The sequence below is a fragment of the Candidatus Kryptonium thompsonii genome, from assembly GCF_001535985.1.
GTDB lineage: Bacteria > Bacteroidota > Ignavibacteria > Kryptoniales > Kryptoniaceae > Kryptonium > Kryptonium thompsonii.
The window spans coordinates 1-43,618 of record NZ_CZVS01000005.1 but is presented as its reverse complement, the minus strand read 5'-3'; the positions used below and the strand labels follow the sequence as shown (position 1 = coordinate 43,618).

Sequence of the window (43,618 nt, the reverse complement as noted above, 5' to 3'; positions counted from 1 at the left end):
ATCGCTGGGGATATTGATAAATTTAAAATCAGAGAAAATATCATCTCGGGGATAGTTTCAGAGAATGAGAAAAGAGAAAAATCTCCAGCTGTTGCATTTGGTTTTTCGTTGATTGTGCCGGGACTTGGGCAGGCATATTTGGAAAGATTTGATGTTGGAAAGTATTTTCTTGCTTCTGAGATTTCGCTATGGCTTGTCTATTTTGGGTTGAATGAATATGGGCGATGGTTAAACGATGATGCGATAAATTTTGCGGTGATTCGCGCTGGGATTGACCCGAATGGGAAACCGGATGATTTTTTTGCAAACATTGAAAATTACAGAAGTGTGTATGATTACAATTTAAGAAAAGGAAGAGATAGGGATTATGCGAAACTTTACGATCCGGAAAAATTTTATTGGTGGTGGGATTCGGAGCAATCAAGACAAAGATATAAAGATATGAGAATTAAAAGTCGTGCGTTTGGATATTACGCCAAATTCTCTTTCGTTTTTATAATTGCGAATCATTTCGCAAGCGCAATTGATGCTTTGATATTGGCAAGAAAGCAGAGCAAAAGTTTAAATCATGAATTTGGCTTTATACCTTCATCTCGGGGTTTAAATTTTTATTTAAAATTTGAGTTTTGATTTTTCAAATTAAATCCCGTTCTGCGGCTATGAAAGCCCGGATGCTTGCTGATGAAGTTGAAATCATTTATGAGGACGATGATTTCATAGTTTTGAACAAACCCGCAGGTATTTTAACCATCCCAGATAGATTCGCAAGCGCTATTCCAAATCTTTACGATATTTTGAAGAGGGAATATGGTAAAATATTTGTTGTTCATCGACTTGATAAAGAAACAAGCGGCGTCATTTGCTTTGCGAAGAATGAAGAGGCACATGCAGACTTGAGTGAAAAGTTTGAAGAGCATGATGTAAACAAAATTTATTATGCCCTTATAATGGGTCATTTGCGAAATAAAGAGGGAAGGATCGATCTTCCACTTTCAGAAAACCCGAAGGTTCCCGGCACGATGCGGGTTGATTATGAGTCAGGAAAAAGGTCGATAACTGAGTACAAAGTTTTAGAAGAATTTGAAAATTATTCGCTTGTTGAGGTTAGACCGCTTACAGGGCGAATGCATCAGATCAGAGTTCATTTCAAGGCGATTGGACATCCGCTTGCTATAGACTCAGTTTATGGGAACAAAAGTGAAATTTTTTTGTCTGAGATAAAAAAGAAGTATAAGCCGAAAGAAGCGAGCCGGAAAGACCATTGATGAGCAGATTGACACTTCATGCATTGAAACTTGGTTTCTTTCACTTCAGGAAGAAAGAGTACATTGAATTTGAGGCGAAGTTGCCGAAGGATTTTGAGAGCTTGCTAAAGCAGTTGAGAAAACACAGTTTGAAAAACATTGACAAAATTAAAGCATGAGTAAAGCCTATGAAAGATAAACAATTTACACCATGGTATTTTAAACCCGAGATAGCAAAAGTTTACGAATCATTTTACGAGGGCAAATATAAGGAGGCGGATATCCAAGAGAAAAATCTGTTAAAGTTTTTACTTGATCAGATAGATGGCGTTAGTGAGATTCTTGAGGTTGGATGTGGGACGGGACATTTTACAAGATGGTTGGGTTCGCTTGGATATAAGATCGTTGGAGTTGACATCTCACCTGTTATGCTTGGAGTTGCAAAGGAATTATGGGATAAGGGAAAATTTATTAACGCGAGGGCTGAGTTTTTGCCTTTTAAAGATAAATCTTTTGATGTTGTTTTATATGTCGCATGCCTTGAGTATATGCCGGATCTTGTCAAAGTTTTTAAAGAAGCCGAGAGAGTTGCGAGGCGAGGGATTGTCATGGGTTTGATGAACAGGTGGAGTTTGCCAACGATAAGGCGAATAATTCAAGTCAAACTTGGCAAAAATCCATATTATTACAATGCACGGTTTTATTCTTTGCCGATGATAAAAAAGGAATTAAAACGAGCGCTTGATGGTAAGAGTTATGAGTTTCTTGATTGGAGATGCGCCGTTTTTCCAAAGATTTTTGGTATAAAAAAATTGCTGAAATTTCCGTTGGGAGGTTCTTTTCTTGGTTTTGGAGTTAAATTTAAATAAACTGGGTTTGGTGATATGCAAGTTGATTTTCCAAAGTTTGGGAAAGTTGGAAAGTTGTTTTTTGATAATATAATTTATCCAAAGCTTGGCTTAAAGAGGGATGAGGTTCTTGTCGGTCCTAATTATGGTTGTGATAACGCAGTGGTAAAGATAAACGATAGGCAAGTTATGATATTGACATCAGATCCGCTTTCAATTATTCCAGCACTTGGTCTTGAGGATTCGGCGTGGCTTACGGTTCATTTGCTTGCTTCGGATCTTTCAACGAGTGGGATCCCGCCGATGTATGCGGTGCTTGATTTCAATCTCCCGCCGCAAATAACAAAAGAAGAGTTTGAGATTTATTGGGATGCATTTCACCGTGAGTGTGAAAAACTTGGCATAGCAATAGTTGGCGGACATACTGGAAAATTTTTCGGAATTGATTATACAATCGTCGGGGGTGGAACATTTATCGCTATTGGTGATATAGACAAATATCTTTCTTCAAACATGGCGAAGCCCGGGGATCGAATTGTGATAACAAAAGGTTCAGCGATTGCAACGACGGGGATACTTGCCCGCGTTTTCCCGGAGACGATTGAAAAAAATTTCGGTTCAGATTTTTTAAAAGAAGCACAAAGTTATTTCCGAAAATTCTCCGTTGTTGATGATGCTTTGACTGCTGTTAAAATTGGCGTTCGAGATGATGGCGTTTCAGCGATGCACGACGCTACCGAAGGAGGCGTTCTTGGTGGGATCTATGAAATGGCGGTTGCAAGTGGTTGTGGAGTTCATGTGTTTAAAGATAAAATCATTGTTTCAGAAACGACAAGAAAAATTTGCCAGCTATTTGAAATCGATCCGTATATTTCACTTAGTGAAGGAACATTGATAATTGCGATTAAGGAAGGGAAAGTGTCGGAGCTTCAAAAGGTTCTTTCAGAAAATGGGATAGAATCTGTGGAGGTTGGATATTTTGAAGAGCCCTCATATGGGTTAGTGATTGAGAATCCAGATGGGACAAAAGAACCATTGGTTTATCCTGAAACAGATCCTTACTGGAATGCTTATATAAATGCTGTTAACAAAGGATGGAGGTAAAATATGAAGATAAAAGGTGGTCTATATTTCGTTGTCGATATAACTGCAGTTGAAAGGCTTGGTTTAGAAAGGTTGTGTGAAATAGTTGAAAAAGCACTAAATGGTGGGGTTGATGTAATACAATTATGGGCTGATAAATCTGCATGGGAAATAAATTTTGAAAAATTTTCCGATGCGACGAAAAAGTTGATAGAAATTGCCCATAAATACGATGTCCCTGTTCTAATTGCGAATGATATTGAACTTTGTGCAAAATTTAACGCTGATGGTGTACATCTTGATGGGTATGAAATACCTGATAAATCTTGCGACGAAATTAGAAAGATCATCGGCTATGATAAAATCATTGGCATCACTTGCGGAAATGATATCAAGAAAATTGAATGGGCAAAGGAGAACAAGGTTGATTATATCTCGTTTTGTTCTATCTTCCCAAGCTCATCTGTTGATTCATGTGAAATTGTTCCTCTTGAAATGATAAGAAGGGCAAAAGAAATTCTTGGAGAAGATATCCCTGTCTTTGCCTCGGGTGGAATAACAATTGAAAACATGGGTGATGTTATAACTGCTGGCGCTGACGGTATCGCCGTCGTTTCAGCTATAATGAAAGCCGAAAACCCAGAGCAGGTAAGTTCTGAGTTTAAGAGGAAGATTAACTTGATCAGGGAAGAAAAAATTTAAAGCGGGTCTTGTTTAAAAATAGAGTGCGATATCATGCGAAAAGTTTATTGCGAGATTACGGGAAAAGAATTGTTTCTTCCAGATAGATGCGAGAGAATTGTTAGTTTCAGCCCTGCGGTTACTGAGGCACTTTTTGAAATGGGACTTGGTGAGTTTGTCCTTGGAGTGAGTGTTTACTGTGTCAGACCACAAATCGCAAGGAAGAAGGTAATAGTTGGGAGTTATAATACTTTTAACGAGGAGAAACTTAGGAAGTTAAATCCGGATATAATTTTCACGACGACGGGTTATCAACTTGATCTTATTAAAAATCTCGGCGAAAAATTTCAAGTTTATCCAGTTCGTTTACCCCCTTCAGTCTCAGAGATAATTTCGACAAGTTATGAAGCAGGGGTTGTAGCGGGATATTTTTCAAATGCGAGGGAACTTGAAAGAAAATTAACGAACAAGTTAAGTGAAACGATCTCTGATCGTAAAGCAAATAAGCCCAAGGTTAAAGTTTATGTTGAGATTGATCTTGGTGGTCCTGTGACATTTGGTGCATACAGTTATATAACTGATGCAATTGAACTTTTGGGTGGAGAAAATATATTTGGGAATTACCCTGCGGAGTGGATCACTCCTGATGATAATAAGGTTAAGGAGTTAAACCCGGATGTGATAATTTATGAGCCGAAGATGTTTTCAAAAAATAGGGATAAAGATAAAATAGTGAATTTTCTTCGGGGTAGATTTGGGGATGTGAAAGCGATAAAAGAAGATAAGGTTTTTATAACTCCGGGAATTTACGATTTTCTTGCTCATCATGGACCAAGTTTTATAACCGAGGTAATGCCATGGCTAAAAGAAATAATTGATCGGGAATAGATTATTCAAGCCCAAGTTCTTTTCTTAAAAATTTACCTGTGTAAGAATTTGGGTTTTGTGCAACTTCCTCCGGTGTTCCTTCCGCGACGATGTAACCGCCGTCGTCCCCACCTTCGGGTCCAAGGTCGATTATCCAATCGGCAACCTTTATAACTTCAAGGTTATGTTCTATAACGATCACAGTGTTGCCACGATCGACAAGTTTATTTAAAACATCAAGTAGCATTTTTATGTCTTCAAAATGGAGTCCGGTTGTTGGTTCATCAAGTATATAAAGGGTTTTACCTTTCGAAACTTTTGAAAGCTCAGTGGCAAGTTTGACTCTTTGGGCTTCACCTCCAGATAGAGTCGGAGCAGGTTGTCCAAGCTCTATGTATCCAAGTCCAACATCATAAAGTGTTTGAAGCTTTCGTTTAATGTTTGGAATATCTTTAAAGAATTCAAGCGCTTCTGAGACTGTCATGTTTAAAACATCACTTATAGATTTGCCTTTGTATCTAACTTCAAGCGTTTCCTTGTTATATCTTTTGCCTTTGCAAACATCACATGTGACGAATACATCCGGTAAAAAGTGCATTTCTATTTTTTTGACTCCGGAGCCTTCGCAAGCTTCGCACCTTCCGCCTTTTACATTAAAGCTAAATCGTCCAGGTTTATAACCACGAAGGCGCGACTCAGGGAGTTGTGAGAATAGCTCCCTTATGAAGGTAAAAACACCCGTATAAGTTGCTGGATTTGAACGCGGTGTCCTCCCAATTGGAGATTGATCAATTTCGATTACCTTATCGATGTTTTCAATTCCTTCAATTGAGTCATATGGTAATGGTTCTTCAACCGAGTTGTAGAAATGTTTTGCTAAAATTCTGTAAAGTGTTTCCCCAATCAGCGTTGATTTTCCAGACCCGCTTACACCAGTGACGCAGATAAATTTTCCAAGTGGAAATTTCACATCTATGTTTTTGAGGTTGTTGCCCCTTGCACCTCTTAGAATAAGGTATTTCCCATTTCCTTCTCTTCGTTTTTGTGGAATTTCGATCTTCTTTTTTCCTTTTAGATATTGTGCAGTTAAGGAGTTATTATCAAGTTCGTGGGGTTTTCCAACAGCAATGACATTTCCTCCAGACTTTCCAGCTCCCGGACCAAGGTCTATTACAAAGTCGGCGTTTTCAATCGTTTCTCTGTCATGTTCAACAACTATAACTGTATTTCCAAGGTCTCTTAAATTTTTCAATGATTGAATCAGTTTCAGATTGTCTCTTTGGTGTAAACCTATGCTCGGTTCATCAAGTACATATAGAACACCCGAAAGTTGCGAGCCAATTTGAGTTGCAAGGCGAATTCTTTGCGATTCGCCTCCAGAGAGGGTTTTCGCTGATCTATCGAGCGTTAGATAATCAAGCCCGACATCAAGAAGAAATTTTAATCTTGATTTTATTTCCTTAAGAATTTGATTTGCAATTAAAAGTTCTCTCTCGGTTAAATTGAGGTTTTCAAAAAATTCATATGCTGATTTTATCGACATTGAAACTATTTCGTCAATCCCCGTTTTCTTTCCGGTTTTTGCATCGACCAATTTTACCGATAGGGAAGATTTTTTTAATCTTTTCCCTTCACATGTTTTACATATCTGCGTACTCATAAATTTTTCGACCCATTCACGAATCCCTTCAGATGTTGTATTATTGTAAAGTTGTTTTAAGTAGTTTATCACCCCGTCAAATTTTTGTGTATAGGTTGCCACATAGCCATCGGAATATTCATATTTAACCGGGAATTTTTCATCGCCAGCGCCGTAAAGAAGGATATTGATTTTTTCTTTTGAAAGTTTTTTAATGGGCTTGTCAAGATCAATTTCGTATTTTCTTGCCACAGATTTTAAGAGCGACCATTCCCAAGTGTTTCTTTCTTTTCCATAGGGAGCAAGTCCTCCCTCAGAAATTGAAAGAGATGGATTAGGAATTATAAGCTTTAAATCAAATTCCATTTTTTCGCCAAGTCCATCACAATCGGGGCAAGCACCATATGGGGAGTTAAATGAGAATGAGTTTGGTGAAAGTTCTTCATAACTTATTCCACAATCAATACAAGCGAGATGCTTGCTGAAAAATAGATCCTCTTTGCCATCATTTACAATTATAGAATCGTTCCCATATTCAAGCGCAAGTTCGACGGACTCATAAATTCTTCTTTTTGATTCCTTCGATATAATGATCCTGTCGATTAAAACTTCAATGTTGTGAATTTTATACCTATCTACTTGCATCCCTGGGGTTATCTCTCTCACCTTACCGTCAACTCTAACGCGTAGGAATCCATCTTTTAAAATTTTTTCAAAGAGTTCTCGATAATGTCCCTTTCTTCCTCGGACGACGGGAGCTAAAATTTCAATTCTCGTTCCCTCGCCAAGCTTGATGATGCTTTCGACGATTTGATCTATTGATTGTTTTTGAACCCGTTTCCCACAGTTATAGCAAAATTGAACTCCAACCCTTGCAAATAGAAGACGCAGGTAATCGTAAATTTCGGTCACGGTTCCAACTGTTGAACGAGGGTTGTGGCTTACTGATTTTTGATCAATTGAGATAGCGGGGCTTAAGCCATCGATCAAGTCAACATCCGGTTTTTCCATTATGTCAAGAAATTGTCTTGCATAAGCGGATAGAGATTCCACATATCTTCGTTGTCCCTCGGCGTAGATCGTATCGAAGGCGAGTGAGGACTTGCCGGAGCCTGAAACCCCGGTTATTACGATGAATTTATTTCGTGGTATATCAAGATTTATGTTTTTTAAGTTGTGCTGTCTCGCCCCGCGAATTATTATTTTATCAATCATTTTTGCTTTTTACATCATCAAATTTTTTTCTGCGCCCGCAGTATAAAATCAATTATTTCTCTTACTGCTCCATTTCCACCTGAAGCTGAAGCAACATAGTCAACGACTCTTTTAACCTCACTTCTTGCATTTGCAGGAGCTGCGCTGAAACCAACTATTTTCAAAAGCGGAATATCAAGGATGTCATCACCAACATAACAAAATTGCTCAGGTTTTAGGTTATATTTTGATGCCAATGTTTCAAATGGTTTTACTTTGTCAATGGCATTTTGAATAAGATCTGTTATCCCAAGTTCATTTGCTCTTTTTTTGATTATATCTGATTCCCTACCCGTTATAATTCCAACCTTTAATCCAAGTTCAATTGCTCGCACAATTCCAAAACCATCTTGTGCGTTGAAAACTTTGATCTCTCCGCAGTTTGATGAGTAAATTATACTTCCATCGGTCAAGACGCCGTCAACGTCAAGAAGAATCATTTTAACTTTTTGAGCTTTTTCTGTTGCGCCTTTTCGAACTTTCATTTGAGTACGCTCGCTTGTTCAAACTTTTTGACGAGTTCATCAATTTGTTTCACTTGATATAGCAAATCGTAGAGATAGTCAAGTTTCAGTTGACTTGCAGCATCGCTCAAAGCTTTTGATGGTTCAGGGTGTGTTTCAAGAAAAATTGCATCAACCCCGACCGCTACCGCTGCTCTCGCTATATGAAAAATAAATTCCGGCCTTCCACCGGATTTCCCACCAATGCTTGGTAATTGAACTGAGTGCGTCGCATCTATTACAACAGGGTAACCGGTTGAGCGCATAATCGGGAGAGAACGCATATCGACGACAAGATTATGATACCCGAATGTTGTCCCTCTCTCGGTTAGCAAAATTTTATCGTTCCCTGTTGAAGCAACTTTTTCAGCTGCGTATTTCATATCTTCAGGAGCCATGAATTGGCCTTTTTTAATGTTAACTACTTTGCCCGTCTTTCCAGCAGCAATTAAAAGTTCCGTTTGTCTACAAAGAAACGCAGGTATTTGAAGCACATCAACATATTCCGCTGCCATTTCCGCTTCCGCCTCAGAGTGAATATCGGTGAGAACAGGGATGTCAAGTTCTCGCTTTATCTGAGAAAGTATTTCAAGCGCTATTTTTTCCCCAATTGTTGTAAATCCTTCTAAACTTGTTCTATTTGCTTTTTTATAGCTCGATTTAAAAATAAATGGCATCCCAAGTTCAGATGTAACCTCTTTGGCTCGCTTTGCTGTCTCGTAAGTTATCTCGTAGTTTTCAACGACGCATGGTCCAGCTATGACGACAATTGGATTTCCACCACCAATTTTTATATTCTTAACTTCAACTATTTTGGTCATGGATTTTGCCACATTTTTTATCAAAATTAAAAAAGGGTTTTTTTAAATCAAAATGAGGTGTGGGAGGATTTTTTCAATCTGAGAGCGGTTCTGAAATAGCATTTATAAGTATTTCTGCCGTTGCAAGATTTGTGGCTAAGGGGATGTTGTAAACATCGCAAACGCGCATTAAAGTTTTAATATCAGGATCATGTGGGTGTGGTTCAAGTGGATCATGTAGAAATATAACCATATTACATTTTCCTTTCACAACAAGCGCAGCAATTTCAACATCTCCACCGTATGGACCGGAGTGATAAGCCTTAACTTTCAATCCTGTTTTTTCTCGCACAAGTTTTGCTGTTGTTCCAGTACCGATAAGATTAAATTTTTCAAGTTTCTTCTTATTTTGTGTTGCAAATGCAACCATATCGGCTTTTTTTCTATCGTGGGCTATCAAAGCTATCGTTTTCTGTTTCATCCTCGTGCTTTCTTTTCTTTTTCAAAAAGGTGAACCAAATGGGTAGTTCTATGACAGTCGCGATGATGATAACCAATGTATCGTGAATGGATTTTAATTTTGATGTCATTTCTTTCCCTATGAAAAATATCTGGGCTATAAAACCACCGACTTGTATTGAAACAAAAAATAAAACAAGCAAAAAAATCAAAATAAGAATCACAGATTTCACGCCGTTAGCTTTCCCTTGCTTGTATCCAAGCGTTGAAAAGACAACTATATGCACAGCATAAAAAATTACATTTACAAGCCCTAAAATTTCCTCAGTTTTCAAGTTCGGGTAATTTTTAATTTTAACTTCGTTCGGGTAGAATTACATCGTCAATTCCATTTAAACCGACCGGGCTTAAAGTTAAAAACGGTTCGCCGTATTTTTTCCCGATCATTTCACCAAAGAAACGAGCCCTTGCAATCAGGTATTCTTTAAAGTCTGGTGTGCTCAACAGGGTTTCTTTAGCATTGAATTTCACTTGCGGATTAAAAAATTGAGATTTGTAGCATTCGATGACTTTTAACTTTTTATCGAAAACATCGGATATGTCAATTATGAGATTTGGTGTAAACTGTTGATAGAAGTACTGAACATAGAAAAAAATTTTCTTTGGTCGGAAAGGTTCTTGAACTTTTCCGTTTAATTTAGTTTTTAACTTTGCAAGCCCTGAGAGATACCACGCTTCTCGGACGAGTTTGCTTGTGTTCTCGTGGTCAGGATGTCGCTCAATCCAGTAAGGCGCTAAAATTATTTCGGGTTTGTATTTTCTTATGATCTTTATTAGTTCAAGTTTATTCTCATGCGTAACTTCTATTCCTCCATCAGGTAAGTTGAGATTTTCACGGACGCTTACACCCATAAGCACCGCTGCCTCCTTTGCCTCCTTTTCTCTTATCTTTGCATTTCCCCTCGTTCCAAGTTCGCCTCGGCTGAGATCAAGGATTCCGACAGGGTAATTTTTCTGAGTTAGTTTTATTATAGTTCCACTGCAACTTAACTCTACATCATCTGGATGTGCAGCTACTGCAAGAGCGTAAAGTTTCATCAGCGAGAATCTGTTTTTTTGTTTTAATTGATTGAAAATTTCAATGAAACCCTGTGTGTGTTTCCCAATTCAGAATCAAATTTTGCGAATGAGTAATCAATGTCAAGACGATTTATCTTTAATCCAGCTCCAAGTGTAAATTCTTTATTTTCAGTAAAACCAGACCTTACTGAAATTTTATCTTTGAATGAGTATTCAAACCCGGCGTTAAAGTCAAAGCTTATAAAATTAGTGCCGACTAACGCAGTTTTGTTCCTTCCTTCAAATCTTGTTATTAAATCCAACGATGGTGTAAATTTACCCCACAAAATTTCAAATTCTCTGCTTATTCCAAGCGTCAGTGAAGGTACTACAATTTCGTTTCTGCCGGTATTCCATGCGATTAGAGTTGAAGTTACATCTTTTATAACTGCTCCTATGGAGAAATTTTGAAGTTTATATTTTAACCCAAGATCAAACCCAATGCCGATGCCAGAGTTCTTTTCAATTTTCCTATAAATGAATTTTATGTTTCCACCAAGCGAAAATTTTTCTTTTATATTTCTTGCGAAGGATGTTATGAAAATCCAATCGGCGGACGAAACAAAAGAAATTCTATCAGGGTCAAGTCGATCTATGTTGGGGTCAAAGATGCCATTTCCGTTAGTATCAAAAAAAGCGTCATTTGTATAAGGTATATCTTCAACCCCAATGCGAATGATTGAGAAAGCAAATGAGAAAAAGTCTGCTGGCTTTGGGGCAAATCCAAGATAATCATAATTTACAATACCAGCGAATCTTTCATCATGCATTAAAATTAGTTGAGCGCTTGATAGTTCGGTTAAACCTGCAGGATTCCAGTATCCAGCTGTGATATCATTTGCAACACTTGTAAATGCTCCACCCATTCCAAGGGCTCTAGCTCCAACTCCAATTGATAAAAAATCACCAGCATATTTTGCAAACTTGAAACTGTTTGAAAGTGCCTGAACTGAAAAGAAAAAGAGAAGGGAAAGGAGCAATTTATTAATCAATCGGTTTGGCGTCAAGGATTTCAATAAGCGATTTGACAAATGGAGAATCATCTATAAGTTTTTTTAATTTTAAATCGGGGCTGAGTTGTTTAATTTTTTCATTTAATTGCTCTACCTCGGCTATTTTAACATCGATTTCAAGATCAAGGTTGCATAATTCTTTAATTTTCTCTCTCAGAAAACTTCTATTTTTCTTTATCCATTCAAGATGTAAATCAGTTGATGTTCCAATGTTAAGTTTGGACTCTTTTATTGCAATGGGCCATGAAAATTTCAAAGCCGTAGTGAGATTTAAATTATAACTTTGGGCTTTATTTACAATCTCATCCCATTTTTCGCGAATTAAATTTAAAATTTTCTCGGGATCTATAATTTTTGGTGTTTCGCGTTTCTGAAATATCTTTTTCTCGTAGGTTTGGGTGGGCTCATCAAATAATTTATTGATGCTATCGATATCATCGCTTTGAAGTGTCAGAGTTTCAGTCTTTTGGGATGGCTTTGGTTGTATATTTTGCGATGTCGGCGACATCTCAACTTTCGATTTATTTCCCCCTTCCGGGGGAATATTAAAATTTTCGGGGTTAGCGCCTCCGGATGAATTAAGATATTTTTCAAGTTCTTCGATTTTTGCAAGCAGTTCTTGAATTTTTACAGCACTATCAAGAGATGCAAGTTGAGTTATAACCATTTCAAGTTTTAACCTTGGCTGGGGTGCCCATTTTATTGAAGCTTCGGCATCGTTTACAATTTTTAACATTCTTATTATATCTGATTCAGTGAAGTTATTAGCTTGGCTGATATAGCGAGATTTGTAATATTCTGTCGCTTCAATAAGTTCAGTTGATTTTGTCGTTATCACAACAAGGAAATTTCTTAAATGTTCAGATAGACCGGTCAAGAATTCTTGAAAGTCATAACCAAGTTTAGTTATTTCATCGACAAGCTCGAGTCCAGCTTTTATATTTTTCTCTTTAACTATGTCTGTAACTCTAAAGAAAATTTCCTGATCAATTATGTTAAGAGCTTTGATCACATCCTCGAATTTTATCTTTTCGCCGCAGAATGATACAACTTGATCAAATATGCTTAAGGCATCTCTCAGCGAACCATTTGCCTTTTTCGCAATTGTGAAAAGTGAATCATCATCTATTTGAATTTTGTCCTGTTGCGCGATAAGTTTTAATCGTTCAATAATTTTTTGTATCTCAATTCTTCTAAAGTCAAACCTTTGGCATCTTGATAGAATTGTCGATGGCACTCTATGGGGTTCTGTGGTTGCGAAGATGAAAAGTATATGTGGTGGTGGCTCTTCAAGTGTTTTTAAAAGTGCGTTGAAAGCTTCCTTTGTGAGCATGTGTACTTCGTCAATAATATAAACTTTATACTTCGCTTTTGTTGGCGTGTATCTCACTGATTCGCGAAGGTCTCTTACCTCATCAATTCCTCTGTTTGAAGCTCCGTCAATTTCAAGGACATCGATGCTTCTGCCATTTGAAATTTCAACGCACATTTCACATTCGTTGCAAGGTTCATAATCTTGAGGATTAAGGCAATTTATTGCTTTAGCAAGAATTCTTGCAACCGTTGTTTTTCCGATGCCTCGAGGCCCAGCGAAGATATAAGCATGGGCGACTCGTCCAAGTTTAAGTGAATTTAAAAGCGTCGCCGTTACATGTTCTTGACCTACAACTTCGCTAAACTTTGACGGTCTCCATTTTCTTGCGGTCACGAGATAAGCCATGGTTGCTTTCCATCGTTTATTTTGAGATAATATAACAAAAACTGAAAAATTGAGCAATTTGTAGAAGAAAGGGAAAATTTGTTTTTTCTTTCTGTTTGAGTTATATTGTCGAAAAATAAACAAAAAATGAGGAGCTTTAAATGAGGGAAATCTTTTTAGCGTTTATTTCTTTTTTCTTCCTTTCACAATTTTTATATTCACAGGAAGTTTTGCTTAGATTTCAGCCGGAGAAGGGGAAAAATTTTGTTTACTTCCTTTCAAGTGAAGGAGTTTTAACACAGTCCGCTATGGGAATGGAGCAGGTTGTAAATTCAAAAACGGAGACGAAATTTTCTTATTTCATCCAAGATGTTTCACCGGCGGGGAATATTGAAATGATAATTTTAGTTGACACAATCAAAACTGGGGTCAAAACGCAAACCCCGCCACTTGATACAAACTTTGTCATCCCAATGCATTTAAAGTTAAAGCAAGTTCTCGATAAGTATGGTAAAGGAATAAGCTTTGAAGTTCTTGATATGAAAGCGAGTGAATTGCCTATGGGAGTTGGTCGAAGGATTGATAAAAGAACATATTCACATACTGTGGTTTTCCCTGAAAGGAAAGTATCTAAGGGTGAGTCTTGGGATTTTTCTTATACCGACACAACTTCTAATGAAGGTGGACAAACGATTGTAAAAGCGCAGGGACAATACACTTTTGATGGTGTGGAAAAAGTAAATGGTATAGAATGTGCGAGGTTGATACTTAATTCTAGTTTTTCAATTTCAGGACAGGGTATGTTTCAGGGAATGAATTATGGTCTTGAGGGTGAAGGGAAAAACATCGGAAAGATATGGGTTGACTTGAAAAGTGGACTTTTGGTTCGTTCTGAAACGGCATCGGAAATAGAAATGGCCATGGGAATATCGGGACAAGTTGAAATGACCATTCCGATGAGTCAAAAGATAACCACAACTGTAAGTTTAGTGAAGTAATTTTAAAACATTTCGAGCCAAGCGCACATTGTCTGTTATAATTCCGTCGACCCCAATATCTATCATTTTTCTTATATCTTTTGGATCGTTCACAGTATAGACGAAAATTTTAAAACCCGCATCATGTATTTTTTTGACAAGATTCGATGTCGTGAACTTAAAATTATGTATTAAAGCGACAGCATTTAGATTTTTAAGTGTCTTGATGGGGTTGAAATAAATTGGATAATGGTAAAGAAGAGCTGTTGGTATTTCGTCTGTCAATTTTTTTATCCTTCTTAAAACTCGCGGGTCGAATGAACTTATTAGGGTTTTTTCTTCGTATCCATTTTCAAAAACGATAGCGAGAACTTTTTCGGCTATTTCATTTTTTCTGGTTGATGTTTTGATTTCAATGTTTATAGGAATTTTCCCGTTTATAAATTTTAAAGTCTCATCAAGTGTTGGTATTTTTTCACCTTTATATTTTAAATCAAACCAACTACCCGCGTCCAGTTCTTTCAAAGTCCAAAGATAGAAATTTTTAACCTTTCCCCTTCCATTTGTTGTCCTATCAACTTTAGCATCATGAATTATAACCGGAGTTCCATCTTTAGTAAGGCGAATGTCAACTTCAATCATATCGGCTTTTGAACGAATTGCATATTTAAAAGCAGAAAGTGTATTTTCCGGGGCAACTGCGGATAATCCCCGGTGAGCGATCAAAAGTGGGGAGTCGGTTTTAAAAAACTTTTCAAAAACTTCCATCGCTTTCATTTTAAAACTTCAAGATAAATTGTTTTAAGATATAAGGTTTCTGGCATTTGAAGTATCCAGGGATGATCTTCAGGTTGAAAGGTTACATCAATAACTCTTAATTTTTTCCCAATATCATTACTTGCAAATCTAATTGCTTCTTTAAGCATGTTAAGTGAAACATGGTATGCGCAGGATGAAACCATTAATTTACCGCCGGGTTCAAGCATTTTAAGTGAATTTAAAATTAATTTGTGAAAAGCCCACTTAACGCCTTCAGCCCCTCTCTTAGTTTTAGTCATCGCCGGTGGATCTATGATAATTAAATCAAATTTTTCGCCTGAGTTTGCTAATGATTCAACAGTTTCAAAAGCATCCCCAGTTAGAAAGGTTATTCTATCGCTTAATTTATTTATTTTTGCATTTTCCCTCGCAAGGTCAGTTGCACTTCTATCTGAATCCACACCGATTACGCTTGCTCCCGCACTTGCGCAGTAAATGCTAAATGCGCCCGAGTAGCAGAAAAGATCTAAAACTTTATCACCTTTGTTTACCATTTCTTTGATCTTTTTTCTATTATCCCGTTGATCAAGATAAAATCCTGTTTTTTGTCCATAGTGCAGATCAACGAGAAATTTTAAACCGTTTTCCTCAATTTCAACATATCTTGGAACATGTCCATAAAGTTCACCTGACAATGTCTCAAGCCCTTCCTCCTTGCGAGATTCCATATCGCTTCGCTCGTAGATCCCAGAAATTTTCAAAAGGTCTGTTAAAACAGTTGTAATTTCATGTTTGAAGCTTTCAATGCCGGCGGTTCTAATTTGAAGAACAAGATAATTGTCAAATTTATCCACGATAAGTCCAGGGATTTCATCCGCCTCAGCATGAATTAAGCGAAGCGCGTTAGATTTGATTTTTAATTTTTTTCTTTTTTCAATTGCCTCTTTTATCCTTCTCTTGAAAAAGTTGGTATCTATTTTTTCATTGTCTCGCGTTAGGATTCGGGCAGCTATGTGAGATTTTGGATTAAAGAACGCCTTTCCGAGGAATTCGTTGTCTGAGCTTTTCACATTGACAATTTGAACAGGTTCTTTTTTAAGTTTTTCGAAATTTTCAATTTCATCTCTGAAAATCCAGAGATAGAAATTTTTGATCTTTTTTTCTTTGCCTTTTTTTAGCGTGATTTCCATAGGTTTAGATGAATTTTTTCAAACTTGATTTTTCGGCGTCGTTTTGATATATTTGTAATTGAAATTTCGGGGCGTAGCGCAGATGGTTAGCGCGCTTGCCTTGGGAGCAAGAGGTCCCCGGTTCGAGTCCGGGCGCCCCGACTCGATTTAAATTTTCCCCTTTCTTATCAAACTGTCAACTGATATCCCCTCACCACCTTTGAAGATGAATACAAGCGCTATCAAAAAGTATAAACCAGCAAGTTCAAATCTTAAATCAGTTGTAAGATGCCGATAAATTGCAACAGCCATTGTGAAGGCAATAAAAAATGCAGAATGTCTCGTGAATAAGCCAATCGCAAGCAAAATTCCACCGATGAATTCAGACGCTGCTGCAGCTAAAGCAAATAACTCAGGAACCGGAAAACCAATACTTTTTACTGTATTTATAAATCTCCATTCATTTCCGCCGAAGAAATGTCCAACCGCACCTTTAACCTTCCCAAGCCCATGGAAATACATAAGCATCACTCCTGAAGCAAAGCGAAGTAATGAAACTGCAATAGTTGAGAACTTTGCCATTGTATATCCCTTTTTTGATTTTAAAATAGAATTTTCAAAAGAAAATTTCAACTTCGTGCGCCCCTCCGCACCCGCACGATGGTAAAGTCTGCGTTGATAACTTTCGTCCTTCGAACTCTATGGAAAATTCACCTGTTTGCTTAAACTTGAACTTATAAATACAATTTCTAAAAACTCTATCAACTGTAACCTCGTTCCAGTTGGCTGGAAAAACTGGTCTTTCAATACGAATGCCTTCATAATCAGGTCTGATGCCACAGATATATTCATAGAAAGCCTTGAACATCCACGCAGATGAACTTGTAAGCCATGTGAAGGATGCTTCTCCAAAATGGGGCGAGTCCTTACCACAAATATATTGTGGATAAACAAACGGTTCAGCTTTATATCTTTTGTCATTCATAAATCTTAAAGGTATAAGCTTTGAATAAATTTCAAATGCTTTCTCTTTGAACTCATCTTTGAGCATTGATAATGCTATGATTGCCCATGAATTTGCATGAATGAAGAAACTCCCATTTTCTTTTTCCCCAGCCAAAAACCTTGTTATTATGCCAAGTTTTTCATCGACCTTTGTATATGCTGGATCGAGCAGTAAGAAACCATAAGTTGATTCAAGAAATTTTATCACAGATTTTAAGCAGTTGATTTTTCTTTCTTTATCGCAGGCATCACTTATAACTGCCCAGACTTGTGGTTCCAAATAAATTTTTCCCTCTTTTGAAAAATAACTGCCAATTTTTTCGCCATCGTCCGTAATTGCTCTAATGAACCAACCAGCGTTGTCAAGTTTTTTATATTCTTCATAGCAATGTTCATTGATTGAATCTTTGAGTTTATCTCGCTCAGCTTTATAATCTTCAACATCAATTTTTAAAAACTCATTCAGTTTTATCCATTCATTTAAAGTGTAAAGCAAAATCATGCTTGCAAGTGTCGATTCCCCTATATTTTGAATCCCAGCAAAATTTAAGGCGTCATTCCAATCCCCACCTCGCAAGAGAACAAGTCCATGTTTTCCTCGCAATCCAAGGACGAAGTCAATTGCTTTTTTAAGGTGAAGATAAATGGAATTTTTTTCATCCGAATCGTAATAATTAACCTCATGTTTCAGAATCTCTAAATCACCTGTTTCTTTAAGATATTCAAACATCGTTATGCAAAGCCACAAGGGATCGTCACTTTGATTTGAAATCTCAGCGTAGTTATCAATTGGGTTGAAACTATGACATGTGTTCCCATTTTTAAACTGAAATTTGAAAAGATAAATAAGTCGTTCTTTGCAAATTCTATGATTTATCGGCAAAATTCCGAGTATCGATTGAAGTGCGTCTCTATAACCGACCAAATCGAATCCAGCTACATAATTGCTTGCTGGATATCTATGCAAATTGAAGCAAATCCAGTTTTGGTATTTGTTCCAATTATTTACAAAGATATTTACCACATCATCTGGTGTTTGAACTTTAATTCCTTTTTCGATTAGTTCATGTGTGATATACGAAGAAGTTTTTGCGAAATCATTTTTCGCAATTTCAATTTTAGCATCAGGCTTTGTCCTTTCGTTTAAAATTCCGAGCGAAATTAAAATTTCCTTTTCCTCTTCATTTTCGATTTCAACATCGTGTTGAAATGCAAAAATAGCTTCTCTTCCATTTGCTATTGATTCAAAACACCAACCTTCTTTTACTGCTTGTGGTAGTTCAATGGTTCCATCTCCGATGAACGCCGACTTCAAAGAATCAAAAGATTCTGGTGGAGGATCAGATGCGAAAAATACAATTTTGTCCCAACTTTTGTTTGCCCTTTCTTTTATTTTATCAATCCAAAATGTCTTCGTTGCATATAGAGTTTTATCTTTAACCCAAGTTCTAACGAAAAGTTCGTAGGCATAGGGATCAAGTATTGAAGGGTGCAAATTTCCAAGCGAGAGTTCAACGGCTGAAAAAATTTTAAAATGCTTTTTTCGTCCTGATTTATTCTTGATTTTTATAATCCAGTATTCAAGGTCTTTATCGATTGGCACAAAATAGGTTATTTCTCCCAAAATTTGCTCTTTCATTGTCTCAATTTTTAAATAACCGATGCCAAAGTGAACCTTCCAAAGGTTAAATTTGTAGTTTGAGGGTAGGTTTAGGCACCAATTTTCATCTGTTTCGATATCTTTAACATAAACAAAACGCCCAAGTTGAGAATTTACTTTTGGAATCCATTTGATTATCGAGTTAAATGTGGGGTGCTCGTGGAAGCTTTGTCCTGTCCCGTTATAAAGGATAAGGGCGCTATATTTGCCGTTTGTCAGTATAATTGACCAGTCGGAAGGTGGTTTTCCTTCATGAATTATCTCTTTGGTTTCAATGTTTAAAGTTGTTTGCATATGTAGTTGCAATTTTTTGTGAATATGTTTAAATTGTGCTTAGGAGAAAGTTATTTAAAGTAGGTTAAATTTTGAAAATTTTTCATTTCGACATTTTAAATCTATTTACCCCATCGTCTTGATGGGGAATTTAAGCTGAAAACAAAATTTTATTGTGTAAGCCATGGAACTTGGAATCGGCATGGCGGGGAAGAGGCATTCAAATGTGGTTATAATCCTTATGAATGTTGTATTGACCGTTTTGATTTCAGATTTTATAGCATTTGTAATTGAGTGGATTCGCGGGGGGAAATTAGAGGTTCTTTCTTTTTTTATTGTACCTACTATTACTGGCATAGTTCTCGGGATTTTGTTTTCGTTGGGTCGGATTTCAATTGAGAAAAAAATCATGGAAACTGAAAAGTTTTGGGAAAACATTTTTCATTCTTCCGTTAGCGGGATAATTCTAACTGATTTAAGTGGTAAAATAAAATATGCCAACGATTACGCTCTTAACTTCCATGGTTACACTCTCGATGAGATAAAAGAGTTTTATATTTTTGATCTTGTCGTTCCAGATTTCATAGAGGTGGTTAGGGAATATATAAGAAACATAATTGAAGGGAAGGAACACGAGGCTTTTGAAGTTGGGTTTTTAACGAAGACTGGGGGGATAAGATACGCAGAGTTAAATGGAAACTTAATAAAGTATGGTCCTATTAAGTTAATTCAGTTTGTTGAAATTGACACCACTGAGAAAAGAAGATTTGAGGATGAGCTAATTCAAGCTGAACGAAAATACAGGGATCTTTTTGAAAATGCTGTTATCGGGGTATATAGATCAACTCCAGATGGTAAAATAATTGATGTAAATCCAGCATTTGTAAGGATCTTCGGGGCAAAAAATAAATACGAGATATTGCAGAGAAACGCTTCTGAGTTTTATGTAAATCCAGAGGACAGGCTTAAGTTTGTTCGAGCTTTTGAAATTACTGATATGGTATCAAATTATGAAAATAGGTTAAAACGCCTTGATGGCAAGGAAATATATGTTCGCGAACATGTAAGGGCTGTTAAGGATGCTGTGGGCAATGTTCTTTACTATGAAGGCATGATAGAAGACATCAGTGAACAAAAGATGTGGGAGGAAAAACTTAAGGAATCTGAAGAGAAATATAGAACCCTTGTTGAAAGTTCGCTTGTAGGGACATATATTTTCCAAGATGGCAAATTTAAATTCGTAAGTGGTCAGCTTGTATCGATTTTAGGTTTTAGCAAAGATGAAATACTTGACACAAGATCCATTTTTGAGTTTGTTCATCCCGATGATAGGCAGAAAGTATTTGAGATGTTCGCTTCAAATTTGAAGGGAGATATTTCCAGCGGTAGTTTTTCTTTCAGAGTTATGAAGAAAAATGGTGAAATTGCGTGGGTTGAAGTTTTTAACAATCCCATAATTTATGAGGGTAAGCCTGCACTCCTTGGAACAATGCTTGATATAACAGATAAAATTAAAGCTGAACAAAGAGATAAACTTTTATCAAATCTTCTGCTTAATTTAAATGATGCTGTTGTTATAACCGATGAACAAGCGACTATACTTGAAGTCAATGACGCCTTTTGTAGAATAACCGGTTATTCGAAGGATGAGGTGATTGGTGAAAATCCGAGGATTTTGAAGTCTGGCCTTCATGATGAGGAATTTTATAGAAACATGTGGGATTCAATTTTAACAAAAGGGCATTGGTCAGGTGAAATAATTAATAAGCGGAAAAATGGGGAGCTTTATTTTGCTTTCCTTTCAATTTCATCTATTAAAGATGAGTTGCACGGAGTTACATATTACCTTGGGATTCAGTCAGACATAACTGAGAGGAAAAAGATAGAAGAACAGATCAGATATCAAGCCAATTTAATTGAAAATGTTAACGATGCGATAATTGCTGCTGATTTGAATTTTAGAATAACATCATGGAATAAGGCAGCTGAGAAGATGTATGGATATAAAGCGGAAGAGGTCATTGGAAAGGAAATAAGCGAAGTTATTCCAGCTGAATTTCCAGGTCTATCAAGGGAAGAGATTAGAAGGATACTTTGGGAAAAAGGCTTTTGGAACGGGGAGGCAATACATTACAATAGGTTTGGTGAAAAAATATATGTGAGCAGTTCACTTTCGGTCGTTAGGGATTCCCGTGGAAATCTAATCGGGACTGTTGGCATAAATCGTGATATAACGGAGCAGAAGAAAGCAGAGGAAAAGTTAAAGTTATACGCCGAACAACTTGAAATTGCAAATGCACAACTTCAAGAATTGAACAGGCTCAAGAGTGAATTTCTTGCGAATACTTCGCATGAGTTGAGAACCCCTTTGAACTCAATTATTGGTTTCTTGAACTTGATAAAAGAGGGATTGTATGAAAATAATGAAGAGATGATGAAATTTATAGACAATGCTTTGATGAGTGCGAAACATCTTTTGAATATCATAAATGATATACTTGACATTGCGAAAATTGAAGCTGGCAAGCTTGAACTCAACATAGAGGATGTTGAAGTGTCGGAACTTCTTTATGAGGTTTGGACATTGTCCCATGTTCAGGCGGAGCAGAAAAAGCTCGAATATAAATTTATTTATCCCGATAGAAAAGTTTTTATAAGGGGGGATAGAAACAGATTGAAGCAAGTTTTGTTAAATCTTATTGGGAATGCGATAAAATTTACACACAGAGGTGGGATAACTGTTAAGGCGGAGGTTTTTGAGGATAAGGGTTTTTGTCAATTTACAGTTATTGATACCGGCATCGGAATACCAAAGGAGAAACAAGCTAAGCTTTTCCAAAAGTTTGTTCAGGCTGATGGAACAACAACAAGAAAATATGGAGGCACAGGGCTTGGACTTGCGATTACAAAAAGTTTGGTTGAACTTATGGGTGGAGTTGTTGAACTTTACAGCGAGGGTGAGGGTAAGGGCACAACTGTAGTATTTACAATTCCGCTCTCTGAAACTACATATGATGAAAATTTTGAAGTTGAAGCAGGAAAGGTTTATGGCGATTCAGGCTTATTAATACTTGTTGTTGATGATGATAAAAAGTTTGCTGATTTTTTGAGATCATTTCTTGTTAAAAACTCCTTCAGGTTTGTCTGGGCGAGCAATGCTGAAGATGGATGGAACTATATTTTAAATCTTAAACCTGATGTTTTGATCCTTGATTATGCAATTCCACATAAGGCATCAGCTGAAGTGAAAAATGGTTTTGATCTTTTTTTGAAAGTGCGTGAGACCCCGGAGGTTAGAGACATTCCAATTATAATTTTGACGGGCCATCTGCAGAAAGTTAAGGAACTTTTAAATCTTTCATTTGTTAACTTTCATCCAAATGTTATTGAAAAGCCGGTTGATCCAGCTTATCTTTTGAACCTTTTGAAACAGTTTGTAAAAGAAAAGGATGAAATTAACATCCTGCTTGCGGATGATGATGTAAATGTTAAACTTTATTTACAAAAAATTCTGCCTGATGGATATAAGATCGACTATGCGAGCAATGGTAAAGAAGCCATTGAAAAAATCAAGGTGAATAATTACGATATACTTTTACTCGATTTAATGATGCCCGAGTTAAATGGATATGATGTGATAAAAGAATTAAGGTTGAATAAGCTGGCTCCGAATCTACCGATTCTTGTAGTGACCAATTATCCCGAGCCAACGACTGAAGAAGAAAGAGAACTTCTTTCAAAAAGCCTAGGCATCATCGTTTTTGACAAAAGTGAGCTTAATTTGAATCCCGATAGGTTAATAGATTTGATAAACAAACAACTTAAAACAAAGTAGAATAAGGCGATGGTCCATGTCCTTGTTGTTGAGGATGATGCTATGACGGCGCAATTGTTTAAAATAATTTTGGAAAGAAAGGGTGGTTTTAAAGTGACGGTTACAGACAACGGAGAAGAGATAATAAACCTTTTAAACTCCGGTGACGTTAATTTAATCATAATGGATGTCTCACTTCCGGGCACATTTGTAAACGGGGTTCAAGTTGATGGGTTAAAACTTTCAAGGATGATAAAGGAAAATGAAATTACATCAAAAATTCCAATTATACTTGCAACTGCACATGCCATGCGTGGTGATGCCGAAAGGTTCCTTGAAGAAAGTAAAGCGGATGACTATATTCCCAAACCCATTGTAGATCATAATTTGCTAATTGAAAAAGTTAAGAAATATCTACAAAATGAGTGAAGAGATAAAAAAGGGAAAAATTTTAATTGTTGAGGATGATCAAAACTATGCAAAGATTTTGGAAAGGGTTTTAACAAAAAATGGGTATGATGTTAAAATTTCAAATGACGGCATTGATGGCTTTAAGCAAATGCTTGAACTGAAACCAGATATAGCAATAATTGATTGGATGATGCCTGGGATGAGTGGAATTGAGCTTGTGAGTAAAATTAAGGCACATCAAGAATTAAAGTTTTGCTATGTTATAATGCTTACAGCAAGAGTTGAAACAGAGGATAAAATAACGGGTCTTGAAGCAGGAGCAGATGATTTCATAACGAAACCAGTTGATTTTAATGAGCTTATAGCAAGGGTGAGAGTTGGGTTTAGAATAAGAGCTCTTCAATCTGAAGTAGCAGAACTTGAACATGAGGTTGCACTTCTTGAAATGGCAAGGACACTTGGACACGAAATTAATAACCCACTTAATATAATTTACCTTGCCCTTGAGCTTATAAATCGCTCATTAAAGGATAACGACATCGACAAAGTTCGGGAAAACTTAACTCGAATTTTTCAGGCTTCCGAAAGAATAAAAGAAATCGTAAATAAGCTTATCACACTCAAGAAACCCGCCTTTAAGGATTATATAAACGGCAAGCGAATGCTTGACTTAGACAAATAAAAACCCTTACAAAATTTCTCAGCTTTTTTGTAATTTTTACCAAGCCTGAATTGGGGGGCAGTAAAAACTCTTATTAATCAATAAAAATTCAAACTTTATAAGTCAACTTTTACCTGGCACAATAGTTGCGGTTTTTAAATTGTAGATTTGTAAACTTAAAAATTTTTTGCCATGTCGATTGTTTGTAAAATTTTGGTTTATACGAGTGATCTCAAATTCAGTGAGAGAATAAAAGAAATCTTCGCCGAAAAAGATTATATCGTAAAAACCACGGAGTTATTTACCGAAGTTGTTGAAATATTATACTTTGAGCTATACGATATCTTGGTAATTGAGCCTGGATTTATAGGGGACCTTAGCGAATTATTGAAACTTGCTGATAATATTTTTCTTGGCATACCCATTGTGGTTGCTTGCAATGAAAATAAGTTGAGAATAGAGGATGGAAACAATTCAAGGTTTTATTTTATCAACAAGTTCGCTAATCCCGAGGAATGGCGAAATGTTATTCAAATTGCGGTAGATGAAAATTACATTATAAAGCCAAAGGAGGTCTAAAATGATTTCAATTGTGATTCAAAATATTATCTTCGGTATTCTTGCGATAGGAATTTGGTTTATCGTTAGAATTTTCGGGGAGGAAGTGCGAGGTTTTAAATGGGTTTTTGCAAGCGTGCTGCTCTTATGGGCAGCGTGGCTTATAGATGTTCTTTTTAAATTTAACTTTCTTTCTATTTCAGTTCTTCTGCTTGGTCTTGGATTTGGAATTTATGGCTTAGTTTTGATTTCAAAGAGAAAAGAAAGAGAATTGAATGTTATAGATTCGATCGAGTCAGCGGTAAATTCAATGATTAAGAAAATTGGTGCGAAGGGTGCTGTTATCTTTTTAGAGGGCATTGATAAAAATTTAAAGTTTGGAACTGATAAATTTGATGAGGGATGTTTAATGTTGTCAATCCCAATAAAATTAAGTGATGGTACATCATGTTATATAACTTTATATGGAGATAATCCGTTTGCCAAGTTTGAACAAAATGATTTTGAAACTGAACTTGCCTTTTTAAGGCTTTACTTGGAAAACTTAAAATTAACCCAAGAGATTGAGCTTGTTAAGTGTGATTCTGTTAAACTTAAAAATTCAATCTATGAGTATATCCACCTTCTTGCACATGAGCTTAGAAAACCGCTAACTGGTATAATTGGGTTTTCAGAGATTTTAAGAGATGAGTTTAAAAATTTGAGTGAGAGAGATATAATCGATTTTATCGGGAATATAAAAAAGTCTGGCGATGAAATGCTGGCAACCTTAAAGTATCTTACCGAGATCATGGAGGTTGAAATGGGAAAAGCTGAGCTGAAACTTGAAAAATTTAATCCGCTTGAGGTTGTAAGCGATGTGATAAACTGTTTTACAAATGAAATTAAGCAAAAAGGTTTAAGGGTTGTTATAAATTCTGATGAAAGTTTTGAAATTGAAGCTGATAAGAAAAAGTTTAAAGAGATAGTTTATCAGTTGATTTCAAATGCTGTTAAATTTTCACATGAAGGGTCTTCAATTGATGTTGGGATTGTAAAGTCTGGGGATAATTTTGAATTTAGTGTGAGGGATACAGGGATTGGGATTCGCCCTGAGGATATTTCAAAAATTTTTAAGCCATTCCCTAAGATAAAGTCCCACTTAAACGGCTCTGGACTTGGTCTTGCTCTCGCAAAATGTTTTGTTGAATTGCATGGGGGTAAGATAACTGTTTCAAGCGAATATCAAGTTGGAACTGAATTTAAGGTTATATTGCCGTTAGACAGTGGTCATAACTGTCTTAAAAAGGAAGAAGTTAAAAAGTACGAAGTGATATAAAGTTTCTTTCTCATGGCTACCTCCCTTATGAAAGGCATGGGTCATTGCGCCCATGCCTTTTCACTTTGTATTGTTTTGTCAACAAGTTTTCTTATCACTTTTATATGTTCGGGGGTTGTGCCACAACAACCTCCGATTATGTTTACTCCTAAACTGATAAGTTTCTCAACAAACTTAGATATGCTATTTGGTGTGTCTGGGTAAATTAATTTATCGTTTATTCGTTTTGGTGTTCCAGCTGATGGTTTTATAATGATGAAAGTTTCACTTATGATGGATTTTAACTTTTCAGCAAGTGTGGTCATTTCGGCAAATCCATTTCCACAATTTGCGCCGATAATTTCAGCTCCAAGGTTTAACATCTCTTTAACGCTGGTTTTTAAATCAGCGCCACCGTAGGTTTGAAATCCATTTTTTGTCAAATGAAAGCTCATCGAAACCGCTATAGGTAATTTTGTCTCAGTTCGGGCAACTCTATAAGCTGCTTTCATTTCCTCTACGAAGATCATCGTTTCGATTAAAATCGCATCTACACCACCATCATTTAAGCCACAAATTTGCTCTGAAAAATAAGCATCTATATTTTTGAACTCTTTATCAGTTGGTTTTAAACCAGTTGGTCCAACGCTGCCGAAAATAAACTTATTATCAATTTTAGCTTTCCGTGCTATTTGTGCTGAAGCTTTAGCCAGTTCATATATGTTTATGTCTTTGATTCTTACAGGATTTGCTCCAAACGAATTGGTTGTTATTATATCAGCGCCAGCGTTGATGTAATCAATGTGAAGTTTTTCCACTAGGGATGGCTTTTTAAGATTTAATATCTCAGGATTTTTTTCGCTTGAAAGTTTTAAAAGTTCAGTTCCGATCGCGCCGTCGCTTACAAGTATTTTCGATTTTAGCAGTTCGAGCATAGATTTTTTATTAAGTTCGCGATTTGTATCGATGTATCGAAAAGTATTTTGGATGCATTTTTAAGCGCATACGATTCTTTCATTCCAAGGTGTGTCATGGTTATTATTGATGTCAGCCCAAGGCTTTCGGCTAATTCTTTTAAGTCGCCTTCAATTTTTCCAGTTATGGCAATAATTGGTATATTTTTAGCTCTTTCAATTATTCCTTTAATTGCTTTGCCATATTTAACTTGGGAGTCGATTTTACCTTCGCCTGTTATTATGATGTTTGCATTTTTTATTTTCTCATCAAATGAGACGAGATCAAGGAACAGATCAATTCCTCTTACAAGTTCTGCATTGCAGAATGCAACGAGACCCCCTGCAAGTCCTCCCGCTGCTCCAGCGCCCGGAAGATTTCCTATGTCAATTCCATATTTTTCTTTAATGGAATCAGCTAATTTTTTAAGTGCTTTGTCAAAGGTTGGAAGTTCTGATCTTCGTGCACCTTTTTGCATAGCGTATGTGAAAGAAGCACCTTCAGGACCACAAAGAGGATTTAAAACATCTACAGCAACTTTAAATTTAACTTTTTTAATCCGTTCATCTACATCTGAGTCATCTATTTTCTTCAATTTGAGAAGATTTATTCCGCCCTGTTTTAGTTGCTTTTCGTTTTTATCAAGGAACCTATACCCTAAAGCTGTCGCCATACCCATTCCACCATCATTTGTGGCACTTCCACCAACCCCAATGATTATTTCGTTTATATCGTATTTGAATGCTTCTTTTATTAATTCTCCAACTCCATAAGTTGTGGTTATTTTAGGGTCGCGTTTGGATTTTGGAACAAGCGTTAACCCGCTCGCAGAAGCCATTTCAATTACTGCTGTCCTATTTTTAATCAAGAATTTGGCTTTTACCCTTTGTCCAGGCAGGGGACCTGATACAATCGCATCGTGAATTTCGCCACCGATTGAGTAGTGAATTGCGTCAACAAATCCTTCTCCTCCATCCGAGATCGGAATTTTTACGATTTCACAATTTGGCAGGATCGATTCGAATGCACTTGAAATTATATGTGTAGCTTCTATAGATGTAAGAGAGCCTTTAAATGAGTCAGGGGCTATTACGATTTTCATTTTTATGTTTGATTCGATTTTTGAAGATCTTGGCTGAGAGAATTATAGCGGACTCCATACTTTTTTCATTTGCGATTAATTTTCCAGCGATATCGTAAGCGGTGCCATGATCCGGCGATGTTCTCACTATGTTAAGTCCAGCTGAAAAGTTAACAGTTCTATAAAAATCTATAAGTTTTATCGGGATGAGCCCTTGGTCATGATATAGTGATAAAATCGCATCGTAATTTTTATATTTTTTCTCGCCAAAAAATCCATCTGCTGGGAATGGACCTTCAACCGAAAATTTTTCTCTGCTAAGTCGGTGAATAACTGGTTTTATTATTTTTTCCTCCTCTTCTCCAATAAGTCCGTTCTCACCGGCGTGTGGGTTTAGTCCAAGGATTGCAATAGTTGGCGAATTTATACCAAAATCTAAACGAAGTGAATTAATCAGGATCTCAATTTTTTCGGTCAACAATTCTTTTGTTAAAATTTTGCTCACTTTGGATAGAGGTATGTGAATCGTCACCAGTCCAAGTTTAATTTTGCTGTTTACAAACATCATTAGGTATTTTTTTGAGCTCGAAAGTTTCGCTATCATCTCTGTTTGTCCTGAGAAATTAAATCCAGCGAGATTTAACGCTTTTTTAGAAACTGGAGCGGTACATATAGCGTGGGCTTTTTGGGCAAGGCATAGCTCAACGGCAAGTTTTATGGATTCTCCAGCAATTTTGCCAGATGTCTTCGTGGGTTTGCCAATGTTAATTTCAAAGTTTTTAAAATTTTTCATCGGCAAAACATTTACAACTCCATCTTCAATTGAAAGATCATCCTCGTCAAACATAATGTGAAATTTTAAATTTAAACGCTTGGAGTAAATCTCGACGATTTTAAGTGGTGCTATGATAAATGGGTTGGCTATGCGTAGAACATTTCTTTTTACCATTGATTTTAAAGCGACCTCAGGACCTATGCCATTTATATCACCCACGGTGATCGCAATTTTAGGGTTCATATGTCTCAACGGATGTTAATTTAAAAGAACCATACTGATCAGTGAAAACAAACTTTCTTCTGATGGGTTCGTAATACCATATTTCCTCAGTCGGTCTTCCAGGGGTATATTTTCTTTCGATTTTTGTCGGTTGCCCGTAGAGTATATAAACCTTACCTTTATCCGTCCTTGCTCCATCCCTTTCTCTTAAGGTTGCGAAATTTATATACGCATAATCAACCCTTCGGTAGTATTCAGCCATCAATTCGTTATATAATGTTTTCGGTGTTGGATCTCTCTTTGCCCAAAATTCTTTAAATTTTTGTAACCTTGCTTGTTGTGTTCCAAATCTCAATTTTGCCATTTCATCTGGCGTGGCAATATACTCAAGAATTTCAATTGCGTAGTCAAGGTTTTGAAGTGAAAATGGCATATCAATCCATTCAACGGTGAACTTCTTTGTGAATGATTTTTTAATTTCCTTCCCAGTAGGGTCTTTAAATTTTACGGACATTATAAGCTCATACTCTCCAAGGTCAAGTGAGTCACCCTTAAATGGAATGAGAAGCGAATAATATCTCTGCGATGGCATTGGAACTAAAAGATAGGTGAAAATTGTGTCGTAAGGATTTTCTTTGAAAAGAAATTGTTTGTCGTTTTTAATTTCATCGCCCTGAATTGTAATTTTTTTCATTTCTTTTCTTTTTCCAAATTCGGAAAGAAAAACAAGGGAACATTCGACTGTTTCTGGTTTATCGGTGAATTGAATATAGGCGACAAACCCCTTCCCGAAGTTAACTCTGTTTCCAATGTTGGTTGGTATTAAAATAACCGTATCTCCATTTGTATGGCTTTCTTGGATGATCGTAAGATCCGATGTTTCAAATGAGTTGGGCTTAAATGATTTTAAATTAATGTTTCGTTCCCTTTTTAAAATCTGCGTAGCTTGTTCATCTTCGACGATCAATATCAAACGATAATTTCCTGGTGTTAAGTCAAAGCGAAAATTCCCCTGAGTGTAAATGTCTTTTGAAGTCGTTTCATTATAATCATTAGTTGCTCTATGACCTCTGAATATCTTTCTCGCTGTCGATCTCCCATCTTTATCAAGGATTTCGACGCTTACAGTGAAATTTGCAATATACAAAGGTGAATCCAAGGGGTTTTTTACAAATGTCAGCAGTGCGTTTGATATTCTAAAGTTTATGTCAATTCTACTTTTCGTTGTGTCTTCGCTTATGAGGTTTATAACTTCATAAAAGAATAGTTTCCCGAATTCTCTTTCGGTTGTTGAGAAAAATGGGCGGAAAAATGGAAGTTGCGCAGATAAGGTTGAGGTCAAAAGAAATAAGATGAAAATCGACTTTTTCATATTTACCTCTGAAATTTTTTCTCTTGCTTAATTTAAACATATAGATGCGAAAATTCAATCCACCGTTTAATTCAGTTTATGGATTTGAGTCGCTTTTGATACCAATGTTTTATTCCTTCAGCAATATATATATTGCAACTATTGTGGTTAATTCGAAAATTAAAAGCGTAACCCCAGCAACTTTATCATAAGTTTTAACCGTGTTAAGTTTTTCAGGATCCCCTGTTTTTAAATATTCGCCATATAATTTATCAGCCTGCATTTTGAAGTAAACCGAGACCGCTCCGCTTGCCAAACTTAATCCCGCTATTGGTAAGACGGATTTAAGTTTATCTTTCGGCTTTGTTCGCAGTTCTGATTCAGCGCCTGGTTGTTGAGGCAGGCTAACTTCGATATTTCGGCTCCCCCCATCTATGAAAACTTCAACTTCGCCATAACCCTTTTTTCTGATTTTTAAACTTTTCCCAAGCAAATCTTTCATTTTAAAAATCGTTGGGGTAGTTCCAATTATTGAATCTCCAAGAAAAATATCCGCCGAGAATGGAATTGAGTTAATTTTGATAAGTTTTTCAAAGGATATAAAAAGGTTCAGCGTGTCGTTTTCTTTAACTTCTATTTTCTGAACTATATCCTTTTCAAGCCAATCTGTTGTTTTAGGGTATTTCAAATTGAGCGTATAAGTCCCAGATTTGATTTTCATATTTATCAAAGGGGATCTTCCAACAAATGTTGAATCGATATAAACCAAAGCTCCACTCGGTTCCGTGTTTATGTTAATAAACCCATATTTTTCTTGAGTGAAAACATCGGCAGAAATTGATAAAAGAAAGACAAGCAAAAATATCATCTTATTTAGATCTCTGTGTTTTAAAAGCATAAACCATTCTATCTTCTGAAGCTACAAAGATAAAATTTTTCCAGATGACAGGTGTTGATTTTACTCTTCCACCAGTTTCGTAATTCCAAAGCAATTTTCCATCCGTGATATCAATTGCATAGATGTTTTTGTCAAGCGATCCGATGAAAACGACATTATCTGAGACAAGCGGGGCAGAATTGATTACGCTTTTCGCAGAGAAAGTCCAAAGAACAGTTCCATCCTTTTCTCTCAAAGCGTAAAATTTTCCAGAGGCTGTCCCAAAGAAAAGCAATGAGTCCTTAATTGCGCATCCACCGTAAATTTTTGAGTTTGTCTGAAATTTCCACTTAAGGTCTCCATTTTTAAGATCAAGACCGTAGAAAGTTCCGTTTAAAGCCCCAACAAATACTTTTCCTTTGTGTATCGAAACTGGGGCAAAGATAGGGGAATTTGTGTTAAATTTCCAGCGTAATTTTCCTGTTTCAAAATCAATGCAATAAACATTTCCATCATCGCAGCCGAAAACTATCGCATTTCCATCTGAAGCAGGTGATGAACGAATTGGTTTTGATGCTTTAAACTCCCAGATTTTTTGTGGTATGTCATATTTTATCTGATAGTTTATCACATGGCTGTCAATTGTTGCAACGATGAGATTATCATAAATAAACAATGGTGATGCTTCAATTTCACCAATCTTTTCACGCCATATGACCTTGCCAAGATTTAAATCAAGTGCTTGAAGTGTATTTTTACTGTGGGCGGTTGGGATTACAATCTTATTTTTATAAAGCACGGGAGTTGCTGATATGGCGGATTCTGCTTCAATTATGCCTATTTTTTTCCCCGTTTCAATGTCGACCGCATGAATTTCTCCATTGAGCGTGGCGATAAATAAAATTCCATCCGCAACAATCATTGGAGCGTATGAAAACCCTGCGCCAGCATTATATTTCCACGTCAGTTGAAATGGAGGTGATATGTTGAAGTAAGAAACATTGAGATTTTCTGGTGAATTTCCATATTGAATCCAATTGAATTCCCCAAGGATTATATTTTTTTCAAGTTTAAATGCTGAACAGGAGACAAAAACGAGTAGGAGAAAGATGCTAATTTTTTTCATGCGATAAATTTAAGTGTTTTAAAAGTCCCAGCCGAAAAAGAATTGATGGAAAAATGACTTTTGAAATTTTGATAAATTATTTTCAAGCCTTTTTCCAACATCATATCTTAATACGATGACTCCGCCAATATTAAATCTTATTCCAAACCCAACGCTTCCGAGTGTTTCTGTATATTTATTGTCCCATGCGTTTCCAGTGTCAAAGAACAGCGCACCTCTTATTGAACCTATGAAAATTCCGCCAAATGGGAATTTGATATCAAATTTATCTATGAACGGAAAGCGTAGCTCTTGGCTTACAAACCAAAGTTTCTTACCCCTTATTGACCATCTTTCATATCCTCTCAAATCCCAACTTCCGCCCATGAACCATCTTCTCGCCTCTTTACCTTCATTGTAGAAAAGTGTCAACCTGACAGCATATGCTGATCTTGTGGATAATCTGAAGTAATGTCTGTAATCAAAAATGAATGTGTAGTAATTGACATTTGAAAATTGTATATCTGTGGTATAAGCAAGGGTTATGTTGAATCTCTTGCCGTCGATCGGTCCTGTTGGAGACCAAAGTGAGTTATCAAAAATGTAAGAAAGCGAGTTTGAAAGAAGCATAGCTTTTCTTTCTCTGACCCCAAAGAGTATCTCTTTATCCGAGCGATTTAACATAATGCTAGCCTCAACCCTTCTGAAGACTGATATTGGATAGCTTAGTGCGAAGTATCCTCCGTATGCTTTTTCGTAGTAAAAAAGATCAGGGTCCGTAAGATCATATCTTCTCCCAGCTAAGTGGAAAATACCATATGCGAAATTCGTTCGTTTGCTCAGTGAGACGCGCGAAATTGCAATGTTGAAACTTTTTAGAATTTCGTCCTTTGTCTGTGCTGTGTTGTAAATCAAGATGTAATATCTTTCGTTTCCGAGAAGATCACTTAAAGCGATTGCAGCACCGCCAACTGTTCCAAATATCGGATCTGTTGAGATTTGGCTTTGTGCTATATCAAGATCATATTTCCCACGATATGTGGTTACATTGACCTTTTGAATTCCGTGAATTTTGGGCGTGTCCCAGTGATTTTTGTCAATTGTTTGATAGTTTATCTTTTGAACGAAATTTGGCTTTTCAATTTTTTCGTAAACATTCTCAATCATTCTAATTTGAAATTTCAAGTTTTCAAGCGCGACACAAACTATCCTGCCATCGTCGGTCCATGTTGGATCAAAAGCAGCGGTTGTTAAATTCGTGATTTGTTTTATTTCGACTTCCTCATATCCGTTCAAATTAAATGTTCCGTCAAGTTCGGCTATGAATTTCTTTTGTGAAAGGTCAATTACCCAGATATTTTGTGTCCCGTCGATGTCCGAAGAAAAAGCGAGAAATCTTCCGTCTGGTGCCCATGAAGGCGAGCTACAAGAGAAATTACCGTAGATAAAATACTCGATTTTATCTTCATTTACATCGTAAAGGAAAATGTTATATTTCCCGTCGATCCCAAAATTCATTCTGTCGGAGATAAATGCGATTTTATCACCTTTCGGCGACCATGCAACTTCTCTGTCGTCGTAAAAATCGTTTGTTAATTTTTTCAGGTTTTTCGTCTTGAGATCGAAAATGTAAATGTCGCTATAACCTGACTTATCTATAGCTGTTATAGCTAGTTTTTCAGCATCAGGGGAAAATGAAAGGGATGTTATCATTACGAGCGAATTAAATTGAAACATATCCGTAATTTTTTCGCTTCTTAGATCGTAAATATGTATTGCGTCATGATCCCCAGATTTTGTTATGAAGGCAAGCTTGTCATTTTTAACATCAATTTTTGTTTTGAAAAGATGAAATGCCTCAAGTTTATCTGAGCGTTCCCCTTCAATTACTATTTTTGGTTTTGTTTTTGATTCAAGGTCGATTTTGTAGATATTTGTGTAGCCCGTTATATTTCCGACAAAGTAAATTTCTCTTTTATCCCCATTTCTGTAAAAGACAGGCTTCATATTAAATCCTTCGACGACAAGTGGTTTGGTAACGGCGCTCGGTGGGTCATTGTATTTGAGAAGCGGGTAATATTTTTTCTTAAGGTGATAGAGCCATTCCTCATCAAATTGTTTGTAATTTTTCCCAATCGTTAATTCAAAGACTTTTTCGAATGAGTTAGCTTTCCAGAAGTTTTCAAGCAAAAGAAGAATTTTTTCCTCACCGTATTTTTGAGCTATATATTCGAGTATATTTTGTCCCTCTTTATACATCAAAAATGTTCCTAAAATTCTATCCATTTCGGAGAGAGGCACAATGTACCCGTTAAGGACAGCATCTCTTAGAAGCATTTCAGCTTGGTTATCCCATTTTGTAGACCAAAATTCAGCGAGTCCCTCTGTAAACCACAATGGTGGCATCTTTTCTGTCGGCTGTTTGCGATCCTTTAGAACGCGTTGAACTTTATGGAGTGTAAATACATGGATGAGTTCGTGTTTTATTACGTGTTTGAATTGATAAAGTGAACCATCAAATGGTATAACAACCCTTCCTTTTATGAATTCAAAAAATCCGCCAACTCCTTCTGGGATTAATCCGGGAGTTGTATTTGTTTGCTGGAAATAAAGATGGGAGCTGTAGAAAACGAGCGGGATTTTATTCAAGATGTTTATGTTGAACTTTTCTTGAAGTTCAGCATAAGCTTCTTCAGCAAAGTATGCCCCTCGCTCAGCAATATCTTTCATTTCAGGGTGATAATAGATGTCAAAGTGTTCAGTTTTTAAAATATCCCATTGAAACTCTGTATATTGAACTTTGTTTCTCCCGAAATAATACCATTGGGCAAGACAATTGGAGTAAAGGAAAAGGAAGCACAAAACTAAATTTATAAATTTTATCATGGCTTTAATTCGACTTTATTAAGAGTCCTACTCAAATTTATAAACGCTATAACAATTAATCAAGTTCTTAGTGGCTGAATTTGGGTCTTTTAAGGCAAATTTTGAAAAACGATATTTTTTTGTTAATTTTGGTTGCAAAAAATCTAAAATAAACTACAAGAACCTAATGGTTAAAATCGGAGTTCCAAAGGAGACCTATCCTGGGGAAACAAGAGTAGCAATTATACCTGCTAATGTTCAACAATTCAAAAAAATTGGGGCTGAAGTTATAATTGAGTCAGGAGCAGGCGAAAAAGCCGGTTTTACTGACGCAGAATATCTTGAAAAAGGGGCGCAAGTTGTGAAAACCCGAAAAGAAGTTTTTGAAAATGCCGATGTTATACTTCAAGTTCGAGCTCTCGGGGCAAATCCCGAAATGGGTAAAAAAGATATTGCCTTGATGAGGGAAGGGCAGATTTTAATTGGATTTATGGAACCTTTCTTTGCGAAGGACTTGGTTGAAGAGGTGGCGAAGAAAGGGGTGATTTCTTTTGCACTGGAACTTTTGCCGAGGACATCTCGGGCTCAAAGTATGGATGTTTTATCTTCAATGGCTACTATCTCTGGATATAAGGCTGTTTTGCTTGCGGCAAGTCATTTACCGAAGATGTTTCCAATGCTTACGACAGCAGCGGGGACAGTTTTACCTGCAAATGTTTTTGTTATAGGTGCTGGAGTTGCTGGGCTTCAGGCAATCGCAACAGCAAGAAGGCTTGGAGCTGTTGTGAAGGCGTATGATATAAGACCGGCAACAAAACAAGAAGTTGAAAGTTTGGGAGCAAAATTTGTTGAGCTTGGACTTGAATCTCAAGAGGCTGAGGATAAAGGTGGGTATGCTCGGGATATGGGAGAAGAATTTTATAGAAAACAGAGAGAAATGCTGACAAAAGTTGTGGCTGAAAGTGATGTTGTCATCTCAACGGCTGCTGTCCCTGGGAAAAAGGCACCTATATTAATTACCGAGGATATGGTCAAAAATATGAAACCTGGTTCAGTTATCGTTGATCTTGCTGCTGAAAGAGGTGGAAATTGTGAATTAACCAAACCTGGCGAAGTGATTGAAAAGTACGGCGTTACAATAATTGGACCTGTCAATGTTCCAGCAACAGTGCCTTATCATGCAAGCCAAATGTATTCGAAGAACATCACAAATTTCTGTATGCTTTTCATTAAGAACGGTGAAATAAACATTAATCTTAACGACGATATTTTATCAAGCACATTACTTACAAAAGATGGAAAACTAACAAACCCAATCTTTGATTAAAAACAAAACTTAGAAAAGAAAATATGGATTCATTCATTGCGGTGTTAACCATTTTCGTTTTGGCTATGATCGTTGGATTTGAAGTTATCACAAAAGTTCCACCAATTCTTCACACGCCGTTGATGTCGGGTTCAAATGCAATTTCTGGAATCACAATTATAGGTTCAATTATAGCTGCTGGAGCTAAATACACGACGCTTGCTTCTGTCCTTGGTGTAATTGCAGTTGCATTTGCAACTATAAATGTCGTTGGTGGTTTTCTTGTCACCCATAGAATGCTCGAAATGTTTCAGAAGCCAAAATCAGATCAGAAGGAAAAGAAATCGTAATTAAAACAAAAGTAAATTTACTATGCCACAAGCACTTGTAAATATTGCTTATTTAATTTCGGCTTTGTTATTCGTCTTTGCTTTTAAAGGTTTGTCCCATCCACGAACTGCGATTAGAGGCAATCTTCTCGGAGCACTTGGAATGTTGATAGCAATTGTTGTAACATTGATGGATAAATCAATTGTAAGCTATGAACTTATCATTTTAGGTTTTATAATTGGTGGGGTTATTGGGGCGGTTTTAGCTATTAAGGTTCAAATGACCGCTATGCCCCAGATGGTTGCCTTGTTTAATGGTTTCGGTGGTGGTGCTTCGACGCTTGTTGCTGCGCTTGCTTTTATTGAGGCAACGCAATTAAACAAAACTCTTGGGACGCAAGAAACTGTCGCAACAGTTGCATCTGGAATAATTGGTGCGGTTACATTTTGGGGAAGTCTGGTAGCTTTTGGAAAGCTCGAGGGCATAATTGAGGAAAGGCCAGTTAGATATAAGGGAGACCAAATTGTTAAAATTTTATTTGCACTTTCTTCTATTATCCTTGGCATTTACTTTGGACTTGAGCGAGATATAAGCTATTACTGGTATTTAGTAGCGGCATCATCAGTTCTTGGTGTTCTTTTGACCATTCCGATTGGCGGTGCGGATATGCCAGTAGTGATTTCTTTATTAAACTCATACTCAGGACTCGCTGCTTGTGCTACGGGTTTCGTTCTAAATAATAATGTTTTGATCATTTCTGGCTCGCTTGTTGGTGCATCTGGAATTATACTTACAAATCTTATGTGTAAAGCGATGAATAGATCTTTGACAAATGTTTTATTCGGTGGATTTGGTGAGATAGTTGCAGGTGCTGATGAAGACAAGGTTTATGGTGGTAAGGTGAAATCGGCTTCACCTGAGGAAGTGGCGATGCTACTTGAAAATGCAAGACGTGTTGTTATAGTTCCTGGTTATGGAATGGCAGTCTCACAGGCGCAATTTGCAATTCGTGATTTGATGAAAGTTCTCGAATCCAAAGGGATTGAGGTTGAATTTGCAATTCATCCAGTTGCAGGAAGAATGCCTGGGCATATGAATGTTTTGCTTGCGGAGGCAAATATACCGTATGAAAAATTAAAAGAGATGGATGAGATAAACCCAACATTTGAGCAAACGGATGTATCAATTGTAATTGGGGCAAATGATGTTGTGAATCCACTTGCCCGAACAGATTCAAACAGTCCGATTGCGGGTATGCCAATTCTTGATGTTGATAAATCAAAAACAGTTGTCGTAATAAAACGAAGTTTAGCGCCGGGATTTGCTGGGATACCGAACCCATTATTTGCAGCGGATAATACCTTGATGCTTTTTGGAGATGCGAAGAAGATGGTTCAGGAGCTGATAAACGCCTTAAAAGAGTCTTGAGAATTGATCTTGATGTTTGTTATCTTTAGCCCCGACAAATATGTCGGGGTTTTTTATTTTATAAGTTCCTTGGAACGAGTGAAAATTTCATCAAACATTTTTTCGGTCAATTTTCCTGTGAAAGTATTCCTTTGGCTTGGGTGATATGAACAAAGTAGGGTTATTTTTTTCTTATCCCGTTGAAAAGTTAATTCATTGCCGTGATAAAATTTCGAATTGCCGTTTATTCTCTCAAAACCAATGTCAATCAAAGTTTTTATAGTTGTTGCGAACGAGATTTGCCCGAGCGTTACGATGACCTTTACATTTTTTAGAAGCATTAATTCATTTTTTAGGTAGTCATTGCAGTTTTTGATCTCTTGTGATGTTGGTTTATTTTCAGGTGGGGCGCATCTGACGACGGCGGTGATGTAACAGTTGTTAAGTTTTAAACCATCATCTTTTGAAATCGATTCAGGTTGGTTCGAAAATCCAAATTTGTAAAGTGTTTTGTAAAGCCAATCGCCGCTTCTATCCCCTGTGAACATTCTTCCAGTTCTATTTCCACCATGTGCAGCGGGTGCAAGTCCAACGATTAAAAGTTGAGCGGATTGATCTCCAAATCCTGTGAGTGGTTTCCCCCAATAATCCCAATTTTTAAATCTTGCTACTTTTTCCTTGGCTACTTTCTCACGCCATTTGACAAGGCGAGGACATTTGTGGCAGTTTATAATTATATGGTTAAGCTCTTCGATTGATTTAAGGTTCAATTTTTAAAGATATTTTTTTGTTGCAAATTTTTAAGTCGAGATATGGTGAATTGTTTTAGGTTAAAGGGATTAAAAATAAACGAAATAAAGGGACATAAATTTGCCAAATGCGATGAACAAATTCGCATCGCCACAAGAAATAGATAAACCTATTCGTTCACTTTTGATGTTTAAGGCGCCAAGGTTGTTTTGGGATTACAATAGAACAATATCAATCTGGTGAAAGTTTTAATTTAGCCTCTTGGGAGTTTAAGTGTGCTTAAAATACGCGATGCTTTTTTAGCATCGGCATCGTTGTCAAAGGCAAAGAAAGCAACAAATTTGTTGCCCAAAACTGAAGCCTTCACGAAAGACAAATTAATCCCCGCTTCTGCTAAAGCATTAGTCATCAAGTGTCCTAAGCCTGGTTTATTTTGACCTTCGATACGGAGCACAACGGGAGTGGATACCTCAGAAAAGCCCACAGACTTTGCAGCTTCAGTTGCTTTTTTGCCCTTGACAGGACCAAGATAAACAACGCCAAAATTCGCTTTTGCAGGGTTGCGTTCAACCAAAACAACTTGTAAGTCAACTTTTGCTTGGGCAAATGGTTCTAATACCTTGGCAAGCGTTCCTGGTTTGTCCTCGATTTCCCCGCTCCACAAGGCGACTTTCTGTACCTTTAAAGGCATATTTTCACCTCCTAATTTTGATTTTGTAAACCCAAAATCTTGTCGACTTGTAATTAATATATAAAACTTGCTCACATTTGTCAAGATTTTCCCACGCCGATGATCACTTTTAGAGCAGGGGCACAGGAATATTTCCTACCAGATGATATTTCCCCTCTGTTTGCCCTTAGATATTTCCAAAATTTCTGTGAGTCGGACGGGATTGGTTTAAAAGATAACTTTGGAGCTGGCGTAAGCCAGCTCCTGGTGAGTTGATTTATGAAATCACTCCCAATCTTTTCCCGACTTTTTTAAATGCCTCAAGTGCTCTATCGAGATCATCTTTTGATAATGCGGCTGAGATCTGGGCTCTTAATCTTGCTTCTCCCTTTGGAACCACGGGATACCATAAACCTTTGATGTATACACCTTCTTTTAGTAATTCTTCGCTCATATCCATTGCAAGCGATGCTTCGCCGAGCATTATTGGAACGATTGGATGAATTCCGTCAATTATCTTGAAACCGAGATTTTTAATCTCACGCCTGAAATATGCAGTGTTCTCTCTTAGTTTATCAATTAACGAAGTATCCTCCTCAAGCATTTTGATTGCTTCAAGCGTTGCCATGATGACACTTGGTGGGAGCGAATTCGAAAATGTGTAAGGTCTTGATTTTTGCCTGAGATATTCAATCATTTCTTTTTTACTGCTGATGAAACCGCCAGCTGCTCCTCCGATTGCTTTTCCAAGGGTTCCAGAGATAACTTCAACTTGTCCAAATACGCCAAGCTCTTCCGTAGTTCCCCTTCCTGTTTTTCCGATAACTCCAAGTCCATGAGAATCATCAACGAATAAAATTGCGTTGTATTTTTTTGCAAGTTCAACAAGTTGAGGAAGTGGTGCCATATCTCCTTCCATGCTGAAAACCCCGTCGGTGGCAATTATTCTGAAGCGGTAATCTTTATCTTTGTCTTCCTCAAGCATTTGTTCGAGCGTTTTCCAGTCGCCGTGTGGATAAACTTTTTTATCGACAACCTCTGGCTTGCATAATCTTATTCCGTCGATGATGCTAGCGTGGTTTAATCGATCGCTGTAGATGACATCTTTGTAATTTTCATATCCAAGCGCTTCATTTACGAGCGAAGCGAAAAATCCTTCATTTGCAGCAAAACATGACGAGAAAAGAATTGTATCTTCGGCACCGACAAACTCTGAAATTTTTTCCTCAAGTTGTTTATGAATTGATTGAGTTCCACAGATAAATCTAACGGATGCGACGCCATAACCATACTCTTTAATTCCACGGATGGCTGCCTCTTTTATTCTTGGGTGTGAAGCAAGTCCGAGATAATTATTTGATGCAAGCATTATGACTTCTCTTCCGTCAACCCTTACGATCCCGCCTTGTTCGCTCAGCAATGGAATTTCTTTTTTAAATGTTTTTGTCGCCTGTAATCTGTTTAGTTCTTGAGTTAAAATTTGTGTGTAGTTCATCTTTATGCTAACGATTTTGTTTTTAAGGTTTTAAAATCACTTTTAAACCATCCCCATTTTTTATGGCGTTGAAGCCCTCTTCAAACTTTTCAAGTGGTAATTGGTGTGTGATAAATCCTGCTTCGAGAATTTTTTCAGCAAGTCCTGATTTAAGAATTGAACGCATTATCTCCCATGTTTCAAAAACTTTCCTTCCAATTATGCCATGAATTGTGATTCCTTTGAAAATCACATTTTTTGAAAAATCGATGTTTACATCTCCCTCAGGCAATCCAAGAAGTGATATAGTTCCGCCCATTCTTATAACTTCAAATGCGTCTTGGTAGGCTTTGTAATTTCCTGACATTTCAAAAACTATGTCAACGCCCGTTCCGTTGGTTTCTGCTTTAACAGTTTTTATGAATTTCTCTCTTTCCTCCGGGATTGCGACATCGAAGCAAAAGTCAGCTCCAAATTTTTTCGCAATTGAAAATCTTTTCTCAACAATTTTTTCGTGAGTTGCGCTGGTTCCAGGTTTTGATGCGTCTGTAACGAAAATTTTTGATGCACCGCTCATTTTTGCAATTGCTGTTGCCATTAACCCTTGGACCCCACATCCAAGAATCGCCACAGTTTGTCCCATTAAGTTAACGGATTGTGCAGTATGGACTGCGTTTCCAATCGCATCCATGAATGCGATTATTTCTACGGGAAGCTCACCGTTTCTAAATAAAACTATGTTCTCAGCTGGAACTTTAACATATTTTGTGAAAGCACCGTCTTCGTGGATCCCTTTTATCTTCGTGTTTTGGCATACATGTTTTTGTCCAATTCTACATTGGTAGCATTTTCCACAAGTTATATGCATCTCTGCTGAGACGACAAAATTTTCATTTAAAAACTTGATCAAATCGGGATCACCAGCAAGTTCATCGGTATTTCTTTTCCCGATAAAGTCAGATAAAGTTTTGTCTTCATAGGATTTTACAATTAATAGACCAGCGAGATGTTTTCTCGCTATGTCACCAGCGTCAACAATTTTACCTGCAAATTCATGTCCAATGATTACATAAGGTGTCGTGTTTGAGAGCATTTCATCTTTCAATGATTGTTTGCTGTTGTAAATTCCAACATCTGTTCCGCAAATTGCTGACGCAAGGATTTCAATTTTTACTTCTCTTGGGTCAGTTATTTGGGGTATGGGAACTTCGGTAAGTATCAGTCCCTTTTCCCAATCCTTTTGGGGGTGGGGGGTTGGTTTGATAACTGCTTTCATGGTGTTGCTTTCGGTGTGCATTTGATATGTCCTTTTACTTTTTGTTAAACCGAGGTTTTGTTAGTTCAGTGTAAATATAGCCAAAAGATTCTTTTAGTTCAATTTGAGATGATTTGAAAACCGTCGATGAAATTTGATAATTTGAATCGTTAAGTTTAAATTCTTACTAAAAAAATTTTCAATTTGTAAGGCTTATGATAAAAAATGCAATTGCAAAGCTTGTTCAAAATGAAGATTTAAGCCTTGAGGAATCATATTTTGCTATGCGACAGATAATGTCGGGGGAGGCTGAGCCAGTTCAAATAGCTGGTTTTCTTGTTGGATTGAGGATGAAGGGGGAAACAGCTCACGAGATAGCTGGTTGCGCTAAGGCAATGAGAGAAAAGGCGGTGAAAGTTGATTTTGAAGATGAGAATTTGATAGATACATGCGGAACTGGGGGAGATGGCGTCGGAACTTTTAATATATCAACGGTTTCTGCAATTATTGCCAGCGCGGTCGGGGCTAAGGTCGCAAAGCATGGGAATAGATCGATATCAAGCAAATGTGGAAGTGCCGATGTTTTGAAAGAATTAGGTGTTAACATTGAGTTGACACCAGAGCAAGCAAAAAAGTGTCTTGAGGAGATAAACATAACTTTTTTATTTGCCCCTTTCTATCATACGGCGATGAAATACGCAGCTCCTGTGAGGCAATCCCTTGGGATAAAGACTATATTTAACATACTTGGTCCACTTACCAATCCAGCAGGAGTGAAAAAGCAAGTTATTGGGGTTTTTTCAGAGAATTTAACTGAAAAAATTGCCTTTGTTTTAAAAGAACTTGCTTCTGAACATGCTCTTGTTGTCCATGGGACTGGTGGAATTGATGAGATCTCAATTGCTGGAGCTACGAAAATAACTGAATTAAAAAATGGCGAAGTCAAAACATATGAGATCGTCCCCGAAGATTTTGGGTTGAAAAGATGGGATTTGAATTTGATTCTCGGGGGAGATGCGAAATTAAACGCTGAGATAATAAGAAAAATTCTTGATGGTGAAAGTGGTCCCCATAGAGATGTGACATTGCTTAACTCTGGAGCTGCAATTTATGTGTCTGGTCTCGCAAGTTCAATTTATGAAGGTATTAAAATGGCTGAAGAAGCGATAGATTCTGGCAGAGCGAAGCAGAAGCTTGAAGATTTAGTTAAATTAACAAACAGTTTTAACAAAGTTTAAGTTTATGCCATTAATAATCTCCTTGCTTTTAATTGCGGGTGGAATTTTGGTTTCAATGCTCGAAACTGCTGTTATAACGCTTGAAGACGCAGAGAAAGTTAAATCTAGGTTGATAGATAAAATTGAATTTTTTAAGAAAAAGCCTGAAAATTTTGCGTTTACAAT

At 36.9% G+C, this 43,618-nt stretch carries 40 protein-coding genes, 1 tRNA gene and 1 pseudogene; 19 read left to right on the top strand and 23 right to left on the bottom strand.

Features of this window, described 5'->3' with window-relative positions; all coding sequences use genetic code 11:
- The 7 genes and pseudogenes from AWW78_RS10475 to AWW78_RS00975 all read left to right on the top strand — a co-directional run.
- Positions 1-630 (top strand): annotated as a pseudogene (locus tag AWW78_RS10475) (hypothetical protein); the annotation flags it as partial.
- A gap of 29 nt (positions 631-659) precedes the next feature.
- The gene (locus AWW78_RS00995; protein WP_176696214.1) at positions 660-1,265 is read left to right on the top strand and encodes an RluA family pseudouridine synthase; all 606 of its coding nucleotides are present in this window, start codon (positions 660-662) and stop codon (positions 1,263-1,265) included.
- Positions 1,265-1,423 (top strand): hypothetical protein, encoded by a 159-nt coding sequence (locus AWW78_RS10470; RefSeq protein ID WP_176696213.1) that lies wholly within the window; start codon positions 1,265-1,267, stop codon positions 1,421-1,423. The genes AWW78_RS00995 and AWW78_RS10470 overlap by 1 nt, the downstream gene beginning before the upstream one ends.
- 9 nt (positions 1,424-1,432) lie before the next feature.
- Entirely contained in the window at positions 1,433-2,113 is a 681-nt protein-coding gene (locus AWW78_RS00990) for a class I SAM-dependent methyltransferase (RefSeq protein WP_047133836.1), read from the top strand.
- Between the two features lie 15 nt (positions 2,114-2,128).
- Positions 2,129-3,196, top strand: a complete 1,068-nt coding sequence (locus tag AWW78_RS00985; protein ID WP_047133835.1) for an AIR synthase family protein — start codon at positions 2,129-2,131, stop codon at positions 3,194-3,196.
- A 3-nt stretch (positions 3,197-3,199) separates the two neighbouring features.
- Complete coding sequence (gene thiE / locus AWW78_RS00980; RefSeq protein ID WP_047133834.1) at positions 3,200-3,877, top strand: thiamine phosphate synthase; 678 nt, start codon at positions 3,200-3,202, stop codon at positions 3,875-3,877.
- Between the two features lie 33 nt (positions 3,878-3,910).
- On the top strand, positions 3,911-4,744 hold the full coding sequence (locus AWW78_RS00975; protein WP_047133833.1) for an ABC transporter substrate-binding protein: 834 nt from the start codon (positions 3,911-3,913) through the stop codon (positions 4,742-4,744).
- Position 4,745: 1 nt separating this feature from the next.
- Here the strand turns inward: AWW78_RS00975 and uvrA are convergent, their stop codons facing one another.
- The 8 genes from uvrA to dnaX form a co-directional block, all read right to left on the bottom strand.
- Positions 4,746-7,577 carry an excinuclease ABC subunit UvrA gene (uvrA, locus tag AWW78_RS00970; RefSeq protein WP_047133832.1) on the bottom strand — a complete coding sequence of 944 codons (2,832 nt, stop codon included), beginning with the start codon at positions 7,575-7,577 and terminating at the stop codon, positions 4,746-4,748.
- Positions 7,578-7,594: 17 nt separating this feature from the next.
- Positions 7,595-8,101 (bottom strand): KdsC family phosphatase, encoded by a 507-nt coding sequence (locus tag AWW78_RS00965; protein ID WP_047133831.1) that lies wholly within the window; start codon positions 8,099-8,101, stop codon positions 7,595-7,597.
- On the bottom strand, positions 8,098-8,940 hold the full coding sequence (kdsA, locus tag AWW78_RS00960; RefSeq protein ID WP_047133830.1) for a 3-deoxy-8-phosphooctulonate synthase: 843 nt from the start codon (positions 8,938-8,940) through the stop codon (positions 8,098-8,100). Before kdsA ends, AWW78_RS00965 begins: the two co-directional genes overlap by 4 nt.
- A 73-nt stretch (positions 8,941-9,013) precedes the next feature.
- Positions 9,014-9,400, bottom strand: coding sequence for a methylglyoxal synthase (locus AWW78_RS00955; protein WP_047133829.1), 387 nt, complete (start codon positions 9,398-9,400; stop codon positions 9,014-9,016).
- Entirely contained in the window at positions 9,363-9,713 is a 351-nt protein-coding gene (locus tag AWW78_RS00950; RefSeq protein WP_047133828.1) for a hypothetical protein, read from the bottom strand. Before AWW78_RS00950 ends, AWW78_RS00955 begins: the two co-directional genes overlap by 38 nt.
- Before the next feature lie 19 nt (positions 9,714-9,732).
- Positions 9,733-10,476: a bacillithiol biosynthesis deacetylase BshB1 gene (gene bshB1, locus AWW78_RS00945; protein ID WP_047133827.1), complete on the bottom strand. Its 744-nt coding sequence runs from the start codon at positions 10,474-10,476 to the stop codon at positions 9,733-9,735.
- Positions 10,477-10,499: 23 nt separating this feature from the next.
- Positions 10,500-11,489, bottom strand: coding sequence for a PorV/PorQ family protein (locus AWW78_RS00940; protein WP_047133826.1), 990 nt, complete (start codon positions 11,487-11,489; stop codon positions 10,500-10,502).
- Positions 11,482-13,230: a DNA polymerase III subunit gamma/tau gene (gene dnaX, locus AWW78_RS00935; protein WP_047133825.1), complete on the bottom strand. Its 1,749-nt coding sequence runs from the start codon at positions 13,228-13,230 to the stop codon at positions 11,482-11,484. Before dnaX ends, AWW78_RS00940 begins: the two co-directional genes overlap by 8 nt.
- A gap of 140 nt (positions 13,231-13,370) precedes the next feature.
- On the opposite strand from dnaX, the gene AWW78_RS00930 reads away from it, so the two are divergent.
- Positions 13,371-14,207, top strand: a complete 837-nt coding sequence (locus tag AWW78_RS00930) for a DUF6263 family protein (RefSeq protein ID WP_047133824.1) — start codon at positions 13,371-13,373, stop codon at positions 14,205-14,207.
- Here the strand turns inward: AWW78_RS00930 and AWW78_RS00925 are convergent.
- Together AWW78_RS00925 and AWW78_RS00920 are read right to left on the bottom strand one after the other, a co-directional pair.
- Positions 14,196-14,963 (bottom strand): glycerophosphodiester phosphodiesterase, encoded by a 768-nt coding sequence (locus AWW78_RS00925; protein ID WP_082349096.1) that lies wholly within the window; start codon positions 14,961-14,963, stop codon positions 14,196-14,198. The two genes, AWW78_RS00930 and AWW78_RS00925, sit on opposite strands and share 12 nt — an antisense overlap.
- On the bottom strand, positions 14,960-16,135 hold the full coding sequence (locus AWW78_RS00920) for a class I SAM-dependent rRNA methyltransferase (protein ID WP_047133823.1): 1,176 nt from the start codon (positions 16,133-16,135) through the stop codon (positions 14,960-14,962). The genes AWW78_RS00925 and AWW78_RS00920 overlap by 4 nt, the downstream gene beginning before the upstream one ends.
- Before the next feature lie 67 nt (positions 16,136-16,202).
- On the opposite strand from AWW78_RS00920, the gene AWW78_RS00915 reads away from it, so the two are divergent.
- A tRNA-Pro gene (locus AWW78_RS00915) sits at positions 16,203-16,276 on the top strand.
- 6 nt (positions 16,277-16,282) lie between these two features.
- On the opposite strand, the gene AWW78_RS00910 is transcribed toward AWW78_RS00915, so the two are convergent.
- Entirely contained in the window at positions 16,283-16,696 is a 414-nt protein-coding gene (locus AWW78_RS00910) for a DoxX family protein (protein WP_047133822.1), read from the bottom strand.
- A 34-nt stretch (positions 16,697-16,730) separates the two neighbouring features.
- The gene (locus AWW78_RS00905; RefSeq protein ID WP_047133821.1) at positions 16,731-19,073 is read right to left on the bottom strand and encodes a GH36-type glycosyl hydrolase domain-containing protein; all 2,343 of its coding nucleotides are present in this window, start codon (positions 19,071-19,073) and stop codon (positions 16,731-16,733) included.
- A 163-nt stretch (positions 19,074-19,236) separates the two neighbouring features.
- Between AWW78_RS00905 and AWW78_RS00900 the strand changes: the two genes are divergently transcribed.
- The 5 genes from AWW78_RS00900 (at position 19,237) to AWW78_RS00880 (ending at position 25,814) form a co-directional block, all read left to right on the top strand.
- Positions 19,237-22,887 carry a PAS domain S-box protein gene (locus AWW78_RS00900; protein WP_047133820.1) on the top strand — a complete coding sequence of 1,217 codons (3,651 nt, stop codon included), beginning with the start codon at positions 19,237-19,239 and terminating at the stop codon, positions 22,885-22,887.
- Positions 22,888-22,896: 9 nt separating this feature from the next.
- Positions 22,897-23,295, top strand: coding sequence for a response regulator (locus tag AWW78_RS00895; RefSeq protein WP_047133819.1), 399 nt, complete (start codon positions 22,897-22,899; stop codon positions 23,293-23,295).
- Positions 23,288-23,959, top strand: coding sequence for a response regulator (locus tag AWW78_RS00890; RefSeq protein WP_047133818.1), 672 nt, complete (start codon positions 23,288-23,290; stop codon positions 23,957-23,959). The genes AWW78_RS00895 and AWW78_RS00890 overlap by 8 nt, the downstream gene beginning before the upstream one ends.
- 171 nt (positions 23,960-24,130) lie before the next feature.
- A complete protein-coding gene (locus tag AWW78_RS00885) occupies positions 24,131-24,517 on the top strand; it encodes a hypothetical protein (RefSeq protein WP_047133817.1) in 387 nt (128 codons plus the stop codon).
- 1 nt (position 24,518) lies between these two features.
- A complete protein-coding gene (locus tag AWW78_RS00880; protein WP_047133816.1) occupies positions 24,519-25,814 on the top strand; it encodes a sensor histidine kinase in 1,296 nt (431 codons plus the stop codon).
- Positions 25,815-25,855: 41 nt separating this feature from the next.
- Here the strand turns inward: AWW78_RS00880 and AWW78_RS00875 are convergent, their stop codons facing one another.
- The 7 genes from AWW78_RS00875 to AWW78_RS00845 form a co-directional block, all read right to left on the bottom strand.
- Positions 25,856-26,728, bottom strand: coding sequence for a homocysteine S-methyltransferase family protein (locus tag AWW78_RS00875; protein WP_047133815.1), 873 nt, complete (start codon positions 26,726-26,728; stop codon positions 25,856-25,858).
- Complete coding sequence (locus AWW78_RS00870; RefSeq protein ID WP_047133814.1) at positions 26,713-27,849, bottom strand: glycerate kinase; 1,137 nt, start codon at positions 27,847-27,849, stop codon at positions 26,713-26,715. The genes AWW78_RS00875 and AWW78_RS00870 overlap by 16 nt, the downstream gene beginning before the upstream one ends.
- On the bottom strand, positions 27,827-28,846 hold the full coding sequence (gene pdxA, locus AWW78_RS00865) for a 4-hydroxythreonine-4-phosphate dehydrogenase PdxA (protein WP_082349098.1): 1,020 nt from the start codon (positions 28,844-28,846) through the stop codon (positions 27,827-27,829). Before pdxA ends, AWW78_RS00870 begins: the two co-directional genes overlap by 23 nt.
- Complete coding sequence (locus tag AWW78_RS00860) at positions 28,836-30,197, bottom strand: GWxTD domain-containing protein (RefSeq protein ID WP_047133812.1); 1,362 nt, start codon at positions 30,195-30,197, stop codon at positions 28,836-28,838. The genes pdxA and AWW78_RS00860 overlap by 11 nt, the downstream gene beginning before the upstream one ends.
- Before the next feature lie 109 nt (positions 30,198-30,306).
- Complete coding sequence (locus tag AWW78_RS00855; RefSeq protein ID WP_075425998.1) at positions 30,307-31,074, bottom strand: PEGA domain-containing protein; 768 nt, start codon at positions 31,072-31,074, stop codon at positions 30,307-30,309.
- Positions 31,046-32,179, bottom strand: coding sequence for an outer membrane protein assembly factor BamB family protein (locus AWW78_RS00850; protein ID WP_047133810.1), 1,134 nt, complete (start codon positions 32,177-32,179; stop codon positions 31,046-31,048). Before AWW78_RS00850 ends, AWW78_RS00855 begins: the two co-directional genes overlap by 29 nt.
- An 18-nt stretch (positions 32,180-32,197) precedes the next feature.
- Entirely contained in the window at positions 32,198-35,044 is a 2,847-nt protein-coding gene (locus AWW78_RS00845) for a BamA/TamA family outer membrane protein (RefSeq protein ID WP_244884367.1), read from the bottom strand.
- A 166-nt stretch (positions 35,045-35,210) separates the two neighbouring features.
- Between AWW78_RS00845 and AWW78_RS00840 the strand changes: the two genes are divergently transcribed.
- Genes AWW78_RS00840 through AWW78_RS00830 form a run of 3 tightly spaced genes read left to right on the top strand, consistent with a single transcriptional unit; the run spans position 35,211 to position 38,087 of the window.
- Complete coding sequence (locus AWW78_RS00840; RefSeq protein WP_047133839.1) at positions 35,211-36,350, top strand: Re/Si-specific NAD(P)(+) transhydrogenase subunit alpha; 1,140 nt, start codon at positions 35,211-35,213, stop codon at positions 36,348-36,350.
- Positions 36,351-36,373: 23 nt separating this feature from the next.
- Positions 36,374-36,679: an NAD(P) transhydrogenase subunit alpha part 2 gene (locus AWW78_RS00835; RefSeq protein ID WP_047133808.1), complete on the top strand. Its 306-nt coding sequence runs from the start codon at positions 36,374-36,376 to the stop codon at positions 36,677-36,679.
- 22 nt (positions 36,680-36,701) lie between these two features.
- Entirely contained in the window at positions 36,702-38,087 is a 1,386-nt protein-coding gene (locus tag AWW78_RS00830; protein ID WP_047133807.1) for an NAD(P)(+) transhydrogenase (Re/Si-specific) subunit beta, read from the top strand.
- Between the two features lie 53 nt (positions 38,088-38,140).
- Here the strand turns inward: AWW78_RS00830 and AWW78_RS00825 are convergent, their stop codons facing one another.
- Together AWW78_RS00825 and AWW78_RS00820 are read right to left on the bottom strand one after the other, a co-directional pair.
- Positions 38,141-38,836, bottom strand: a complete 696-nt coding sequence (locus tag AWW78_RS00825; RefSeq protein ID WP_047133806.1) for a uracil-DNA glycosylase — start codon at positions 38,834-38,836, stop codon at positions 38,141-38,143.
- A 233-nt stretch (positions 38,837-39,069) separates the two neighbouring features.
- Positions 39,070-39,507, bottom strand: coding sequence for a hypothetical protein (locus AWW78_RS00820; RefSeq protein ID WP_047133838.1), 438 nt, complete (start codon positions 39,505-39,507; stop codon positions 39,070-39,072).
- Between the two features lie 99 nt (positions 39,508-39,606).
- Here AWW78_RS00820 and AWW78_RS10465 point away from each other — a divergent pair, with 99 nt between their 5' ends.
- Complete coding sequence (locus tag AWW78_RS10465; RefSeq protein ID WP_159421032.1) at positions 39,607-39,762, top strand: hypothetical protein; 156 nt, start codon at positions 39,607-39,609, stop codon at positions 39,760-39,762.
- A 1-nt stretch (position 39,763) separates the two neighbouring features.
- On the opposite strand, the gene AWW78_RS00815 is transcribed toward AWW78_RS10465, so the two are convergent.
- Both AWW78_RS00815 and AWW78_RS00810 read right to left on the bottom strand, forming a co-directional pair.
- The gene (locus AWW78_RS00815; RefSeq protein ID WP_047133805.1) at positions 39,764-40,981 is read right to left on the bottom strand and encodes a glycine C-acetyltransferase; all 1,218 of its coding nucleotides are present in this window, start codon (positions 40,979-40,981) and stop codon (positions 39,764-39,766) included.
- A 22-nt stretch (positions 40,982-41,003) separates the two neighbouring features.
- Positions 41,004-42,257 (bottom strand): zinc-binding dehydrogenase, encoded by a 1,254-nt coding sequence (locus tag AWW78_RS00810; protein WP_047133804.1) that lies wholly within the window; start codon positions 42,255-42,257, stop codon positions 41,004-41,006.
- Positions 42,258-42,430: 173 nt separating this feature from the next.
- Between AWW78_RS00810 and trpD the strand changes: the two genes are divergently transcribed.
- On the top strand, positions 42,431-43,453 hold the full coding sequence (trpD, locus tag AWW78_RS00805) for an anthranilate phosphoribosyltransferase (RefSeq protein WP_047133803.1): 1,023 nt from the start codon (positions 42,431-42,433) through the stop codon (positions 43,451-43,453).
- The last annotated feature ends 165 nt before the right edge of the window (positions 43,454-43,618 follow it).

Bases quoted from the DNA above. Each gene is read 5' to 3' on its own strand.
- AWW78_RS00995 (WP_176696214.1), top strand. From the start codon at position 660: ATGAAAGCCCGGATGCTTGCTGATGAAGTTGAAATCATTTATGAGGAC.
- AWW78_RS10470 (WP_176696213.1), top strand. From the start codon at position 1,265: ATGAGCAGATTGACACTTCATGCATTGAAACTTGGTTTCTTTCACTTC.
- AWW78_RS00990 (WP_047133836.1), top strand. From the start codon at position 1,433: ATGAAAGATAAACAATTTACACCATGGTATTTTAAACCCGAGATAGCA.
- AWW78_RS00985 (WP_047133835.1), top strand. From the start codon at position 2,129: ATGCAAGTTGATTTTCCAAAGTTTGGGAAAGTTGGAAAGTTGTTTTTT.
- thiE (WP_047133834.1), top strand. From the start codon at position 3,200: ATGAAGATAAAAGGTGGTCTATATTTCGTTGTCGATATAACTGCAGTT.
- AWW78_RS00975 (WP_047133833.1), top strand. From the start codon at position 3,911: ATGCGAAAAGTTTATTGCGAGATTACGGGAAAAGAATTGTTTCTTCCA.
- uvrA (WP_047133832.1), bottom strand. From the start codon at position 7,577: ATGATTGATAAAATAATAATTCGCGGGGCGAGACAGCACAACTTAAAA.
- AWW78_RS00965 (WP_047133831.1), bottom strand. From the start codon at position 8,101: ATGAAAGTTCGAAAAGGCGCAACAGAAAAAGCTCAAAAAGTTAAAATG.
- kdsA (WP_047133830.1), bottom strand. From the start codon at position 8,940: ATGACCAAAATAGTTGAAGTTAAGAATATAAAAATTGGTGGTGGAAAT.
- AWW78_RS00955 (WP_047133829.1), bottom strand. From the start codon at position 9,400: ATGAAACAGAAAACGATAGCTTTGATAGCCCACGATAGAAAAAAAGCC.
- bshB1 (WP_047133827.1), bottom strand. From the start codon at position 10,476: ATGAAACTTTACGCTCTTGCAGTAGCTGCACATCCAGATGATGTAGAG.
- dnaX (WP_047133825.1), bottom strand. From the start codon at position 13,230: ATGGCTTATCTCGTGACCGCAAGAAAATGGAGACCGTCAAAGTTTAGC.
- AWW78_RS00930 (WP_047133824.1), top strand. From the start codon at position 13,371: ATGAGGGAAATCTTTTTAGCGTTTATTTCTTTTTTCTTCCTTTCACAA.
- AWW78_RS00925 (WP_082349096.1), bottom strand. From the start codon at position 14,963: ATGAAAGCGATGGAAGTTTTTGAAAAGTTTTTTAAAACCGACTCCCCA.
- AWW78_RS00920 (WP_047133823.1), bottom strand. From the start codon at position 16,135: ATGGAAATCACGCTAAAAAAAGGCAAAGAAAAAAAGATCAAAAATTTC.
- AWW78_RS00910 (WP_047133822.1), bottom strand. From the start codon at position 16,696: ATGGCAAAGTTCTCAACTATTGCAGTTTCATTACTTCGCTTTGCTTCA.
- AWW78_RS00905 (WP_047133821.1), bottom strand. From the start codon at position 19,073: ATGCAAACAACTTTAAACATTGAAACCAAAGAGATAATTCATGAAGGA.
- AWW78_RS00900 (WP_047133820.1), top strand. From the start codon at position 19,237: ATGGAACTTGGAATCGGCATGGCGGGGAAGAGGCATTCAAATGTGGTT.
- AWW78_RS00895 (WP_047133819.1), top strand. From the start codon at position 22,897: ATGGTCCATGTCCTTGTTGTTGAGGATGATGCTATGACGGCGCAATTG.
- AWW78_RS00890 (WP_047133818.1), top strand. From the start codon at position 23,288: ATGAGTGAAGAGATAAAAAAGGGAAAAATTTTAATTGTTGAGGATGAT.
- AWW78_RS00885 (WP_047133817.1), top strand. From the start codon at position 24,131: ATGTCGATTGTTTGTAAAATTTTGGTTTATACGAGTGATCTCAAATTC.
- AWW78_RS00880 (WP_047133816.1), top strand. From the start codon at position 24,519: ATGATTTCAATTGTGATTCAAAATATTATCTTCGGTATTCTTGCGATA.
- AWW78_RS00875 (WP_047133815.1), bottom strand. From the start codon at position 26,728: ATGCTCGAACTGCTAAAATCGAAAATACTTGTAAGCGACGGCGCGATC.
- AWW78_RS00870 (WP_047133814.1), bottom strand. From the start codon at position 27,849: ATGAAAATCGTAATAGCCCCTGACTCATTTAAAGGCTCTCTTACATCT.
- pdxA (WP_082349098.1), bottom strand. From the start codon at position 28,846: ATGAACCCTAAAATTGCGATCACCGTGGGTGATATAAATGGCATAGGT.
- AWW78_RS00860 (WP_047133812.1), bottom strand. From the start codon at position 30,197: ATGAAAAAGTCGATTTTCATCTTATTTCTTTTGACCTCAACCTTATCT.
- AWW78_RS00855 (WP_075425998.1), bottom strand. From the start codon at position 31,074: ATGCTTTTAAAACACAGAGATCTAAATAAGATGATATTTTTGCTTGTC.
- AWW78_RS00850 (WP_047133810.1), bottom strand. From the start codon at position 32,179: ATGAAAAAAATTAGCATCTTTCTCCTACTCGTTTTTGTCTCCTGTTCA.
- AWW78_RS00845 (WP_244884367.1), bottom strand. From the start codon at position 35,044: ATGATAAAATTTATAAATTTAGTTTTGTGCTTCCTTTTCCTTTACTCC.
- AWW78_RS00840 (WP_047133839.1), top strand. From the start codon at position 35,211: ATGGTTAAAATCGGAGTTCCAAAGGAGACCTATCCTGGGGAAACAAGA.
- AWW78_RS00835 (WP_047133808.1), top strand. From the start codon at position 36,374: ATGGATTCATTCATTGCGGTGTTAACCATTTTCGTTTTGGCTATGATC.
- AWW78_RS00830 (WP_047133807.1), top strand. From the start codon at position 36,702: ATGCCACAAGCACTTGTAAATATTGCTTATTTAATTTCGGCTTTGTTA.
- AWW78_RS00820 (WP_047133838.1), bottom strand. From the start codon at position 39,507: ATGCCTTTAAAGGTACAGAAAGTCGCCTTGTGGAGCGGGGAAATCGAG.
- AWW78_RS10465 (WP_159421032.1), top strand. From the start codon at position 39,607: ATGATCACTTTTAGAGCAGGGGCACAGGAATATTTCCTACCAGATGAT.
- AWW78_RS00815 (WP_047133805.1), bottom strand. From the start codon at position 40,981: ATGAACTACACACAAATTTTAACTCAAGAACTAAACAGATTACAGGCG.
- AWW78_RS00810 (WP_047133804.1), bottom strand. From the start codon at position 42,257: ATGCACACCGAAAGCAACACCATGAAAGCAGTTATCAAACCAACCCCC.
- trpD (WP_047133803.1), top strand. From the start codon at position 42,431: ATGATAAAAAATGCAATTGCAAAGCTTGTTCAAAATGAAGATTTAAGC.